The sequence below is a fragment of the Flavobacterium collinsii genome (assembly GCF_902804485.1).
GTDB classification, from domain to species: domain Bacteria; phylum Bacteroidota; class Bacteroidia; order Flavobacteriales; family Flavobacteriaceae; genus Flavobacterium; species Flavobacterium collinsii.
This window is the reverse complement of record NZ_CADCST010000078.1, coordinates 1-57,671: the sequence shown is the minus strand read 5'-3', so window position 1 is coordinate 57,671 and position 57,671 is coordinate 1. Positions and strand designations below refer to the sequence as shown.

The 57,671-nt window shown below is 35.0% G+C and carries 49 protein-coding genes (1 of these 49 running past the window's edge); 35 read left to right on the top strand and 14 right to left on the bottom strand.

The window, feature by feature from the left end; all coding sequences use genetic code 11:
* The 4 genes in view from FLA105534_RS09840 to FLA105534_RS09825 are tightly spaced (at most 56 nt apart) and all read left to right on the top strand, a layout consistent with a single transcriptional unit that may run on beyond the window.
* Positions 1 to 179 carry the 3' end of a deoxycytidylate deaminase gene (locus FLA105534_RS09840; RefSeq protein ID WP_017496187.1) on the top strand. Its footprint begins 253 nt before the window's first position, so 179 of the gene's 432 nt are visible here — the last part of the coding sequence; its start codon lies beyond the left edge, outside the window; the stop codon is at positions 177 to 179.
* Positions 180 to 1,757: a S41 family peptidase gene (locus FLA105534_RS09835; RefSeq protein ID WP_173965952.1), complete on the top strand. Its 1,578-nt coding sequence runs from the start codon at positions 180 to 182 to the stop codon at positions 1,755 to 1,757.
* Positions 1,758 to 1,776: 19 nt separating this feature from the next.
* Positions 1,777 to 2,142, top strand: a complete 366-nt coding sequence (locus FLA105534_RS09830; protein WP_173965951.1) for a nuclear transport factor 2 family protein — start codon at positions 1,777 to 1,779, stop codon at positions 2,140 to 2,142.
* 56 nt (positions 2,143 to 2,198) lie between these two features.
* Positions 2,199 to 2,513, top strand: coding sequence for a hypothetical protein (locus FLA105534_RS09825; protein ID WP_173965950.1), 315 nt, complete (start codon positions 2,199 to 2,201; stop codon positions 2,511 to 2,513).
* A gap of 107 nt (positions 2,514 to 2,620) precedes the next feature.
* Here the strand turns inward: FLA105534_RS09825 and FLA105534_RS09820 are convergent, their stop codons facing one another.
* The 3 genes from FLA105534_RS09820 to FLA105534_RS09810 form a co-directional block, all read right to left on the bottom strand.
* Positions 2,621 to 3,226, bottom strand: coding sequence for an FAD-dependent oxidoreductase (locus FLA105534_RS09820; RefSeq protein ID WP_173966038.1), 606 nt, complete (start codon positions 3,224 to 3,226; stop codon positions 2,621 to 2,623).
* Positions 3,227 to 3,230: 4 nt separating this feature from the next.
* Positions 3,231 to 3,431, bottom strand: coding sequence for a hypothetical protein (locus FLA105534_RS09815; protein WP_017496183.1), 201 nt, complete (start codon positions 3,429 to 3,431; stop codon positions 3,231 to 3,233).
* Between the two features lie 107 nt (positions 3,432 to 3,538).
* Positions 3,539 to 4,117 (bottom strand): MarC family protein, encoded by a 579-nt coding sequence (locus FLA105534_RS09810; protein ID WP_173965949.1) that lies wholly within the window; start codon positions 4,115 to 4,117, stop codon positions 3,539 to 3,541.
* Between the two features lie 316 nt (positions 4,118 to 4,433).
* On the opposite strand from FLA105534_RS09810, the gene FLA105534_RS09805 reads away from it, so the two are divergent.
* The 19 genes from FLA105534_RS09805 to FLA105534_RS09715 all read left to right on the top strand — a co-directional run bounded on the left by FLA105534_RS09805 (position 4,434) and on the right by FLA105534_RS09715 (position 31,058).
* Positions 4,434 to 5,003, top strand: a complete 570-nt coding sequence (locus FLA105534_RS09805) for a DUF3109 family protein (RefSeq protein ID WP_173965948.1) — start codon at positions 4,434 to 4,436, stop codon at positions 5,001 to 5,003.
* A 335-nt stretch (positions 5,004 to 5,338) separates the two neighbouring features.
* Positions 5,339 to 6,316, top strand: a complete 978-nt coding sequence (locus FLA105534_RS09800; RefSeq protein WP_089054274.1) for a ribonucleotide-diphosphate reductase subunit beta — start codon at positions 5,339 to 5,341, stop codon at positions 6,314 to 6,316.
* Between the two features lie 253 nt (positions 6,317 to 6,569).
* Positions 6,570 to 8,963, top strand: coding sequence for a ribonucleoside-diphosphate reductase subunit alpha (locus tag FLA105534_RS09795; protein ID WP_173965947.1), 2,394 nt, complete (start codon positions 6,570 to 6,572; stop codon positions 8,961 to 8,963).
* 324 nt (positions 8,964 to 9,287) lie between these two features.
* The gene (locus FLA105534_RS09790) at positions 9,288 to 10,685 is read left to right on the top strand and encodes a DUF1800 domain-containing protein (protein WP_173965946.1); all 1,398 of its coding nucleotides are present in this window, start codon (positions 9,288 to 9,290) and stop codon (positions 10,683 to 10,685) included.
* Positions 10,686 to 10,697: 12 nt separating this feature from the next.
* Complete coding sequence (locus tag FLA105534_RS09785; protein ID WP_173965945.1) at positions 10,698 to 11,864, top strand: DUF1501 domain-containing protein; 1,167 nt, start codon at positions 10,698 to 10,700, stop codon at positions 11,862 to 11,864.
* Positions 11,865 to 12,425: 561 nt separating this feature from the next.
* A complete protein-coding gene (locus FLA105534_RS09780) occupies positions 12,426 to 13,253 on the top strand; it encodes a prephenate dehydratase (protein WP_173965944.1) in 828 nt (275 codons plus the stop codon).
* 141 nt (positions 13,254 to 13,394) lie between these two features.
* Positions 13,395 to 14,540, top strand: coding sequence for a pyridoxal phosphate-dependent aminotransferase (locus FLA105534_RS09775; protein WP_173965943.1), 1,146 nt, complete (start codon positions 13,395 to 13,397; stop codon positions 14,538 to 14,540).
* 106 nt (positions 14,541 to 14,646) lie between these two features.
* Positions 14,647 to 15,504 carry a prephenate dehydrogenase gene (locus FLA105534_RS09770; RefSeq protein WP_173965942.1) on the top strand — a complete coding sequence of 286 codons (858 nt, stop codon included), beginning with the start codon at positions 14,647 to 14,649 and terminating at the stop codon, positions 15,502 to 15,504.
* A 13-nt stretch (positions 15,505 to 15,517) separates the two neighbouring features.
* A complete protein-coding gene (locus FLA105534_RS09765; protein ID WP_173965941.1) occupies positions 15,518 to 16,600 on the top strand; it encodes a bifunctional 3-deoxy-7-phosphoheptulonate synthase/chorismate mutase type II in 1,083 nt (360 codons plus the stop codon).
* 220 nt (positions 16,601 to 16,820) lie between these two features.
* On the top strand, positions 16,821 to 20,117 hold the full coding sequence (locus FLA105534_RS09760) for a VIT domain-containing protein (RefSeq protein WP_173965940.1): 3,297 nt from the start codon (positions 16,821 to 16,823) through the stop codon (positions 20,115 to 20,117).
* Positions 20,118 to 20,254: 137 nt separating this feature from the next.
* Positions 20,255 to 21,232 (top strand): ribosome small subunit-dependent GTPase A, encoded by a 978-nt coding sequence (gene rsgA, locus FLA105534_RS09755; protein WP_173965939.1) that lies wholly within the window; start codon positions 20,255 to 20,257, stop codon positions 21,230 to 21,232.
* 139 nt (positions 21,233 to 21,371) lie between these two features.
* A complete protein-coding gene (gene dtd, locus FLA105534_RS09750) occupies positions 21,372 to 21,824 on the top strand; it encodes a D-aminoacyl-tRNA deacylase (RefSeq protein ID WP_173965938.1) in 453 nt (150 codons plus the stop codon).
* Between the two features lie 65 nt (positions 21,825 to 21,889).
* The gene (locus FLA105534_RS09745) at positions 21,890 to 23,797 is read left to right on the top strand and encodes a DUF3857 domain-containing protein (protein WP_173965937.1); all 1,908 of its coding nucleotides are present in this window, start codon (positions 21,890 to 21,892) and stop codon (positions 23,795 to 23,797) included.
* Positions 23,798 to 23,846: 49 nt separating this feature from the next.
* Positions 23,847 to 25,814, top strand: a complete 1,968-nt coding sequence (locus FLA105534_RS09740; protein WP_246253211.1) for a DUF3857 domain-containing protein — start codon at positions 23,847 to 23,849, stop codon at positions 25,812 to 25,814.
* Positions 25,815 to 25,857: 43 nt separating this feature from the next.
* Positions 25,858 to 26,184, top strand: a complete 327-nt coding sequence (locus FLA105534_RS09735; RefSeq protein ID WP_012022600.1) for a nucleotide pyrophosphohydrolase — start codon at positions 25,858 to 25,860, stop codon at positions 26,182 to 26,184.
* Positions 26,185 to 26,263: 79 nt separating this feature from the next.
* Entirely contained in the window at positions 26,264 to 27,490 is a 1,227-nt protein-coding gene (gene aroA, locus FLA105534_RS09730) for a 3-phosphoshikimate 1-carboxyvinyltransferase (protein ID WP_173965935.1), read from the top strand.
* Between the two features lie 332 nt (positions 27,491 to 27,822).
* Positions 27,823 to 28,872 (top strand): tRNA preQ1(34) S-adenosylmethionine ribosyltransferase-isomerase QueA, encoded by a 1,050-nt coding sequence (queA, locus tag FLA105534_RS09725; RefSeq protein ID WP_173965934.1) that lies wholly within the window; start codon positions 27,823 to 27,825, stop codon positions 28,870 to 28,872.
* Between the two features lie 159 nt (positions 28,873 to 29,031).
* Positions 29,032 to 30,309 (top strand): kynureninase, encoded by a 1,278-nt coding sequence (kynU, locus tag FLA105534_RS09720; RefSeq protein WP_173965933.1) that lies wholly within the window; start codon positions 29,032 to 29,034, stop codon positions 30,307 to 30,309.
* Between the two features lie 299 nt (positions 30,310 to 30,608).
* The gene (locus FLA105534_RS09715) at positions 30,609 to 31,058 is read left to right on the top strand and encodes a glycine zipper family protein (RefSeq protein ID WP_173965932.1); all 450 of its coding nucleotides are present in this window, start codon (positions 30,609 to 30,611) and stop codon (positions 31,056 to 31,058) included.
* A 52-nt stretch (positions 31,059 to 31,110) separates the two neighbouring features.
* Here FLA105534_RS09715 and FLA105534_RS09710 read toward each other — a convergent pair whose 3' ends face one another.
* Positions 31,111 to 32,922, bottom strand: coding sequence for a hypothetical protein (locus FLA105534_RS09710; protein WP_173965931.1), 1,812 nt, complete (start codon positions 32,920 to 32,922; stop codon positions 31,111 to 31,113).
* Positions 32,923 to 33,095: 173 nt separating this feature from the next.
* Entirely contained in the window at positions 33,096 to 34,658 is a 1,563-nt protein-coding gene (locus FLA105534_RS09705; RefSeq protein ID WP_173965930.1) for a hypothetical protein, read from the bottom strand.
* Positions 34,659 to 34,774: 116 nt separating this feature from the next.
* Between FLA105534_RS09705 and FLA105534_RS09700 the strand changes: the two genes are divergently transcribed.
* Complete coding sequence (locus tag FLA105534_RS09700; RefSeq protein ID WP_173965929.1) at positions 34,775 to 37,165, top strand: penicillin acylase family protein; 2,391 nt, start codon at positions 34,775 to 34,777, stop codon at positions 37,163 to 37,165.
* A gap of 255 nt (positions 37,166 to 37,420) precedes the next feature.
* Here the strand turns inward: FLA105534_RS09700 and FLA105534_RS09695 are convergent, their stop codons facing one another.
* The 6 genes from FLA105534_RS09695 to FLA105534_RS09670 all read right to left on the bottom strand — a co-directional run bounded on the left by FLA105534_RS09695 (position 37,421) and on the right by FLA105534_RS09670 (position 43,563).
* Positions 37,421 to 37,864, bottom strand: a complete 444-nt coding sequence (locus FLA105534_RS09695; protein ID WP_173965928.1) for a hypothetical protein — start codon at positions 37,862 to 37,864, stop codon at positions 37,421 to 37,423.
* A gap of 202 nt (positions 37,865 to 38,066) precedes the next feature.
* Positions 38,067 to 39,536 (bottom strand): serine hydrolase domain-containing protein, encoded by a 1,470-nt coding sequence (locus FLA105534_RS09690; RefSeq protein ID WP_173965927.1) that lies wholly within the window; start codon positions 39,534 to 39,536, stop codon positions 38,067 to 38,069.
* Between the two features lie 367 nt (positions 39,537 to 39,903).
* Entirely contained in the window at positions 39,904 to 41,433 is a 1,530-nt protein-coding gene (locus tag FLA105534_RS09685; protein ID WP_173965926.1) for a serine hydrolase, read from the bottom strand.
* Between the two features lie 78 nt (positions 41,434 to 41,511).
* Positions 41,512 to 42,318 carry a helix-turn-helix domain-containing protein gene (locus FLA105534_RS09680; RefSeq protein ID WP_173965925.1) on the bottom strand — a complete coding sequence of 269 codons (807 nt, stop codon included), beginning with the start codon at positions 42,316 to 42,318 and terminating at the stop codon, positions 41,512 to 41,514.
* A 29-nt stretch (positions 42,319 to 42,347) separates the two neighbouring features.
* Positions 42,348 to 42,905 carry an HD domain-containing protein gene (locus FLA105534_RS09675; RefSeq protein ID WP_173965924.1) on the bottom strand — a complete coding sequence of 186 codons (558 nt, stop codon included), beginning with the start codon at positions 42,903 to 42,905 and terminating at the stop codon, positions 42,348 to 42,350.
* Positions 42,906 to 42,969: 64 nt separating this feature from the next.
* Entirely contained in the window at positions 42,970 to 43,563 is a 594-nt protein-coding gene (locus FLA105534_RS09670) for a GNAT family N-acetyltransferase (RefSeq protein WP_173965923.1), read from the bottom strand.
* Between the two features lie 219 nt (positions 43,564 to 43,782).
* On the opposite strand from FLA105534_RS09670, the gene FLA105534_RS09665 reads away from it, so the two are divergent.
* Entirely contained in the window at positions 43,783 to 45,123 is a 1,341-nt protein-coding gene (locus FLA105534_RS09665; RefSeq protein ID WP_173965922.1) for an FAD-dependent oxidoreductase, read from the top strand.
* Between the two features lie 104 nt (positions 45,124 to 45,227).
* Here the strand turns inward: FLA105534_RS09665 and FLA105534_RS09660 are convergent, their stop codons facing one another.
* Positions 45,228 to 46,745 carry a helicase HerA-like domain-containing protein gene (locus FLA105534_RS09660; RefSeq protein WP_173965921.1) on the bottom strand — a complete coding sequence of 506 codons (1,518 nt, stop codon included), beginning with the start codon at positions 46,743 to 46,745 and terminating at the stop codon, positions 45,228 to 45,230.
* A gap of 379 nt (positions 46,746 to 47,124) precedes the next feature.
* Between FLA105534_RS09660 and FLA105534_RS09655 the strand changes: the two genes are divergently transcribed.
* The 8 genes from FLA105534_RS09655 to FLA105534_RS09625 all read left to right on the top strand — a co-directional run bounded on the left by FLA105534_RS09655 (position 47,125) and on the right by FLA105534_RS09625 (position 53,618).
* A complete protein-coding gene (locus FLA105534_RS09655; RefSeq protein WP_173965920.1) occupies positions 47,125 to 47,949 on the top strand; it encodes a MotA/TolQ/ExbB proton channel family protein in 825 nt (274 codons plus the stop codon).
* A 57-nt stretch (positions 47,950 to 48,006) separates the two neighbouring features.
* A complete protein-coding gene (locus FLA105534_RS09650; RefSeq protein ID WP_173965919.1) occupies positions 48,007 to 48,639 on the top strand; it encodes an ExbD/TolR family protein in 633 nt (210 codons plus the stop codon).
* 19 nt (positions 48,640 to 48,658) lie between these two features.
* A complete protein-coding gene (locus tag FLA105534_RS09645; RefSeq protein ID WP_173965918.1) occupies positions 48,659 to 49,207 on the top strand; it encodes an ExbD/TolR family protein in 549 nt (182 codons plus the stop codon).
* A 36-nt stretch (positions 49,208 to 49,243) separates the two neighbouring features.
* The gene (locus tag FLA105534_RS09640) at positions 49,244 to 50,044 is read left to right on the top strand and encodes an energy transducer TonB (RefSeq protein WP_173965917.1); all 801 of its coding nucleotides are present in this window, start codon (positions 49,244 to 49,246) and stop codon (positions 50,042 to 50,044) included.
* Positions 50,044 to 50,274 carry a hypothetical protein gene (locus FLA105534_RS23805; RefSeq protein ID WP_246253210.1) on the top strand — a complete coding sequence of 77 codons (231 nt, stop codon included), beginning with the start codon at positions 50,044 to 50,046 and terminating at the stop codon, positions 50,272 to 50,274. Before FLA105534_RS09640 ends, FLA105534_RS23805 begins: the two co-directional genes overlap by 1 nt.
* Positions 50,275 to 50,276: 2 nt before the next feature.
* The gene (locus tag FLA105534_RS09635) at positions 50,277 to 51,200 is read left to right on the top strand and encodes a PstS family phosphate ABC transporter substrate-binding protein (protein WP_173965916.1); all 924 of its coding nucleotides are present in this window, start codon (positions 50,277 to 50,279) and stop codon (positions 51,198 to 51,200) included.
* A gap of 17 nt (positions 51,201 to 51,217) precedes the next feature.
* The gene (locus FLA105534_RS09630) at positions 51,218 to 52,885 is read left to right on the top strand and encodes a tetratricopeptide repeat protein (RefSeq protein WP_173965915.1); all 1,668 of its coding nucleotides are present in this window, start codon (positions 51,218 to 51,220) and stop codon (positions 52,883 to 52,885) included.
* A 100-nt stretch (positions 52,886 to 52,985) separates the two neighbouring features.
* The gene (locus FLA105534_RS09625) at positions 52,986 to 53,618 is read left to right on the top strand and encodes a 7-carboxy-7-deazaguanine synthase QueE (protein WP_173965914.1); all 633 of its coding nucleotides are present in this window, start codon (positions 52,986 to 52,988) and stop codon (positions 53,616 to 53,618) included.
* Positions 53,619 to 53,704: 86 nt separating this feature from the next.
* On the opposite strand, the gene FLA105534_RS09620 is transcribed toward FLA105534_RS09625, so the two are convergent.
* Together FLA105534_RS09620 and FLA105534_RS09615 are read right to left on the bottom strand one after the other, a co-directional pair.
* Entirely contained in the window at positions 53,705 to 54,250 is a 546-nt protein-coding gene (locus FLA105534_RS09620; RefSeq protein ID WP_173965913.1) for a YfiT family bacillithiol transferase, read from the bottom strand.
* A gap of 12 nt (positions 54,251 to 54,262) precedes the next feature.
* Positions 54,263 to 54,970, bottom strand: coding sequence for a class I SAM-dependent methyltransferase (locus FLA105534_RS09615; RefSeq protein ID WP_173965912.1), 708 nt, complete (start codon positions 54,968 to 54,970; stop codon positions 54,263 to 54,265).
* Between the two features lie 74 nt (positions 54,971 to 55,044).
* Between FLA105534_RS09615 and FLA105534_RS09610 the strand changes: the two genes are divergently transcribed.
* Positions 55,045 to 55,539 carry a YkgJ family cysteine cluster protein gene (locus tag FLA105534_RS09610; protein WP_173965911.1) on the top strand — a complete coding sequence of 165 codons (495 nt, stop codon included), beginning with the start codon at positions 55,045 to 55,047 and terminating at the stop codon, positions 55,537 to 55,539.
* Between the two features lie 116 nt (positions 55,540 to 55,655).
* Positions 55,656 to 56,891 (top strand): ABC transporter permease, encoded by a 1,236-nt coding sequence (locus FLA105534_RS09605; protein WP_173965910.1) that lies wholly within the window; start codon positions 55,656 to 55,658, stop codon positions 56,889 to 56,891.
* Positions 56,892 to 57,671 lie beyond the last annotated feature (780 nt).

The following is a 57,671-nucleotide window of genomic DNA, read 5'->3' as shown; positions in this document are numbered from 1 at the left end:
CCTGTGAGGGAGCGACCTTGTATATTACACTTTCACCTTGTAAAGAATGCAGCAAGTTAATACACCAATCTGGTATAAAAAGAGTGGTGTATCATGATGGATATCGTGATGATTCCGGAATTCAGTTTTTAATAAAAGCAGGTGTCGAAGTTGAACATATTCCTGTTTTAGAAGAGTAAATGAAATTTAATTCAAAATATTTACCACTCGTTATCGGAGCGACTTTAGCTCTGGGTATAGTTCTCGGAAGCCTGATGAATGCTCCCGCAGACGATCAGCTTTTGGCTAAAAATTACTCAAAAACAAAATTGAATAAACTGATCGACTTTATCAATAATGAATATGTCGACAGCATCAATACAGATTCAATTGTTAATCTTACAGTCGACAATATTTTGTCAAAATTAGATCCGCATTCCGTTTATATTCCTCCAACAGAACAAGCCGAGGTAGCCGAAAGCATGAAAGGTGATTTTGTGGGGATAGGAATTAATTTCTATATGTATAAAGACTCTGTTGCTATTATAAAACCAATCGAAAACGGACCTTCAGCGAAAGCGGGAATAAAGTCAGGGGATCGAATTCTATTTGCCGGAAAAACCAAATTGTTTGGGCGTAGATTGCCTTCTGATAGTTTGTTTTCGAAGCTAAAAGGATTAAAAGGTTCTGAGATTGAATTAACCGTTTTTAGAAAATCAGAACAAAAGAAACTCAAATTTAGAGTTAAAAGAGATATCATTCCGATAAAAAGCGTCGATGTTTCCTTGTTGCTTGGAAATAATACAGGATACATCAAAATCAATCGTTTTGCGGAAACAACTTTTAATGAATTTAAAAACGGTTTGGCCAGATTGAAGCAAAAAGGAATCGAGTCGCTTGTTATTGATCTGCGGGATAATGGAGGTGGTTATATGGAAGAAGCGATTGCAATTGCGGATGAATTTTTAAAAGACAAACAGCTAATCGTTTTTACTAAAAATAAAAACGGTACCACTGAAAAAACTTATGCAACAAACGCGGGTAGTTTTGAAGCCGGGAAAGTGTATGTTTTGATTAATGAAAACAGTGCATCGGCTAGTGAAATTCTTGCCGGAGCATTACAGGATAATGACCGTGGGACAATTGTAGGGCGACGTTCTTTCGGGAAAGGCCTGGTACAGCGCGAAATGGATTTCAACGACGGATCGGCGGTAAGATTAACGGTGGCGCGATATTATACACCAACCGGCAGATCGATTCAAAAGCCTTATAAAAAAGGAAATGAAGAGTATTTTAAAGAATCTGAAGCCCGTATAAAATCAGGGGAACTTTATGCGAAAGACAGTATAAAAGTGGCCGATTCTTTAAGGTTTAAAACACCTAAAGGAAAAATTGTATATGGTGGGGGTGGAATTGTGCCCGATGTTTTTGTGCCGATAGAGGCTGAACACGGGAATGAAAATGTAGCCTATTTATTGCAGACCGGAATTGTAGGGCATTTTGTTTTTGAAGAATTGGATAAAAACAGAGAGGCTTTTGCCGGACTTCACTTTAATGAGTTTTTAGCAAAGATGAAAGGCTCTGATTTGTATTTTAAAAAGTTTAAAACGTATGTTTTGTTAACCGGTTTGGATTTGAAATTTGACAAAACCAAAACTTTGGTTAATCGTTATATCACTGCTGAATTTGCCAGACAATTATACGGTGAGTTGTATTACTACGATGTTATTTTAAAAGACGATGCCATGATCAGGGCTGTTTTGAGTCCAAAAAAATAATCTTTAATTCTCTTATCAGATGAAAATAGAAACTATTGTAAATGCTGAGATTGAACTGTTGACAGCCATGAAGAATGCGGATCTTACAACGCTGGAAAATGTACTGCATGATGATCTGCTTTTTAATTTACCGGACGGACAAACGATTACTAAAGAGTTTGATTTGAATACGTATCGTTTAGGTAAAATGCAAATTGAGGTATTAGAAGCTTCGGATCAGATTATAACTGTAATTAATGATTCGGCTGTAGTCGCGGTAACAATTTTATTGAAAGGGAATTTTAATCACAATCCCGTAAGCGGAACTTTTCGATACATCAGGGTTTGGAAACAATTTGAAGAGAATTTGAAAGTAATTGCTGGTAGTTGTACTCAATTGCAATAAAAGCATCACATTGTATTTAATCAAATCTCCTTTAAGTCTGGAGTTAAACTATCTATATGAAAAATCTAAAAAGAATAAGCTTGCTGTTTGTTGTGCTGGTTCTAATGATTTCCTGTACTTCTATGAAAAATAATAATAGTACGATTACCGGTAAAGTAGATGCAATCGAGTCGGGAAAAGACGGTTATACTGCAAAAATCTCAACAGCTGCTAAAGAGGTGTATTTCGCAACAATTAGCATTGTAAATGTGGGTGGTCCACAAAATTATAAAACCTTAAAAATAGGTAATGTTGTCTCGGTAAAAGGAGAAATCTGGAAGACTGAAGATGAAAGCCATATTAAGGTAACGCAGATTATTTCGGTGAAATAAGAAAGTATAAAAGTTTCAAACCATTAAGAGGTTAAGTTTACAGGCTTTAAAGTAAGTTTTCTTAATTTCTTAATGGTTTTATTTTGTTTAACCTATAGAGGTTTGTTTTATCGAATGCTGTCGTGTGCATGAGTCTGCACGCCGTTGTTCCATAAAGTTAGGATATCTGTAGCTACAGCAGCGCCGCTTCCGGCTGCAATCGCTAACTGACTTCTCCATCCTGCTAAAGTTCCAATAACATAAATACCGTCGGCTACTTTGTGGTCGTCGTTTTTAAGCTGGATGCGTTGTTTTTCGGGAAGTGCTTTTTTGTGAGGTTCGATATACTGCATTAAGCCCTCTATGTCAAAAGTATTTGCAGAGCCAATTCCTATGACGATATTTTTTGTTTTATAAGAGTTTTTGTTAGTAGTTATTGTAAAATCAGGGTAAGAACCTTCGATTTTAGCTACTTTTTCATTTTCAATCTGAGCGATGTGCGGATAACTACTGGCTAAATCCTTTGTGCTTTCCAGAAGTAAATCAGATCCTAGTTTTCCGGGTGTAATGCCATAAGCATTGTAAAAAATGGCCTCTTGAAGTGAAGAGTTTTTTTGGTGTGTAAAAATTCCGATTTTTTTATCGGTTACAAAAGCTTTGTTTTTAGCTGATCCCAAGACGAGGGCGCAAGACATGCCTGAAACACCTCCGCCAATAATTAAAACGTCAAACATATTGTTATCGTCCGTTTGTTTTTTCTTCAATTCTTTTTGAGATTCTAAAAATCAAAAGAATTAAAACGGCACAAAATGAAGCTGCGATTCCAATAAAAGCTACTACACTGTCTCCCTGAAAAGGATTTTTGAAGTCTAGCAACGTAATATTAAAAACGATTAAAGCTAATGCCAGAAGCACTAAGATGGAAGTAAAGATTTTCATAATGGTTGTTTGTTTGTCTAAAATAATAAAGTAGAACCTTGAGATGTGAAAAATATCTTAAAGTTGTATTTTAGAAATTTTATGGGGTAAATTTATAAAAATAAATGTTAGACAAACAAACCTTTAACATTCGCAGCAAATAATTTAACAGCAATTGCTAAAAGTATGACTCCAAATGTCTTGCGAACTACACCGAGTCCGTTTTCTCCTAATAAATTTTCTATTTTTTTAGAAGATTTCAAAACAAAGTATACCAGAAAAATATTCAGTAGAATTGCAATGACGATGTTAATCGTGTGAAATTGAGAGCGAAGCGATAATAAAGTAGTCATTGTACCGGCACCAGCAATTAACGGAAAAGCCAAAGGGACAATAGAAGCCGACCCTGGTTCTTCGTCGCGATAGATTCGAATACCTAGAATCATTTCCAGCGCTAAAAAGAATAATACAAATGAGCCTGCAACAGCAAAGGAGTGTACGTCAATTCCAATAAGCTGCAGGAAACCCTCTCCGATAAAAAGAAAAGTAATCATAATCAAACCGGCAACGATTGAAGCTTTCTCAGATTCGATATGTCCCACCTTTGCTCTTAAATTGATAATAATCGGAATTGATCCTACAATATCGATTACGGCAAAAAGTACCATTCCAACAGTGATAATTTCCTTAAAATCAATTTCTAACATAATTTTTTTATTTAGAGTTAAGAGATGTGCAAAAGTAGATAATAAAGTTAATGCTTTTTTAGGATATATGAAACGACGGGTATTTTTGTTATAAAAACACGTATATCTGCTTAAAAAAATGATTTTTGTAACAATAAGTCGGTTGTTTTGCATATTTGCAAGGCGTTTGGCGTAAAGTATTGAGGCTGTTTTTTGCAAAAGATTCATGGATGCCGCTTGTGCAGAATCTTGTCGGATAAGAGCGAAGAAAGAATAAAAGGAATATCTGCTTTCTTTGCGTATCTTTGCACTTTATAAATTACAGTATTTAAGTATCATGTTTCAATTAGGAAAAACCATTATTTCAGAAGATATTCTTGAAAAAGAATTTGTGTGCAACTTGTCAGCTTGTAAAGGAGCCTGTTGTGTTGACGGAGATGCCGGTGCGCCTTTGAATGAAGCGGAAACTAAAATTCTGGAAGAAATTTACCCTAAAGTAAAGCCCTTCCTGCGAAAAGAAGGAATTGCCGCGATCGAAGCTCAGGGAACCTGGGTAAAGGGGACGGATGGTGATCTTGAAACAACTTTAATTGATAATAAAGATTGTGCCTACGTTATTTTTGATGGCAAGACTGCGCTTTGCGGAATTGAGCAGGCATATAATCAGGGAATCGTAGATTGGAAAAAACCGGTTTCCTGTCATTTATATCCAATACGAGTGAAGGACTTTACAGAGTTCGCTGCAGTGAATTACGATAAGTGGGATATTTGCGACGATGCCTGTTCGTTAGGTAAAGAGTTGGAGGTTCCGGTGTATAAATTTGTCAAAGAGGCACTAATTCGTCGCTTTGGACAAGACTGGTATTTAGAGCTTGAAAAAGTTGCAGAAGAACTTAAAAAATCTTAAAAAATCGGTAGCCATCACCGTTGCTGGGAAGTCCTCAAAATTTGATTAAAAAAGAGAGAAGAAGTCGGGAAAAAACTTTTAAAAACATTTAAAAATTTCTTGCTTTTTATTTTAAAAAGTCTATATTCTACAGCAAAATGAGCAGTAAATGTAAGGATTAATTTACTCATTTACAGTATTTTAATTGTTGTATGAAAAATATCTCAATTTTCTACTGTTGTTAAAAACTACGTCCGATTGTGAATAAGTTTGGCTTTTATTTTTGGCAACAAATGACAATCTTTGTAGTCTACTGAATTAGCAAAAATTTAGTATAAAAATTAAAGCAAAATTTCATGTCACAAGTCGAGCCAATATTACAAGAAAATAAAAATCGTTTCGTTATTTTTCCTATTAAACATCATGATATTTGGGAATGGTACAAAAAGATGGAGGCTAGTTTCTGGACTGCAGAAGAAATCGATTTGCACCAGGATTTGACGGACTGGAATAATAAGTTAAGTGACGACGAAAGATATTTTATCAAACACATTTTAGCATTCTTTGCAGCTTCGGATGGAATTGTAAATGAAAACCTTGCTGAGAACTTTGTAAATGAAGTTCAATATGCCGAAGCTAAATTTTTCTATGGTTTCCAGATCATGATGGAAAATATACATAGTGAAACGTATTCTTTGTTAATTGATACTTATGTAAAAGATGAAGCAGAGAAAGCAGAATTGTTTAATGCTTTGGAAGTTTTTCCTGCGATTGGTAAAAAAGCGGAATGGGCTTTAAAATGGATCGAATCCGATTCATTTGCCGAAAGACTAATTGCTTTTGCAGCAGTGGAAGGGATCTTTTTCTCAGGTGCTTTCTGTTCTATTTATTGGTTAAAAAAACGTGGTTTAATGCCAGGTTTGACTTTTTCGAACGAGTTGATTTCACGTGATGAAGGCGTACACTGTGATTTCGCAGTACACCTGCACAATCATCACCTGGTAAATAAAGTACCAAAAGACAGAATTAAAGAAATCATTGTTGATGCTTTAAATATCGAAAGAGAGTTTGTTACAGAATCTCTTCCGGTAAGCTTAATAGGAATGAATGCTACTTTAATGACGCAATATTTAGAGTTTGTTGCAGATCGATTATTAGTAGAATTAGGTTGTGAGCGTGTGTATGGATCAGCGAATCCGTTTGATTTTATGGACATGATCTCTCTTCAGGGAAAAACCAATTTCTTTGAAAAACGTGTTGCGGAGTATCAAAAGTCAGGTGTAATGAACACAGACAGTGATGCTCAGAAAATTTCATTTGATGCAGATTTTTAGACAACAAGAATAGTTTTAGTGGACACTAAAAAACACTAAAAAAATAAATCATTTTTAAGATTGAATCTTCATCCCAAATCGTTGATTCAAGAACAATTTTTAATGCCTTTCAATCTGTTTTTCGGATTGGAAACAGACAACTATTGAGAATCCTACAATTCTCAAAAAATAATTAAGAAACACACAATGTTTAAGCTTTGGAAATCGTTATTCCAGAGTCTTTCATTTTTTCAATAACTAAAATAGTAAGCTTATGTATGTAGTAAAAAGAGATGGCCATAAAGAGCCGGTAATGTTTGATAAGATTACAGAAAGAATCAAAAAATTGTGTTACGGTTTAAATGAACTTGTAGATCCTGTTAAGGTAGCCATGAGAGTTATCGAGGGATTGTATGACGGGGTTTCGACTTCTGAATTAGATAATCTTGCAGCAGAAACGGCGGCTTCTATGACTATTGCGCATCCTGATTATGCACAACTGGCAGCGCGTGTGGCAATTTCAAATCTACATTCAAATACCAAGAAATCGTTCTCAGAAACGATGAAAGATATGTACAATTACGTAAATCCAAGAAATGGACAGGATGCTCCGTTACTTTCGGATGAAGTATTTAAAGTAATTCAGGAAAACTCAGCTTTCTTAGATTCTCATATCATTTATACAAGAGATTTTAATTACGACTATTTTGGTTTTAAAACTTTAGAGCGTTCTTACTTGCTGAAAATTAATGGTAAAATCGTTGAAAGACCACAACATATGTTGATGCGTGTTTCGGTTGGTATTCACCTTGATGATTTAAAATCTGTAATTGAGACGTACGACTTAATGTCTAAAAAGTTCTTCACGCATGCAACACCAACGTTGTTCAATGCAGGAACTCCAAAACCTCAAATGTCTTCTTGTTTCCTTTTGGCCATGCAGGATGATAGTATTGATGGTATTTATGATACTTTAAAACAAACCGCTAAAATCTCGCAATCAGCGGGAGGAATTGGCCTTTCAATTCATAACGTTCGTGCGACCGGATCGTACATTCGCGGTACAAACGGAACTTCAAACGGAATTGTTCCGATGTTGAGAGTATTCAACGATACTGCTCGTTATGTAGATCAGGGTGGTGGAAAACGTAAAGGAAGTTTTGCTATTTACATCGAAACCTGGCATGCTGATATTTTCGAATTCTTGGATTTAAAGAAAAATACAGGAAAAGAAGAAATGCGTGCAAGGGATTTATTCTTCGCAATGTGGACTTCTGATTTATTCATGAAACGTGTACAGGAAGATACTACCTGGACTTTAATGTGTCCTAACGAGTGTCCTGGTCTGTATGATGTTTATGGAGAAGAGTTTGAAGCATTGTATCTGGATTATGAATTTAGAGGAAAAGGTAGAAAAACAATCCGTGCTCGTGAGCTATGGGAGAAAATTCTGGAATCACAAATCGAAACCGGAACGCCTTATATGCTGTATAAAGATGCGGCAAACCGTAAATCAAACCACAAGAACTTAGGAACTATTCGTTCGTCTAACTTGTGTACTGAAATTATGGAGTATACTTCTAAAGATGAAATTGCAGTTTGTAACCTGGCTTCTATTTCGTTGCCAATGTTTATTGATAACGGTAAATTCGATCACGAAGCACTTTACAATGTTACCAAACGTGTAACTCGTAACCTAAACAAAGTAATCGACAGAAATTACTATCCTGTTAAAGAAGCCGAAAACTCTAACCTTCGTCACCGTCCGGTAGGATTAGGGGTGCAAGGTTTGGCAGACGCTTTTATCATGTTGCGTATGCCTTTTACAAGTGATGAGGCAAAAGCATTAAATCAGGAAATTTTCGAAACATTATACTTCGCAGCCGTAACCGCTTCTATGGAAATGGCGAAAGAAGAAGGACCGTATTCAACTTTTGCGGGTTCTCCAATGTCTCAGGGAGAATTTCAATACAATATGTGGGGATTGAAAGATGAAGAATTATCAGGCCGTTGGGACTGGGCATCTTTAAGAAAAGAAGTAATGGAGCACGGAGTTCGTAACTCATTGTTAGTAGCGCCAATGCCAACTGCTTCGACTTCACAGATTCTTGGAAATAACGAAGCTTTCGAACCTTATACATCAAACATTTACACACGTCGTGTATTGTCTGGAGAATTCATCGTAGTAAACAAGCACTTACTGGAAGATTTAGTAAAACTTGGTTTATGGAACGAAGATTTGAAACAGGAAATTATGCGTCATAATGGATCAGTTCAAAATATTGATATTATTCCGCAAGAGCTGAAAGATCTTTATAAAACAGTTTGGGAAATGTCGATGAAAGACATTATCGATATGTCACGCCAAAGAGGTTACTTCATTGACCAATCACAGTCTTTGAACTTGTTCATGCAAGATGCTAACTATTCTAAATTAACATCAATGCACTTCTACGCTTGGCAATCAGGTTTAAAAACAGGAATGTATTACCTAAGAACAAAATCAGCAGTTGATGCGATTAAGTTCACGCTGAACAACGATAAAAAAGAAGAAACAGCTCCAACATTAGTTGCAGAAACGGAAGCAATCAGCGTTGAGGATTATAAAGCAATGCTTTTAAAAGCACAAGCAGCAGACCCTGAAGATTGCGAAATGTGTGGATCTTAATTTTTTATTAGAATAAAGAGAATAGAATAAAGAAGAAAGATTTTTTCTTAATTTATAAAAGCAGTTATCGTTTCGATAGCTGCTTTTTTATTTTACAGCATTTTTTGATAACGTTCCGAAGGAACAAATTATATTGTAGCGATGGATTTTAATCCATTCTACAATCAAAATTGACAATCTTTGTCATTACAATATCCCGGAAAATTCCCCGTTCTAATTATTACCAAAGATTTTAAAACTTAGCACCTTAGTATCTAAGTACCTCAGAACCTTCCATTAAACCTTTAAGAGAAAGTCAAGTCTTATTGTAATAATTTCTGAATTATGAAAAAAAGCAATCTTTGGTCGTTACGATTGGGTTTTTCCGGAAAAGAATCCGATGCAATTGAAAAAATGGGATTAGAAAAATTTCTAAAACATTCCTATGAATCCAAATTTGACACACAGCTCCCCGCTTTTTTAGAGGATGATCCTAAGACATTATTAGAACTCAAAGAGCTTCGCGAATCGATTAAAACCGCAGATTCAGAAGAAAAAAAGAAAGTCCTAAAGAAAGAAATCTATTCGGCAGTAGAACTAAAAAAGTGGTGGATTGGTAAAATGCGTAATGATGAATTTCCGCTACGTGAAAACATGGTTTGTTTCTGGCACAATCATTTTGTATCCACCACGCAGAAAGTAAAAGTCAACTACTGGATTTACCAGCACAATATGATTTTGCGTGAACATGCCTTTGGAAACTTTAAAGAACTCACCAAGCAAATCCTAAAATCGAATGCAATGGTGAAATACCTTGATAATGTCGATAACAAAAAAGGGAAATACAACGAGAACCTCAGTCGTGAATTATTGGAATTGTTCACCATCGGAATCGGAAACTATACCGAAAGTGATATTAAAAACGGAGCAAGAGCTTTGGCAGGGCTAAATTATGGAGACAACAGAGCTGCCTACAGGAAGTTTGCTGAAGATAACAGTGATAAAACCTATTTTGGTAAAACCGGAAACTGGAAAGCAGATGATTTGGTCGATATTATTTTTGAACAGAAAAACATTCCGTACCTGATTACCCGGAAAATCCTCGAATGGTTTGTGTATGACAATCCACCCGAAGATCTGGTGACTTATTATGGGGATTATTTTAGAAAAGTGAAATTTGAAATCCAGCCTTTATTGACTAAGATCTTTACCGAAGAGTATAAGAAAGAAAATTCAGGAACAAAAATCAAAGATCCTTTAGTTTATATTTTGCAGTTACTGGACGAGTTGCATATCGATGATCTTGACGATGGGATGATTCTGTTCTTTCTGAAGCAGCAAGGAATGGATTTATACAACCAGGTTAATGTAAAAGGTTGGGATGGGGGCAATTCCTGGCTGACCTCTCAAATTTACCTGCAGCGCAACAATACCGCCGATTTGCTTTGCAGCGGGAGAAGTATTACCCGAAAAGTTCTGAATACGATGACTGCCGAAACTGAAAAACCAAAATCAGAATTTGAAAAAGTTGAAGTAAAAATTGACTTTGATACCAACGGAAATAACAAAACGATCATCACTGATCTGTCAAACACATTATTGTTTAAAGTAAATGATTCGGTGCAAAAAGACATGGAGAACTTACTTAAATACGATTTTGATCCAAAGGAGGAGCATGCCAATTTTGCTGTAATCCGACTCTTTAATTATATAGCCAAACTACCCGAATATCAATTAATTTAGAAAGCTGTAATTATGAACAGAAGAAATTTTCTAACGCTTACAGGAACTCTTACCGGCGGAATGCTGGTGCTTCCTGATTTTTTACATGCATTTGGTTCGCAGGGTAATCTGATAATCGGCGAGCAATGTGTTGTGTTTGTTCAGTTAAATGGAGGAAATGACGGTTTGAATACTTTCATTCCGTATGATAATCCATTGTATTATGATTTACGTACTAAAATAGCTTTGAATAAAGATGCTGTCATTGGGAAAAATAAAGGAATGGCTTTTCATCCGTCTTTAAAAGATTTTGCTCAAATGCAGCAAAATGGTGATTTGACCGTAATTCAGAATGTTGGATATCCCGAACCTATTCGGTCACATTTTAGAAGTCAGGAAATTTGGCAAACGGCCACAGATTCTAATAAATACATTAATGAAGGCTGGTTGGGACGTTATTTAGATTTGCAGTGCGACGGGCATCAGGCAACCGCAGGAATAAATCTGGATTCGATAGATAATCTGGCATTGAAAGGAAATGAACCCAATTCTATCACGGTAAAAGATCCAAATCGATTTAAAGTGAAATCTGATAAAGAAGAAAATGTAACCTTGTCTGATAATCCGCAATTGGATTTTGTTCGAAAAATAGCCAATTCGGTTACAGAAGGATCTGATGAAATTCAGAAAGCATTGGCGAAATCCAAGTCGGAAATTAGTTATCCTAAGACAGAATTGTCTAAGAACCTGGAATGGATTGGTCGACTGATCAAAGGAAACTTAAATTCAAAAGTGTATTATACTTCGTTAGGCGGATTTGATACGCATGACAATCAACTTGCTATACATGAAAAGAAATTAGCGGATTTGAACGACGCTTTGTACAGTTTTTATCAGGATTTGAAACAGTCAAAGTTGCTAGAGAATGTAACAGTTGTGGTGTTTTCTGAATTTGGAAGACGTGTAAAAGATAATGGAAACGGTACAGATCATGGAACTGCCGCGCCAATGTTTATAATTGGCGGAAACAACCGAGGAACAATTTTAGGTAAGAACCCCGATTTATCTAATTTGGATAATGGGGATTTAAAATATGAAATTGATTTCAGAAGTGTTTATGCTTCATTACTACAGCAAAAAATGAATTTTGATTATACTAAAATTGGGATTAAGAATGCACCGGTTTCTGCATTGTTTTAGTTTTTTAGAAGCTATTCCCGCTTTTCGTTACAATCTTTTGTGCCGAACCCCGGCACAAAAGGATTTCCACTTCAATCGGGGCTAGGCTAATTATTTACATAACGATATTTTCGTCTAGTTTGTCATTCCTCGGAATGGCTAGGAGTAACGAAAACATTGATTTAATTCGGGAAATTGAATTGTAAAATGACAATGACTTGCACTAATTCGGGAATTCGTGGCAAATAAAACTTAGAGTTTTTCAAAAACGCAATTGTAAATATCTCATTTTAAGCGGATATTTTTATATTATCGTACAAAACATCATAAATTTGTTAAGAAATCCTTTTTTGTTTCATAAAATGTATTATTTTTTTTGGTACAGTAAAAATAATTTATACATTCGCAAAGAATTTATTGAAAAACACAAACAAAATGACTAATAACCGTTTTTATTTTAGCAACTCTTTTTATTTCTTCTTTAGTAGAAGTGAGGATTGTGCTATGGTTATTTGAGAAAATTAAAATACAAATAAAACTAATATACAATCCTGATGCAAATCAGGATTTTTTTTTGAATATATGACAACGAAAATTGCAATACAAGGTATTAAAGGATCTTTTCATCATCAGGTAGTGAATGAGTATTTCTCTGAAAATGTGGACATTGATGAATGTTTATCTTTTGAAGAATTAATCGATAGTCTGCTTTCAGGAAAATCGGATCAGGCAGTAATGGCGATTGAAAACTCGATTGCAGGGCCAATTATTCCGAATTATGCTTTGATTGACAAGAATAATATTCACATTATTGGAGAGCATTATTTGAACATTCATCAAAACTTAATGGTTTTAAAAGGGCAGAAAATTGAAGATATAAAAGAGGTTCATTCGCATCCGATGGCCTTGTTACAATGTATGGATTTCCTGAAACAATATCCAAACATTAAGTTGGTTGAGGATAAAGATACGGCTGAGACTGCCAGAAGAATTCAGGAAAAACAATTGACAGGAATTGCAGCGATTGCCAGTAAAACGGCTTCTGAAATGTACAATTTAGAGATTATCGCTCCTGAAATTCAAACGATCAAAAACAACATGACCCGTTTTGTGATTATTAAAAAACAGAATTCATTTCTGCCCGAAAATGAAATCAACAGGGCATCGATCAAATTTGAACTGGATCACAAAAGAGGAAGTTTGGCAGCAGTCTTAAATGTAATGAGTGACTGCAAATTGAATTTGACAAAAATTCAATCGCTTCCAAAAATTGAAACACCCTGGAAATATTCGTTTTTCGTAGACGTAACATTCGAGAAATACGAAGATTTTGCAAAAGCCAAATCGTTATTAAACATTATGGCAGAATTTTTTAAAGTATTAGGAGAATATAAAAATACCAAGCCTTAAAAAAGGAAATTTCAATACTGAAATTCCAAATTCCAAAGGTTTAAAGTTAGATTATCAGGCTTAGCGAAGTCGAAGCCTTAAAATTAGAAAATTTAAAAAGTGCCTAAAGCATATAGCTTAAAGCCTAAAGCAGAAAAAAAAATGATAACAACAGCAAAACGATTAGATACAGTTGAAGAATACTACTTCTCCTCAAAATTAAGAGAAGTTCGTCAACTGCAATCTGAAGGAAAACCTATTATCAATATGGGAATCGGAAGCCCTGATTTGAGTCCGTCAAAAGCAGTAATTGAAGCGGTAGCCGCAGCAATTCAGGATGAAAACGGACATGGCTATCAGAGTTATCAGGGATTGCCGGAATTGAGAAAAGGAATGGCTGATTTTTATCAGAACCAGTTTGGTGTTGCGTTGAATCCGAATAATGAAATTTTACCTTTGATGGGTTCGAAAGAAGGAATAATGCATATCTCGTTGGCGTTTTTAAATGAAGGCGATCATGTTTTAATTCCGAATCCGGGTTACCCAACTTATACTTCGGTAACCAATTTGGTTGGGGCAGTTCCGGTTTATTATGATTTGACAGAAGCAAATGCGTGGGAGCCGGATTTTGAAGCTTTAGAAAAATTAGAGCTGGAGAAAGTAAAAATTATGTGGTTGGGCTACCCGCACATGCCAACAGGAGCAAGGGGAAGTCTGGCGTTATTTGAAAAATTGGTTGCTTTTGCTAAAAAACACAAGATATTATTAGTTAACGATAATCCGTATAGTTTTGTTTTGAATGATAACCCAATGAGTTTATTGCAAATTGACGGTGCAAAAGAAGTGGCTTTAGAATTGAATTCATTAAGTAAAACGTTTAACATGGCAGGCTGGAGAGTGGGGATGGTTTTAGGAAATCCTGAAATTATTGATGCAATTCTAAAAGTAAAAAGTAACATGGATAGCGGTATGTTCTACGGAATTCAAAAGGGTGCAGTAGCAGCTTTGAATTGTGATAAATCATGGTTTGAAGATCAAAACAAAATTTACAGACGCCGTAGAGAACTAACGGAAAAGTTAGCCGAAAAATTAGGTTGCAAAGTGTATAAAGAGGGGGTTGGACTTTTTGTTTGGGCAAAACTTCCGGAAGGAATTGAATCATCAGAAAAGTTCATTGACGAGATATTATATGAGAAACATATTTTCATCACGCCGGGAACCATTTTTGGAAGCAACGGTGAAGGTTATATCAGATTCTCATTGTGTGTGAAAGAGGAAAAAGTACAAGAAGCAATAGAGCGATTTTAAGTATTAAGATTTTAGAATCAAGAATCAAGATTTTTATCCAGATTGTCGGGCTGAGCGAAGTCGGAGCATTTTTAATTGGGATTTAGAATTTTGGAATAAAAAAAATATGAAAGTATACGTAATAGGAATAGGATTAATAGGAGGTTCAATGGTGCTGGACATCAAGGATCAACATCCTGATTCGACCATTTTTGGAATTGACAGTAACGAAAAACACTTACAGGAAGCCATTGATTTGGGGGTTATTGATCAGGAAGGGCATTTTGAAGATTTGGGGGGAGCTGATTTTGTAATTGTCTCGGTTCCTGTAGATGTCGCACTTGCGGTTTTGCCTAAAGTACTGGATTTGGTGGGCGACAGAACAATCGTTTTTGAAGTGGGGTCGACCAAAAAACCAATCTGTGATGCAGTAGCAAGTCACCCGAAAAGGAGGAATTTTATTGCCACGCATCCAATTGCCGGAACAGAGTTCTCAGGACCTTCAGCGGCGATTAAAGGTTTGTTTAAAGGAAAAACAAACATTATTTGCGAAGTGGAAAAAACTACTTTTAAATTGCAGGAAAAGGCGTTAAAGCTTTTTGCCGAAATAGGAATGAGGATACGTTATATGGATCCAATTTCACACGACAAACATATTGCTTACGTTTCGCATTTGTCACACATTAGCTCATTCATGCTAGGAAAAACGGTAATGAATAAAGAAAAAGACGAACAGGATATTTTTGATATGGCTGGAAGCGGATTTGAAAGTACCGTTCGTTTAGCTAAAAGCTCGCCTGCAATGTGGACGCCAATTTTTAAGCAAAACAAAGAATATGTTCTGGAAACATTAGAAGAATACATTTCAAATCTCAGTCGGTTTAGGGATTTGCTGAAAGAAGAAGATTACAGTGCCATTTTTGAAGAAATGGAAAGCACCAATAAAATTAAAGAGATACTAAACGGATTAACAATTAAAAAATAAAACTATAATAGAGATGGAAAATAAAAAAGAAATGAGAAAGTGGTTAGAAGATTTCAATTTAAATCACCCACTTGTAATTGCAGGACCATGCAGTGCAGAAACAGAAGATCAGGTATTGAAGATTGCACACGAATTGAAAGATTCAAAAGTTAGTGTATTCAGAGCAGGAATCTGGAAACCAAGAACGCGTCCGGGAGGATTTGAAGGTGTTGGAGAAATTGGTTTGAAATGGTTGCAAAAAGCAAAGAAAGAAACCGGTTTGTTGATGGGTACTGAGGTTGCAACTGCAGCACATTGTAAATTGGCCTTAGAACATGATATAGACGTTTTATGGGTTGGTGCCCGTACAACTGCAAACCCTTTTGCAGTTCAGGAAATTGCTGATACTTTGAAAGGGACTGATAAAATCGTCTTGGTTAAAAATCCTGTAAACCCTGATTTAGCTTTATGGTTAGGTGGTGTTGAGCGTTTACACATGGCCGGAATTGAGAAGTTAGGAGTGATTCACAGAGGATTTTCGACTTACGAAAAAACAAAATACAGAAATATTCCGGAATGGCAAATTGCTATCGAATTGCAAAATAAATTCCCTGATCTGCCATTAATCATCGACCCGTCTCATATTACAGGAAATCGTAACATGATTTTTGAAGTAACTCAAGAGGCTTTAGATTTGAATTACGATGGTATGATTATCGAAACGCACTACGATCCGGACAACGCATGGTCTGATGCTGCTCAACAAGTAACTCCAGATGCATTGAAACAGATCATTAAAGATTTGACAATCAGAAAAACGGATGATACTACAGATGAGTACAACCAAAAAATGAAAAAATTAAGAGCGAATATCGACGTTTTAGATGCTAACTTATTAGAGTTGCTAGGAAAACGTATGAAAGTAGCGGATGAAATTGGACAGGTGAAGAAAGATGCAAACGTTGCAATTCTTCAAAACAACCGTTGGAATGAAATCCTTGGAAAAATGATTTTGGAAGGTGAGAAAAAAGGACTTACAGAAGAGTTTGTTTTGAGAATGTTTAAGGCAATCCACCAGGAAAGTATTGGTCATCAGGAAAAAGTATTCAATGCATAGTTTTTTCTAAAAACATATAAGGGATATAAGTTAATTGGAGTTTTTTTTAACTCTGCTCTATGACTGTCTTATGTCATCATTTTAAAAATAGATTGTTTTTTTTACATTAAATCTCCTTTGCTTTCGGGCTTTGGAGATTTTTTTTTGAAATAAATAGTACCTTCCCAACCTTTTGATGTTTTTTGTTCTCTATAAAAGTATAAACCTAAATTTTCGTATCATGAAGTCAAAATTGTTTTTGTCTGTACCGAATATTCTCCAAATTAATTTGAATGTATTGTTTTATTTCTTGTTGTTTTTAGGAGCAAAATCTTTTGCGCAAAGTCCCGAACTAACGGTGAAAGGCGATGAAGCTGAAAAAGTGAGAATGAATAAATTAATTGTTAATGTAAAAGTGGTGGGTAATATTGCTTACACTACTGCCGAAATGCATTTTTTTAATTCAGGAACCCGTCAGATGGAAGCAGAACTTATTTTTCCGTTACCAGAGAATGTCTCCGTTTCCAGATATGCTATTGATATCAACGGAAAAATGCGTGAAGCTGTTCCGGTAAATAAAAATAAAGGCAAACAGGTTTTTGAAGCTATCGAACACCGTCGTGTTGATCCGGGACTACTGGAGAAAGTAGATGGGAATAACTTTAGAACCAGAATTTATCCGTTGATGCCAAACGGAGAGCGAACTGTTATAATAGGTTACGAAGAAGAACTTTCGGCATTCGATAAAAATAATTTGGTGTACCAATTAGTAAGTCGTTATCCTAAAAAACTGGATCAGTTTGAGATGAATGTTTCGATTTTAGGAACTGAAGCTGCTCCAATTGTGGCAGAAAATTCAGGTGATGAAATTGCTTTTTCAAAATGGAATCAATCTTTTCAGACTTCTATCAAAAAAGAAAATTATCAGCCTACTGAGAAATTAGTTTTTAAAATTCCAATTCAGCAGAACATTCCAAGTGTGTTGATGCAGGATGTTAGCGGTCAGCATTATTTTTACGGAAATACTTTTATAGAAGGCAATAAAAGAGCAAAGAAAAATCCTGCTTCGATTGGTTTAATTTGGGATAATTCGTTGAGTTGTAAAACGAGAGACTTAAAAAAGGAAATGGCTTTGCTTGATGCTTATTTTCAGAAAATAAAAAATACAAAAGTAACCTTATACTTTTTGAATTATACTTTCGAAAAACAAAAAGAATATACCATTACAAGCGGAAATTGGTCTGAGTTAAAAACCGTATTAGAAAATGCCAAGTACGATGGAGGAACAAGATTTTCTAAAATAAATCTTTTGCCTCATGATGAGTTTTTGCTTTTTTCGGATGGATTATCATCTTTAAGCGACAATGTTTTGCCAAAAACTAAAAAGCCAATTTATACGATTACATCATCTGTTTCTGCTGATTTTTCTTTCCTAAATTATTCGGCGATGCAAACAGGCGGTAGTTTTATCAATTTAAATCAGGTTAATCAGGAAAATGCTTTAGATAAATTGGTGAATACAAATTTGAAGTTTTTAGGAATAAAAGAGAATTATACAGTGACTGATTTGTTTCCGATGCCGGGAACTTCGGCCTCCGGAAGTTTTAGTTTTTCAGGGATTTCCTTAAAACCAAAAAATGAAATTACGTTGTTGTTTGGTTATAATAACGAAGCTGTTTTAGAACGAAAAATAATTTTAGATGGCAGTATTCAAAATACAAAAGAAGTAAATATTGAGAAACTTTGGGCACAGAAAAAAATTGCCAATCTTGATTTTCAATATGACAAAAATGCAGATGAAATCGAGCTTCTGGGCAAGAAATACGGAATCATTACAAAGAATACTTCGTTGATTGTTCTGGAAGATATTCGTGATTATATTTCTTATGATATTATTCCGCCAACAGAATTGCGTGCCGAATTTGACCGAATTAAAAAACAGGAAAATGCTAATACTTTGGCGCAGCAAAAAAATAATTGGGAAAGTATTGAAAGCTATTTTGAAGGTTTAAATAATTGGTGGAAAAAAGATGTAAAATATTCCGTTCCAAAACCGTTGCCAAAGCCAAAAGTTAAAAATCCTCAAAGCTCATATAATAATTCGTCAAATGTGATTTTGAGTAGGGTTGACAATATCAGAGCTGGATTTGTTTCGGGAATTGTTTTAGATGCACATGGTATGCCATTGCCTGGAGCTAATATTCAGGTAGAGGGAGAAAGAGAAGTAACGACTGTAGATTTTGATGGTAAGTTTTTAATTAGAGCATCAGAAAATGCTGAATTGATTGTTTCTTATATAGATTATGATAATGTTCAACTAAATATAGGAACAAACAATGTGATTAGCGTACAATTTCGAGGACCTTCACCACAATTAGAGTCAGTAGTGGTTACAGGATATGCGACAACACAAAAAAGATCTGTTTCTTATTCTTCACAATCAGTAGCGGCTGAAAGTATTTCTAAAAGTAATGATATTCAGGAGGCTCTTGCTGGTAAAGTGGTTGGAGTTCAAATCTCCCCATCAATAAGTAGTGATAAGGCTGTAGGTAGCGAAAGTGAGGTTAATTTCGATTCTAAAAAAGATTCAGATAGCGAGGACGACGATGAGGATGGTGAATTAAACAGAATAGAAAGTGAACCTAAAACCTGGAATCCGGATCGTTTGTATTTAAAAGCTTTGGCATCGGCACCAAAAGAAAAACAATACGAATTGTATTTTGAACTTAGGAACGGGCAGGAAAGAAATCCAAGTTTTTATTTTGATGTAGCACATTTTTTCTACAATCAGGGTGATGTTACAAAAGCATTACAAATCATTAGTACTATTGCCGATTTAGGTTTAGAAAATCATCAGCTTTATAAAACACTTACCTATACTTTACGCCAATGGCAGGATTATGAAGATGCATTATTTACCGCAAGACAAATTGCAAAATGGAGAGCGCACGAACCACAAAGTTTAAGAGATTATGCTTTGGCTCTTGAAGATGCAGGAATGTATCAGGAAGCTTTTGATCAATTGATTAAAGCCTTGGAGGTGAATTATTACGGAGAAATGAGCGGACAATATGAAGGCGTAGAAGATATTATTTTAATGGATATTAACCGTTTGACAATTGAACACAAAGGTTTGAAAACGGGCAAACTCGATAAAAAATATCTTGACAAAATGCCGGTTGATATCAGAATAATTATGAACTGGAATCAGATGGATGTCGATCTTGATTTGCATATTATTGAGCCAAATGGTGAAGAATGTTATTATGCACATAAAGAAACACAAGCCGGCGCAAGATTCTCTAAAGATTTCACGCAAGGTTACGGACCTGAACAATATTTAATTCGAAACGCCATTAAAGGAAAATATCAAATAAAAACCAATTATTTTGGCGAAAGAGAATTAACTGAAAGTGGTCCTGCAACTGTTATGGTAGAAATATATACTACAAGAGCTGGGAAAATTACAAAAACTTTAAAAACGATTCAGTTAGGGAAAATCAAAGAAAATGAAATTTTAGCCGAAATTATCTGGTAAATCTTTCAAATTAAGAGTAAGTCTTTAATTTTAAAAGGCGAAGTTGCGTTGTTCAATTCTAAAAACGTAATTTTGCCTTTTATTTTTTAGTTCAAAGAATAATCTAAAATCTAAAATCAGCAATCTAAAATTAAAGAATGACAGGACTCGTATATAAATCTACAGGAAGTTGGTACACTGTAAAATCAGAAAATGGCGATTTTATAGAATGCCGTATGAAAGGGAAGTTTAGGATGAAAGGTATTAAAAGTACTAATCCTATTGCTGTAGGCGATATTGTCGATTATGAACTGGAGGAAACTTCAGATGCTGTAACCGGAACGATTTTTAATATTCACGAAAGAAAGAATTACATCGTTCGTAAATCGGTTAACCTATCGCATCAAATGCATATTATTGCATCTAACATCGATCGTGTGTTTTTATTGATTACGATTAATAATCCGCCTACTACCTTTAACTTTATTGACCGTTTTCTGGTTACTGCCGAGGCGTATAATATCGAAACTATTTTGGTTTTTAATAAAATCGATACTTTTGATGAAGCTACACTTGAAGATCAATTGTATATGCAATATGTCTATCAGCAAATAGGTTATAAATGTCTTCGTGTTTCTTCGACAGAAATGAAAGGTGTTGAAGAGTTAAAAGAAATGATGATCGGTAAAGTAAGTATGTTTTCCGGACATTCCGGTGTGGGAAAATCGACTTTGGTAAATGCAATGGAGCCTTCTTTACATCTTAAAACCAAAACCATTTCGGAGGCCAGTAAACAAGGGCAGCATACCACCACTTTTGCCGAAATGTATGATTTGTCTTTCAATGCAAAAATTATCGACACACCGGGAATTAAAGGTTTTGGAATTGTTGACATGGAGCCTTCTGAAATCAGTGGTTATTTCCCTGAGTTTTTCAGATTAAAGGATCAATGTAAATTTAACAACTGTTTGCACAAAGAAGAACCACATTGTGCGATCAAAGCTGCTTTAGAACGAGATGAGATCGCTTGGTCACGTTACAATAGTTATTTGAAGATTCTCGAAGGAGATGATGAAAACTATCGTACCGATTCTTATGACGAGGATCGAAAAGCAAGTGATGAATTGAGGAAATAAAAAATAAATCCCAAATTCCAAATCAAAAATTATCGACAGAGTTTGATTGCAAAGATGTACTGGAGTGCCTCTAACGTTAGAGTTTAAAATCTTTTTAATTCGTATAATCTGTGGCAAAACCAAAATATCTTCTATTATAATGAAAGTAGTAATTCAAAGAGTTTCCCAGGCGTCAGTGACAATCGATCATCAAAAAGTGGCTGACATTCAAAAAGGTTTATTAATTCTGCTCGGAATTGAAGACGCAGACAATCAGGAGGACATTGATTGGCTGGTGGGGAAAATCATTAAAATGAGAATTTTTGGAGACGAAAATGATGTAATGAATTGCTCGGTTCAGGATATCGATGGAGATATTATTGTAGTAAGCCAGTTTACGCTTCACGCTTCAACTAAAAAAGGAAACCGTCCTTCGTATATAAAAGCTGCAAAACCGGAATTTGCTATCCCAATGTATGAGAATTTTCTAAAGTCTTTAGAAAAGGAATTTAATAAAAAAATACAAGCAGGAGTTTTTGGTGCCGATATGAAAGTTAATCTCTTGAATGATGGACCGGTAACTATTTTAATAGACAGTAAAAACAGAGATTAAAAAAAAATTAGACGAATGTCAAGGATTTCTAAAAATAATATATATTTGGCGAAATTACTTACTAAATGAAAAGCCTGGTTTTTACGTTGTTTTTTTGCCTGTTTACCCTTATTTCTTCCGCTCAAAAAAGCGAATATGCTGTGGCTGCAATTGCCGATAGTCTTAAAGAAAATGCCAATGCAGTTGTTCGTCTGGATGAGACTGAAATGGTGATTTTGTCGCAACGAAGCATGAATACTAAAAATCATCGGGTTGTAACCGTTTTAAACGAAAAAGGGGTTAGTGCTATACAGGCTTACGAATATTACGACAAATCAACTTCGGTCAAAGGTATTGAAGCAACAGTTTATGACGCTCTCGGTAAAGAAATTAAAAGAATTAGAAGGAAAGATTTTAAAGACCAGAGTGTTGTTGGAGGAAGTACACTTTTTTCTGATAGCCGGGTTGTATTTTTAGATTATACTCCCATTTCATATCCTTTTACAGTTGAATTTAATAGTGAGGTTCAGACTTCTTCAACTGCTTTTATCCCAAGCTGGATGCCTTTAAGAGGATTTTATACCAGTATTGAAAAAACAGTTCTCAATGTTGTTTATCCTGCTGATTTAGGTTTTAAAAAGAAAGAAATTCAATTTTCAGGTTTCAGTATAAAGAGAAATACAGACACTAGTACTCAGCTTTCTTATACTGCAAATACTATTTTAGCACAAAAACAGGAAGATTATAGCCCGGCATACAAAGATCTTTTTCCTAAAGTCATGATGGGGTTAGAATATTTTCATTTGGAAGGTGTTGACGGTACCGCTACAAACTGGACAGATTTTGGCAAATGGTATTCTGAAAAGATACTCTCGGGGACAACAGATTTACCTGAGGAAACCAAAGCTAAAATAAAAGCTATTGTTGGGGGTGAAAAGGATCCGATAAAAAAAGCAAAACTGGTTTACGATTTTGTACAGAAAAAATCAAGATATGTGAGTATTCAGGTCGGGATTGGCGGATGGAAGCCCATGCTGGCTACTGATGTTGACCGCTTAGGTTATGGCGACTGTAAAGCTTTAACCAATTACACAAAAGCACTTTTACAAGCGGTAGATGTTCCGTCTTACAATACCGTTTTATATGGAGATACTTATAAAACAAACATTGAGTCTGACTTCGTTTCAATGCAGGGAAATCACATGATTTTGTCGATTCCGAATGGAAATCATTATACTTGGTTAGAATGTACGAGTCAGGACGATCCTTTCGGGTATCAGGGAACTTTTACGGATGACAGAGATGTATTAGTTATTAAACCAGAAGGAGCAGAAATTGTGCGAACAAAAGTGTATACAGATGAAGGCAATACTCAAAATGAAAAGGGGACTTATACAATCGATGAAAATGGGCATTTTTCAGGCGCTATTGTAATACATTCAGAAGGGTCTCAATACGCTTCAAGATCCAGAACAGAAAAATTATCCCCGACCGAAAAAGAAGCCCACTACAAAGAATACTGGGACAATATTAACAATCTGAAATTGGGTAAAATTAATTTGAACAATAACAAAGAAGCGATTCGTTTTACCGAGGACGTTCAGCTAAGTGCTTTAAATTATGCTGCGATTTCAGGGAATAAAATGATTTTTGCTGTAGATGCCTTTAATCAGAGTTCTGCTAATGTAAAAAGAATCCGAAACAGAAAAAATCCATTTCAAATTCAACGCGGATATTTAGACACTGATGAGATTGAAGTTAATCTTCCGGCTGGTTTTGCAATCGAATTTTTACCTTCAAATTTCGAATTAAAAGGGAAGTTCGGAGCATATAAAACCGAAATCATTAAAAAAGAAAACAATAAACTGCTGTACAAACGTTCACTGTTTTTGAATAAAGGAAAATACTCCAATAAAGAATACGATGACTACCGCCTTTTTATGGAGCAGGTGTCAAAAAATGATAACGCCAAAATTATATTAACCAAGAACTAACCAAATGAAGTTTATTAAATTTTTAAGTTTTTTAATTGTGTTGCTTTGTATGTTCAAAGTAACAGCACAAGAATTTAAGCCAGGAAAGGTGTCTGTTGCTGAATTGGAAGAGAAAGTGCATCCTAAGGATTCATCAGCGGCTGCTGCTATACTGTATAGAAAAGGTATAGCCAGAATTGAATACGACGAGACCGAAGGTTTTGTTGTGGTAACAGAAGTTGAAACCAGAATTAAAATTTATAAAAAGGAAGGATACGACTGGGCAAATCAAAAAGTATGGTACCGTAATGAGAGTGGCTTTAAAGAAAAGGTAACATTTAGTGATGCTGTTACTTACAATTTGGTTGGAGGGAAAATCGAAAAGACAAAACTGAAGAGCGATGGAGTGTTTGATGAAGCGGTCAATAAAAACAGGTCACAAAAAAAGATTACAATGCCTAATGTTAAAGAAGGTTCTGTTATTGAATTTCGGTATGTTTTAAGATGTCCTAGCGATCGACTTATTAGGGAGTGGGAATTTCAAACCAGTATTCCTGTGAATTATTCCGAGTTTACCACCTATATTCCGGAGTATTATGTATTTAATTCAAGGCAAAAAGGATATATCTTTCCTAAACTAACAGTAGAAAAAGCTTTAAAGACGATTACTCTCAGAAGTAAAGAAAGAAGTGAAGGGATGAACAGTACGACAGTATTTTCTACAGATAAAATTAATTATACTGAAACAAGAACAACTTATGTAGCGAAAGATTTTCCGGCTATGAAAGAGGAAGCTTTTGTGAATAATATTGATAATTATGTATCGAGCATTCAGCATGAATTATCAATGACAAAACATTTAAATGCACAATTAAAAATGTATTCGACAGATTGGAATTCTGTTGTCAAAACCATTTACGAATATGATGATTTTGGTCCTGAGTTAAATAAAACGGGATATTTTGAGGAAGATCTAAAAGGAGTATTAGTTGGGAAAAATACACCTGACGAAAAAATACTTGCAATTTTAGATTATGTAAAAACTAATGTGAAGTGGAATGATTATGGAGGCTATAGTTGTGACAGTGGTGTTAAGAAAGCCTATAAAGAAAAATCAGGAAATATTGCCGATATCAACTTAATGCTCACAGCGATGTTGCGTTATTCCGGATTAACCGCAAATCCGGTATTAGTTAGTACACGTTCTAACGGGATTTCACTTTTTCCAAACAGAACTGCTTTTAACTATGTAATTGCAGCAGTGGAAACTCCAAATGGAAATGTTTTATTAGATGCCTCTGATAAGTTTTCGACTCCTGGTGTTTTACCACTAAGAGCTTTAAACTGGTATGGCCGATTGATTCGAAAAGACGGAAGTTCTGAAGAAGTAGATTTGATGCCTAAGAAAGCATCAAATGATATTGTTTTTATGAATTATACTATTGATCCGGAAGGTAAGGTCACAGGAAAAACCAGAAGACAATGTACAGATTACAATGCGATGATTACAAGAGCTAATATTTCGGGGCTTAAAGAAGAGGAATATTTAGAAAAACTGGAGAATCTAAACAACAAGATTGAAATCAGCGAGTATTCCAAAACAAATGAAAAGAATATTTTATTGCCTATTGTTGAAACGTATTCTTTTACAGGAAACAATTTATGTGAAGTAATAGGTGGAAAAATATATGTGAGCCCAATGTTGTTTTTTGCAAATAACGAAAATCCATTTAAACAGGAAGTGAGAGAATATCCGGTAGATTTTGGGTTTCCATTTATGGATAAATACAATATTACACTTCAAATTCCTGAAGGATTTACAGCAGAAACATTGCCGGCACCAGCTGTTATTAATATGCAGGATGACTTAGGTAGCTTTAAGTTTAATATTGCTGCAAACGATAACCTTTTACAAATCACTATTCAGCATCAAATCAATGCAGCGATCGTTACAACAGAACAATACGAAATGCTAAAAGAATATTATAAAGGTATGATCGCGAAAGAAACAGAGAAAATTGTTTTAAAAAGAATCTAGTGGTATTAAAAGATTAGAATTATTTTTGTTGAAAAATATAACTATGGATTTGAAAAATGCACAACTAGACGTAGATACCTGGATTAAAGAACATGGTGTTCGTTATTTTAATGAACTAACCAATATGGCGCAGCTTACTGAAGAAGTAGGTGAGGTTGCCCGAATTATTGCCCGTAGGTACGGGGAACAATCCGAGAAAGAAAGCGATAAGAATAAAGATCTGGGCGAAGAATTGGCCGATGTTGTTTTTGTAGTGCTTTGTCTGGCCAATCAAACCGGAATAGATTTACAAGCCGCTTTTGATAAAAAGATGGATTTAAAATCAGTTCGTGATAAGGATCGTCATAAAAACAACGATAAATTAAAATAATGTGATAAGTCACTGTAAAGCTTTGGAGTGTCCTTTATTTAAAATAAATTTGCAAAAACGCATAATTTAATTACCTATAATGAATTTACTACTCCAAACAACTCAACATAATTTACAAGGACAAATTGCAGTAACAGGATCAAAAAGCGAAACCAACCGGTTATTGTTGTTAAAAGCATTGTTTCCGAATATTACTTTGGCTAATACTTCAAACTCTGATGATAGTGAGGTAATGCAAAAAGCGCTAATCGGCCATGATGAAATTATAGACATTCACCATGCTGGAACGGCCATGCGTTTTTTAACTGCCTATTTTGCAGTAAATGAAGGAAGAGAAGTAGTGATGACGGGTTCCAGCAGAATGCAGGAGCGTCCGATAAAGATCCTGGTAGAAGCTTTGGAACAATTAGGAGTTGAAATCTCTTATGAAAAAGAAGAAGGCTATCCGCCAATTCGGATCAAAGGGAAAAAAGTAACCGCTTCAAAAGTAACTCTGGCAGCCAATGTAAGCAGTCAGTATATTTCGGCACTTTTATTAGTGGCATCAAAACTGGAGAATGGTCTGGAACTGACTTTAGAAGGCGAAATCACTTCGATTCCTTATATCAAAATGACTTTGGCTTTGCTAAACGATTTAGATATCCAAACGAGTTTTGAAGGAAATGTGATTAAAGTATACCCAAAAGCTGAGGTAGCTTCTAAAGAAATGGTAGTGGAATCGGACTGGAGTTCGGCTTCATACTTCTTTAGTTTGGTAGCTTTGGCTGATACTGCTTCAATAACGTTGAGCAGTTATAAAGAAAATAGTTTGCAGGGTGATTCGGAATTAGTGTCGCTTTATGAAAAATTAGGAGTGAAAACTACTTTTCAGGATAATAAAATGACGCTGATAAAACAAGAGAATTTTAAATTTGAAACCGTAAATTTTGAATTAAACAATACTCCCGATATTGCACAAACCATCGTAGTAACCTGTTTAGGTTTGGGAATAGGCTGTCATTTGACAGGTCTTCATACCTTGAAGATTAAAGAAACTGACCGTTTGGAAGCGTTGCGAATAGAACTTACAAAATTAGGTGCTACGATTTCAGTAACGAATGATAGTTTGACTTTGACGGCATCAGAAAACATTAAGCACAATGTGAAAATTGCAACATATAATGACCACCGTATGGCAATGGCATTTGCTCCATTGGCTTTGAAAGTGCCAATTATTATTGAGGATGCCGAAGTAGTTTCAAAATCATATCCTGATTTCTGGAATGATTTGAAAGCATTAGACTTTGAAATTGTCCAAACCCTATAAAAAATAGAAGTTCATTTTATGGTTAAACATATATTGAATAGCCTCCAGTTGAAACTGGAGGTTTTTTTGTGCATTTAGTTTTGACTTTAATTAGCTTAAAGAGACGTTGATTTTTAAGGAATCCGGATTAAAGTGACTGTGATTTCCTATATCGTTAAAAAAAAGATAAAACTTTCATTTTTAAGCAACTCAAAGTGTCAGTAAACCAAGGGCTTTTAAAAATAAACGGCAAAACACTTGACAACGCCTATCTCACAATCGTATATTTGCACACGATTTACAATTTTAGATAAAAAATCTAAAATCTACACTCTAAAATCAGCAATGTCAATATGAAATTATCACATTTTCAATTTAATTTACCAAAAGAACTTTTAGCGGAATTTCCAGCAGAAAACAGAGATGAGTCTCGTTTAATGGTAATCGATCGTCAAAAACAAACTATAGAGCACAAAATGTTCAAAGATGTTATCAATTATTTTGATGACGGAGACGTTTTGATCCTTAACAATACTAAAGTTTTCCCGGCACGTTTGTACGGAAATAAAGAAAAAACAGGAGCAAGAATTGAAGTTTTTTTATTGAGAGAATTAAATTCAGAACAACGTCTTTGGGATGTTTTGGTTGATCCGGCTCGTAAAATCAGAATTGGTAATAAACTTTATTTTGGTGACGACGATTCGTTAGTGGCCGAGGTAATCGACAACACTACTTCTCGTGGTAGAACTTTACGTTTCTTATACGATGGATCTTATGAAGAATTCAGAAATAAATTGACAGAACTTGGAGAAACTCCAATTCCTAAATACATCAACAGAGAAGTAACTGCTGAAGATGCTGAAAGATACCAAACCATTTACGCAAAAGAAGAAGGAGCTGTAGCAGCACCAACTGCGGGTTTACACTTCTCAAAACACCTTTTGAAAAAATTAGAAATTAAAGGAGTAAATTTTGCAGAAGTAACACTTCACGTTGGTTTAGGAACTTTTAATCCGGTTGAGGTTGAAGATTTGTCGAAACACAAAATGGATTCTGAAGAATTAATCATCAGACAAGAAGCTTGTGATATCGTAAATGCAGCAAAAGCAGGAAGAAAACGTATTTGTGCTGTTGGAACAACTTCTATGCGTGCCATCGAAAGTTCAGTTTCATCTCAAAATACTTTAAATCCTTACGAAGGCTGGACTAATAAATTTATTTTTCCTCCTCACGATTTTAGTATTGCTAACTGTATGATTACAAATTTCCACACACCAAAATCAACATTATTAATGATGATTTCTGCTTTCTGTGGTCATGATTTAATGAAAAGAGCTTACGAAGAAGCAATCAAAGAAGAATACAAATTCTATTCTTACGGAGATGCAATGTTAATCTTATAATTAGATTCTATAGAGATATTCAACCCGACAGGTTTTAACAACCTGTCGGGTTTTCTATTTTATAATGATTTCAACTTTCAGGTGCTGTTGGTAACTTGAAACCTGAAACTTGAAACAAAATAAACAATTTTTGTTATTTTAGCATTCAAAACAAACGCAATGACTTTTCAAAATACACGCGAATTCGCGAAACAACTCGATTCAGAGGATATTTTAAATCACTATCAGGACCAATTTATATTCCCAAAAGTTAATGACAAAAGAGTAATTTATTTTACTGGAAACTCTTTGGGATTACAGCCAAAACGGACCAAAGCTTATATTGATGAAGTAATGAACGACTGGGCAGATCTTGCGGTAGAAGGTCATTTTTATGCCGAAAAACCATGGTGGGATTATCAGGAAAGATTTGCTGAACCTTTGAGTAAAATTGTTGGAGCTTTACCTTCTGAAGTAACGGTCATGAATACTTTGACTGTAAACCTTCATTTGTTGATGGTCTCTTTCTATCAGCCAACGGCAACCCGTTATAAAATTATCTGTGAAGAAAAAGCATTTCCTTCAGATCAGTATATGTTTCAGAGTCAGGTACATTTTCATGGTTATAAAACAGAAGATGCGATTGTAGAAATCAAACGCCGTGATGGAGAACACAATATTCGTCTTGAAGATATCTTGGCTAAAATTGAAGAAGTTGGAGACGAATTGGCCTTGGTGTTAATAGGAGGGGTAAATTATTATACCGGGCAGGTTTTTGATATGAAAACAATTACGGCTGCGGGACAAAAAGCCGGAGCAAAAGTAGGTTGGGATTTAGCACATGCTGCAGGAAATATCAAACTGGAACTTCACAATTGGAATGTAGATTTCGCCGCCTGGTGTAGTTATAAATACATGAATTCAGGACCGGGAAATGCTTCTGGCTGTTTCGTACACGAAAAACACCATAATAATCCCGACTTGCCAAGATTCGCAGGATGGTGGGGACACAATAAGGAACGTCGTTTTAAAATGGAACCAAATTTTGATCCGGTTCATGGAGCAGACGGTTGGCAAATTAGTAATTTACCGATACTTTCTTTAGCGCCTTATTTAGCTTCCGTTGAAATGTTTGCTGAGGTTGGAATGGATACTTTAATTGCAAAAAGGGACAAAATTACCGCCTATTTAGAATTTATTTTACATGAAATAGACAAGGAAGTAAAAGGTAATTTTGAGATCATAACGCCTTCAAATCCTGACGAAAGAGCCTCCCAGCTTTCAGTCTTTTTACACGGAGAAGGAAGAAGTTTGTTTGATTATTTGATGAAAAATGGTGTTATAACAGACTGGCGTGAACCAAATGTAATTCGTCTGGCACCCGTTCCATTGTATTGTTCGTATGAAGACATGTACGATTTTGGACAAATACTTAAAAAAGGAATATTAGGCAAATAAGCTAAAATATAATCTCGCCAAGACGTTAAGTCGCAGGGTTTTTTAATTCACGCCATATTCAAAGAGGTTCAAAAGTTTTTTAAAATCATTTTAATCCTTATAATCTGTGGCTAGATATAACTTCGCAACTTCGCATCTTGGCGATTTTTCTTTAAGAGCGTTATAAAAAATAATTGGTCTCCTCAAAATCGGAAACCACTTAAAATCTTCAAATTGTATAAGCTTTGAGTTAAATCTTGTAACTTCAACCATATAGATGTCCTTTACTTTGTGGTGTAATAACTTTTAAAACCACAATCATGAAAGCCTTATGTATTTTAATAGCTGCATTATCTATTATTTCTTGTCAGAATCAGGGAAAAGAAGATATTAATAAAGCGAAACAAGCTAGTATTGATTCGATGAAAGTTGAAATTAATAAACAAAGAGTTATTGATTCAATGAAAACAGAAATGGCAAAGATCAAAGAAGAGCAAAAGGTAGCATCTCAAAAAATAGCATCTCAAAAAGTTGTAGTGGTGCATCAACAAGCTGATGGTACAGCTACAGCGCCACAAACTGCAACTAAAAAGAAAGGCTGGAGTTCTACTGCGAAAGGTGCTGTAATTGGCGCAGGAGTGGGAGCAGTGACAGGAGCCATCGTTAGTAAGAAAAAAGGTCAGGGAGCTATAATAGGTGGTTTGGCTGGAGCAGGTGTTGGCGCCGGAACCGGAGCTATCATTGATGGCAGAAAGAAGAAAAAAGAATAAATATAGATTTCAAAATAAAACCGCCGATTTAAAATTTAAATCGGCGGTTTCTTTATACCAACTCAGAGACTGGGACTTTTATTGTAGCCAGTTCCAGTTTGTAAAAATCGAATTGATATTTAATTTTTTCTGTATCATTTTGAAAATAAAAGGTAGATTCAAATAAATCTTCATAATAGGCGATTCCTTCAAAGAGATTGGCTTTAAAAGTATTCCATTTCTTTAATTGTGCATTCGTGACTTCTCCTGAAACAGTATTGATTTCATTTTTTAAATATTCGATATACATTTTCAATTCTTTCACAAATAAATTAGGCCTGCTATTGGTTCTCAGGATTGATTTATTTCCATAAATATGTGCCAGCATATCTGACAGGGAAACTTCTTGATCAAAATAGGCCATATTCGGTCCTGGACAGATAACCACACCCTGTGGCTGCCCCTTGATTTTAATATCATTTTCTAAATAAGATGCATTGGCCAATCCAACACACAAACAGGACTTTTCGGTGATTGCAAATTTAGCTCTTTCATAAGCTTCAGCTGAAAGAGTATCTTTTTTCGCCGCTAATTCTTCTAATTTAATATCCTGAAATTTTTTAGATGCTGTACAAATCCCATGTGGATCATATTCTTTGCTCAGTGCCAGAAACTTTTTAGGGCAGGCACTTCCGGCTTTATTTTGCTCGATTCTTTTTTGCTTTAGAATTTCATTTGTTGTGCCTTTCAAAGTATTAAACGGAACACCCAGTGGAGAAATGTGGCTTAAATACAAATCTTTCTCCTTCGCTTCGATTAACAAATTACGAGTTGCCTGATCTACGGATGTAGCTTCGGGAACCAATAAAAAAGGAGATCCCCATCCTACAGAATCTACCTGATAATTTTGTAACAAAAATTCATGTTCTTCGGCAGTTCCTACGCCGCCTTGAACTGTGATTTTTAGAGGCAATGGATTTTCAGGCACATGAACTTGTTTTTGCTGTAATACTTTTGTCATCAGCTCATGTGCTGACTGAATAAGTTGATCCTTTTTTTGCTTGAATTCCTCTAGAATAGGGCCTAATAAAAGACCATCAGTTGCAAAAGCATGTCCGCCGCAGTTTAGTCCTGATTCTATTCTGTATTCAGAAACCCAAAGGCCTTTTTTAGCCAGGAAATTTCCCTGAATCATAGCCGATCTAAAATCACTTACTTTTAGAATAATTCTTTTTTTAAGTTCATTTTTGCTATTAGGGAAAAAATCTGAAAAATTTTCAAAATAGCTATACAATCTCGGATTCATTCCTGCCGAAAGTACAACCGAAGATTCAAGATTGCTATTTGCAAAACCCCTTAAAGCAGCATGGGCATCATTAAATTCGATGGGTAGCTGTTCGTTTTTTTCGAAATTATCTTTATCGAGTTTGGTCATGATGTTTACATCAATTAAACCGGGTGAAAGATGAGATTCGATGTAATTTTGGATGTTTTCCTTGAAAGAAATCCCGTCGTCGAGTAAATTCTGAAAGCCTTTTTTGATGTCTGAAGTATTCGGCAACATCGCAATGTAGTTTTCCAATGCGGTTTTACTTTCGATTAGTTCAGCTTTAAAATTTTCGAATTTGTCTTTTACAATCTTATCTACTAGATTAAGGTAAGAGGTGATGCGCTGTGCCCTGTAGTCCTGAAATTTTTGGCTTATTTCTTCGTATGGGAAATTAAATTTAGTACTGTAAAAATTACGCATCTTTTCAATTAAATCATCATCAGCAATAGAAACAACAGATGAAATACCAAATTGCGCCACCCGAATTGGGCTGTCAATTGTATATGCGAGACCCATTACAGGGATATGAAAAGTGTGTAAGGATGGTTTTGCCATTTGCTTTTAGATTAAAATAAAAGCAAATGTTAGGAAAAAAAATCTCAAAAAACCTGATAATTGTCAGGTTTGCAGTTTCTTATTTTACAAAATTTGTCATTAAGAATAGTTGATAGGCTAATTTGTGCAATTTGTGGCGAAAGAAAACAAAGCGTGACGAAAAACGCATCACATTAAATGAGAATCTTCTTGAAAGACTCTGCAATGCTTCGCCATAAAAAATTATAGAATGATTTCTCCTGAATTCGTTCTAATTCAACATCGGCGGTTTTGGTTTTTTCCCCGGAGTTATTTTTCAGTAATAAATTAGCAACTGCTGTTTTTAACTTAGCTTCTTTCTCAGGATGTTTCTTTTTGAATAATTTCACTTTTAGATCTTCATAATCTAATGAAGCATTTCCTTTGGCAGTATTGTCATTTCCGTAAAAATCAAAATGATATTTATTGAATTTTCCTGTAAATGAAGTATTGATGTAAGGTTTAGTAAACGGCTCCATTGAAACAACATCAAAATTAGAAATGGTTCCCTGAATATGAAAACTGTCTTTTTCATCGAGCACATTAAAACTCCAGTCAATATTCAAAGGAGACGCTTTCATGAACAAACAATTGATTTTTATTTTTACATCAGCCATCTTCTTCAATGCGAAACCACTTTTGAGATTGGTAGCCTGCAAGTTTAAACGATCAAAATTTAAGATTCCGGGGCCTTTTGAAAAATTAATTTCTTCTTCGTAAACCAATTTTGATTTTAAAATCTGAAGCGTATTAATCTGTAAAGGGAATTTAATTTTTCGCAGCAAGGCATTGTACAGATATTTTTTGCTCAAATCATCTTTTGGTGTTTTGTTGCGATACACATTGGCTTCTGCATGATGGACAACCAGCGAATTGGCTTTAAAGAAAAAGAGCTCTTTTTTAAAACCCCAGTCCATTTTTTCAATATCGGCAGAATCCAGTTTTATCGTATAAATGTCCTTTTCTTTCTTTAGTTTCTGAACAAACTCTGCTCTATTAAATTCAGGTAAATACGAAAAGTTTTTTATTCTTAAAAAATGATTTTCGGTAGTGATCCGGCCAACATTCATACGATAAAAGGCATTGGGTTTATAATACAGACTATCGCAAATGAGAACATATTTTTTAAAATGCATCGGGATTTTTTCTTTTAAGGTAGCTGCCGTCACCAAAATCCCTTCGAGTTTTAAAACGATTTTTTTGATGTTAAAAAAAGGTTTGTTATTGGTGAGAGAGACCACATCGACACTTCCTTCATTTAAATAAATATTAGAAACCGCAACTATCTTTTGAAAAGGTTCTATAATCTCTGTCTTAATATTTTTACTGTTGTTTAAAAGGTTTTCGCCTTTTTTGTACAGAATAACGCGGGGTTTGTTGATGATGATACTTTCGGCTTTAATAACATCGCGGAATGCCAGATCCCAAATGTTGAAATGCTGAATCGTAATCGATTCGATTTTAGAGTAGATTCCGTTTTTTGCTTTGCTGTTTTTAAGTTGGCTTTTGGGATGAATTAATAACGTTTGTGCATGAATGCTTCGGGACCAGAGTGACACTTTTATTTTTTCGTAATGGATGGCATAAGCGGTTGTGTTTTTCTCGTTTACGATAATAGGTAATTGTTTTTTTATCCAAATATTAAGACCAATATTGAGTAAAATCACAAAAAAGAAGACTGAAATGATACCGATCGCTATTTTTTTATAGATTGACATTTATAGGATTGATTTTAAATACATAAATTTAGACTTTTAAAAGCGATGTTTCTTACACGATTTTAAATTTAAGTTATATCATTTCAAAATCATTTATCCTTATACGTTTCATAAATATGAGAAAAATTAAAAAAATTCTGCTGGTACTATTGGTATTGATCGTTATTCTTGGAATCGGTTTATGCGCTTACATTTTTCATTTGAAGCCTAAGTATGAAGGCGAAGTCGAATTGAAAAATCTCCAAAAGGAAACCACAGTGTATTTTGATGATTTTGGAGTTCCCCATATTTATGCCGATTCTGAAAAAGATGCCATGACAGCACTAGGTTATGTCCATGCGCAGGAACGATTATGGCAAATGGAATTGCTTCGAAGAATTGCACCCGGAAGATTGTCGGAAATCTTTGGATCGGTTGCACTAAAAAATGATAAGTTTTTCTCCGGAATTGGTATCGAAGAAGCTTCTGCAAAAGCTATTTCAAAATTAGATACGAACAGTCAGAGTTATAAAATGACGATGGCCTATCTGGACGGAATAAACCAATATTTGGAAGAAGGACCAACTCCGGTTGAGTTTACACTAGTAGGCGTGAAAAAAGAAAAATTCACCATAAAAGACGTTTACAATATTTTTGGATACATGTCTTTTAGTTTCGCCATGGCTCAAAAAACAGATCCTTTATTAACCTTTATTCGAGACAAGTATGGTGTCGAATATTTGAAAGACTTAGGGATTGAAGGCGAGTTTAATACCACGAAAATTAGAAGTTCCAAGGAAAACATAGAAGAATATACCGCTATTTCAAAGTCGGTAGCAGCATTACTGGATAACTCGCCGATACCTCCTTTTGTGGGAAGTAATAGCTGGGTGGCAGGACCTACTAAAACCAAAAGCGGGAAAGTAATTTTTGCAAACGATCCCCATATTAGTTTTTCGCAGCCAGGAACCTGGTACGAGGCGCATTTAGTAACACCGGATTTTGAGTTGTACGGCTGTTATCTGGCCGGAACACCTTATCCGTTATTAGCGCACAACCGTAATTACGCTTACGGACTCACAATGTTTGAAAATGATGATATCGATTTTTATCAGGAAAAGAATAAAAGTGATGACTCCAATCAATATCAGACACCAACAGGTTTTGCTGCTTATACATCTCTGAAAAAAACGATAAAGGTAAAAGATACTTCAGATGTGGTTTTGACTGTTAAATCAAGCCGACATGGGCCGATTATGAATGATGTACTGGATCATTTAGATAAAAAGAATCCTATTGCAATGTCGTGGGTGTATACACAGCAGCCCATTCAGATTTTAGATGCCGTTTACGGGCTTTCACATGCTAAAAATAAAAACGATTTTAGAAAAGCAGTTTCGCTGGTTGCCGCACCTGGTTTGAATGTGATGTATGGTGATGCCAAAGGAAATGTGGCATGGTGGGCAACAGGGGCACTTTACAAACACGATAAAGGAGTAAATACATTTCTTATTTTGGATGGAGCGAGCGGCAAAGATGATATTAAAGAATATTTAGATTTCTCGAAAAACCCTTCTGCCGAGAATCCAAAGTGGGGTTATGTGTATTCAGCCAATAATCAGCCTGAAGCCATTGATGGATTTTTATATCCGGGCTATTATTTACCGGAAGATCGTGCGAAAAGAATTTCTGGTTTGATGGATGCAAAATCAGATTGGGACAAAGACGCAATCAGTAAGATGATTTTTGATAACACCTCACCCGTTTCACCAGGAGTAGTGCAACATCTGGTTTCGGCTTTAGTCAGAAGTTCTCTTTCAGCAGAAGAAAAAGAAGCGATAAACTTTTTACAATCATGGAAAGGAACCAATAATCTGGAAGATGTTGGACCAACGATTTATAATAAATGGGTTTATTTATATTTAAAAAATACTTTCGAAGATGAAATGGGAGATGATAATTTTAGATTATATCTTGATACCTCTTTGGGAAAACAAATTATTGCAAGACAAATTGAAAAGGAAAACTCCGTTTGGTGGGATAACATCAAAACCAAAAATGTAAAAGAAACCAGAAGTGATATTATTTCAAAATCATTTCATGAAGCTGTAGCAGGGCTTCAGGAACAATTGGGCGATAAGGTAGCAGATTGGCATTGGGGGAAAGCACACACAGTAGAGCATGAACATCCTTTGGGAAAAGTAGCTGCATTACGTGGACTATTTAATGTAGGACCTTTTGCAGCTCCTGGATCAAACGAGGTAATAAACAACCAGTTTTTTGGATTTAATAAAGAAGGGAAGTATCACGTAAAAGGCGGGCCATCAACCAGAAGAATTATTGATTTCTCAGATATCGAAAACAGCTGGAGTATTTTACCAACCGGACAATCGGGTAATCCGTTTAGTAAGCATTACGACGACCAGGCAGAAATGTACAATGCCGGAAAATTCAGAAAAATGAAATTGAATAAAGAGGAAATTATTAAAACATCAACCAAACTAGTTTTGAAACCAAAAGCGAAGTAATGCTTTTGGTTTCAGGTTTCAAGTTTCAGGTTTCAAGTTCCACTTTTCACTTTTCACATTCAACATTTCACTTATACCTGCCGGAAAATAGTTTTTTTAGTTTTAGGATTACTGGTTTTACCGCAAAGAGCACAAAGTTTCTTTTGCGTTTTTATGAGAAAGAATGCAAAAGTGTCTTGGAGTTGGTTTTTTGCAAAGTTTAAGCTTTTACAAAGATTGCAACCTTAGCAACTTAGAATCTCAGAACCTCAGTACCTATTTATACTTCCCCCGAACAATATCATTCGCAAATATTTCAAGATTGTAACCAAGTGCATCGTTAGTGACCATGACATTTGTAGTTTGATATACGATATCTTTTTGGTACGTTTTTAATAATGTTTCTAATTCTATTTCATTATAAAAAGCAAACATATTATAAACAGCATCACGAAAGTTTTTATAGTTAATACTCTCGGTTATTTCAATTGTTTTTTGATCATTCCATTTTTCTTTAAGCGCAGCTTCGCTGATGGTCGCCAGGCAAAAATCGGTAACATAGGTTTTGTAATTTGCAGCTTCCACAATTTTATCAATTATTATTTTGTTTTGCTGAGAAGGCATTGGGACTGTTTTGCCAGCGGTTTGAGAATTACCGATAAGTGGAATAAACAGGCATAGTACTAACATTAAAAGAGTTTGTGTCTTTAAATTTTTCATAGGTTAAGTAAGCAGCTTACAACAATTTTGTTGTAAATCAGGTTGATTTGAGGTTTTAATTTTGTTTTTTTGGGCAGTGCTAAAATAGTTTTTTTAATGCTAAATTATCGAATCCTACTGTTAGAAATTGTAACAAAAAGAATCCTCTAAAACTGATTGAGAATCAGTTTTAGAGGATTTTTTTAAAGAAGTCGAATGAAAGTTATTTCGTTTTGTCTTTTGAAATTTCTTCCAATACCTTTTTTCCATTTTCATTTGTCGGATCCAGTTCAACTGATTTGGAATAATTTTCAAACGCAAGTTTTTTATCTCCATCAGCCAAATAGGCTTCTCCTAAACTATCATACGCGTTTCCGGATTTTGGAAAAGAAGCGGCATTTATTTTAAAAATCTCGATCGCCTCTTTAATTTTTCTTTTTTGTAAAAGTTGATAGCCCACGTCATTCATGTCGTTTTCCTTGATAGCGTAAGTAGGATCGTTTTTTAATTTGGCATAGGCAACCGTTCCGCTTGTAACCCCTTGTTCTGTAAAAACATCCAAAAGCTCAAACGCCAAAGATTTTTTCGGCTGGTTGAATGATTGTTTGTACAAAATGGCTCTGATCGCATTGCTCATTTCTTCCAAAACAGTTCCGCCAGTGTTGTTGAGTAAAACAATTAGATTTTTATCCGTTACAATACGAACGATATTGGTGTTAAACCCATTGATTCCACCACCATGTTCAACAATTTTTAATTGGGCGGCATCTTTTCCTTTGTTTTTTTCGCTGACAACCCATCCATAGCCGTAAGACTCATTTTTTCTTGTACTGATGTAAGGTTTGAATAATAATTCTGTTGATGCCGCAGAAAGTATTTTATTGGCATAAAGCGCCTGATCCCATAGGTACAAATCCTCCACCGTAGAATATAAAGAACCTGCTGCGTAAGGTATACTCATATCGATATAGGAAGCATTACTAATTTTTTTGGCGTTTTTCTCATAACCGGCAGCTCTGTTTTCCAAGAGGACTTCGGGGCGATCATAGCCGGAATTGACCATCTTCAATGGCGTAAAGATGGTCTCTTGCAAATAGTGCTCGTATGTTTTTCCGGTAACTTTTTCGATAATATATCCTAAAAGGAAATATCCGGAATTACTATAGCTGAATCTTTCACCCGGAGTAAAATCAAGCGGTAAATTAGAGAACGTTTTGACAAACTCTTCAGGTGTATAAGGATTTCGGCTTTTATCTTTGAAAAAATCAGGTAAAGAAGTGTAATTTGGAATTCCCGACGTATGTGTAAGCAAATGATGAAGCGTTATTTTATCGCCGGTTTCTTTAGGGTAATCCGGTAAGTAAGTAGTGATAGGAACATCCAGTTTTACTTTACTTTCTTCGGCTAATTTTAAGATTAAAAATGCGGTAAATTGTTTGGTGATGGAGCCCAATCTGAATTTGGTATTAGGCTCGTTCGGAATATTCCATTCCATATTGGCAGAACCGTATCCTTTCTTAAAAATGACTTTTCCATTTTCGGTAACCAGTGCCGAACCATTAAATTGTCCGTATTGATTGTACGTACTTAAAAGTTGGTCAATTTGTTTTGCTTTGTCCTGTGCGGAAGAGATGTTTATAGCGAAAAAAAGGAAAAGAACGCTAAGAACAACTAGTTTGATTGGTTGCTTCATATTGATTGATGATTAAGGTTAGTGAACCAGTGATTGATTTTTGATTTGATGATTGAAACTCCGTAATCTGTTCAGGATTATGTTGTCGTCTTTATTTAGACGACTCATTTTTAATTAAGTTTCAGAATCAATCCTTTTTTTATCTTTTTTTTAACACACTAGCGGTAGAGCATAGACGCAATGCTACTATTTACAGGCTATGCTCATAACTAACAATTTTCTTTACCTTTCAATCTTTATTTTTTGTTCCTCGATGAGGATGAATTCCTCCTCTGCGATCTGTATCTCTAAAATAGCTAAGTTGGTTTAAGCGAATAGCACTTCACCTAAAAATTGCACAATAAGGATAAATAACTTTAGCATAGATTTATTTCGTTTCTATATCAATTATTTTCTGACCCTTTTCACCAAAATAATGCGTTACAATCTTTTCATAAACCTTATAACCATCATCAACATTGGTGAAAATAATCAGACCTTGTTTGGTTTTTGGAAGTAATAAGAAAATGGTTTGAACACCCTGATCAGCTCCGCCATGCGATAAAGCATAATCGTTATCTCCTAAATCATAAATTTCAAAACCCAGTCCGAAGTACTTATTTTTTTTGGTTTGAACCTGATGAGAAGTCATGTCTTCGAAAACCTTTTTGCTCAACCCATCGCTGTTCATGACGCTGCATAAGAATGTTCCGTAATCTTCAATAGTCGTCAGTAAATCATCAGCGGCATTTGCGGTTTTGTTTTTAGTAGGTTCATAAGCATTCCCTTTATTGTCGTAACCAATGGCATATCTCGACAAATCAATTTTATCGTTCCAGACCAACTGAGTATCGTTCATTTTTAGAGGTTTAAACACCAGTTCACCGGCTAACTGATCCAGTGTTTTATGAAATTTCTTCTCTAAGGCCCTTCTCAAATACTCTAAACCCTCTCCTGAGTATTGGTATTTTGTTCCGGGTTTAAATTTAAAATCCAGTTTGCCCGATTTGTTCATGAACCTCCAGTTAGGAAAACCGGTTTGATGACTTAAGATAATTCGGGTCGTTAGCAATTTAGTATTAGGATCATTTGCAATATCCGGATCTGTCCAATATTTGTAAAGAGGCTCGTCGAGATCCCATTTTCCGGCACTCACTAATTTTAAAGTAACCATTGCAGTAACAGGCTTGGTTAAAGAAGCCACGTTCCAAATCGAATTATAAGGTGCCGCAACTCCTTTTTTGAGTTCGCCAAATACTTTTACTTCCTGTAATTTTCCATCGTTGATCAGACCAATTCCTAGTGCCGGAATATTGTTTTGTACCAGCCATTTTTTAATTTCGGCATCGTTGTCAAAGATATCTGATTTGGTACCCGCAGTACTGACATATTGGTGATCGTAACTAAATGATCTTTTGAGTTTCCAAACGCCATTTGCTAAAAGCCAGACGTGTGTAAATCGCGCGGTGCTGCCAAATTTTTCTTTGGCATCTGCAAAAGATTCGTTTTTCCCTATTGATTTTTCATAAAATTGGTGGATTCCCATTTGGACCGCACCATACAATACGCCTTTATTATAAAGTGGATAAACTTCGGTACTGCCCGGAACCAGATATCTTCTTGCTTTGTACGTTTCAACAGAACGGCACAAACCTTTTTTGAGGTTGACTAAAAAGGTGGCCTTGTCAGAAGGACCATCTCTATCATGATAAAATTCAAAGTCGTCAGTATAAAGATTTTCAAACTGGCTGATGTCGCAGGTATTAAAACCGACATTAAAAAGAAGACTGTCTCTTGACATAATCGTTTGGTACAATTCGGAACCTTTTTTTTCCTGAGAAAATCCGGTTTGGAACTGGAAAAGGAACATTGCAATTAAAAAAACTTTTAATTGAAAAATAGATGGATTGGTTTTCATTTTATATTGGTTTGGTTGATTGATGATGGTGCAATAGTACTGCAATCTAAAATCTAAAAATTGTACAAATGCGAAATCCTATCTTTTTTTAGAAAGAAAATATAAACTAGAGTTGAACGTTTTGGGAGTCGTTTTCATAACCCCTTTAAATTGTTTTATAAAATGCGACTGATCAAAATACTTGTTGTAAAGTGCAACCTCAGTCAGACTGAGTTTTTCTAAATCAGAATTGACCATTTGGTCGATCGATTTTCTGAATTTCAGAATCTGGATGTATTTTTTAATGGTAAGTCCGGTTGCTGTTTTAAATTTAATCTGCAACAAACGCTGAGAGACTTTTAATTCTTCTCCAATTTCTGAAACCGAAATTTCCTCATTGCGAAGTTTAATGATCTCACAGATTCTTTCGATGGTATTCTTGTCAGGGTTTGTAAAACTTAATTCCTCGAAATAGGCATTTAGTATCGTCAGCAATACCGAAATGTCATTGCTTAAGTTATAAGCTGTTTTAGCGGAAAAAGGCAGTTCGATCGGATTGATTTTGATAATAGAATCGCTAAAATTTCTCAAATCATATTGAGGAAACATTGAAAGCGTCCAGGGTTGTAACTGAATGATGGTAACTTTGGTTTTAGGTCTGATATTAACCAAAACCTTATTCGTCATTTGCGAACAAAAGTAGAATCCTTCATTCATCTCATATTTTTGCTTACTCGTGTGAACTTCTATCGAGGTCCCGCTGACAATAGCAAGATTAAAACAGCCGTTGGGTAAAACGAGTTTGTTTTCAATTATGGTTTCGCCATTGCCATTGTCCAGACACCAAATTTTATTAACAAACCGCTCGCTTTTTTCGCTTACATAATGTTCTGAATATAGATTCATTTTGAGATTATGTTTTGATGAGTTGTTGCCTATAATTCTTCAACGGTACAATACGTTAAATAATTTTGAATTCGTTCTGAGAGTCTTTTTTCTAAGTAAGCGTTGCCGCCTTTTAACGTGTTTAGGATTTGTATAGCTTGTTGCTGATATTCTTTTATCTTTTCCACACTCCAGTTTTTTGGTGGAACCTGTAAATTAGTTATTCGATCAGCTAATTTCACAGCCCATACCTCTTTTGATGACTCTTTAATTCGGGTTAGACTATCGGCCATTCTTTCTTCTTTAGGGATTTTAGAATTCTTTGTTAAGGCCAGAACAGCCTGAGCAATTTCTTCATCAAATTCCGCTGTAAGTTCTCCAAATGTAGTTTGGGTATCTTCAAGAATATCGTGTAGTAATGCAATTTGAATTGCAAATGCAGTATTAAATGACGCTGTGTTTTGCGAAGCCAATAGAATTTCCATTGTTACATTGCTTAAATGAACAACATAAGGTAAGTTAGTTCCGGGAATTACCTGATTTTGGTCGGCATGTTTTTTTGCGGCAAATTTTATGGTTCTTTGATATATGGTCTGCAATTCAGTCATAGAAGAAGTATTTTAGAATAAGCTAAAATACCATTTTTCTATCACAATAGTTGAGGCGGTTTTCCTATATAAATTCAGGAAAATATTCCGTTTTAACAGCTTCCCATTCCTCGGAAATAATACTGTAATACACATCATCTTTGCTCTTTCCTTCCGAATCGATATAATTGTTCCTGAAAACACCTTCTTTCGTGGCACCTAATTTTTCAATTGCCCGTTGCGATTTTTTGTTTTCGAGATCGGCACTGAACTGGATCCTTCGGAATTGGATGTTTTCAAATCCAAAATTGAGCAACTCAAACTTACAGGCTTTGTTTAAACCTGTTCCCTGAAATTGTTTCCCGTACCAGGTCCAGCCAATTTCACATTTTTGACTGGCATGATTAAGGTAGCCGTATCTTGTACTTCCGGCAACCTTGTTGGACGCTTTATCAACAATTAAAAAAGGATAACAAATTCCGGCGGCTTTTTGCTCTAAGGTATTTTGAATGTAGCTTTCAAAATCTTTTTCATCCCGAACGTACATACCCATGTATTTCCAGATAGCATCGTCAAAAGTGATTTCTTTGAGTTCACTGTTTCTTTGGTTTTCAAACGGAATTAATACTACTTTTTCGTTTTCCAGAATAATTTCTGATTGTAGAATTTTGCTGTCCATGATTTTGATATATATTAAGGTAAAACGGAATACGAAAGTAAGAGTTTAATTTTTCTAGATAAACTGAATAAAATAACATTTTGTTATATTTTTAAAGCAACTCCGAATCCTGACAAAAATCGAAACCGTTGTGAGTCGTTACAGTAAATAATTTGTTTATTTTAAAGCTTATGTACAATTATTACTTATTTTTACGATCTTATATTTAGATTTTCCTTGATGCAAACTTCACTAAAAATTGCTGTTGTCGGTTCCGGATTAGTAGGATCGCTATTGGCAATTTATCTTAAAAAAGCAGGTCACACCGTTCATGTTTATGATCGTAGTCCTGATATTCGCAAAATTAATTTTTCGGGTCGCTCTATTAATCTGGCAATGTCCAACCGGGGATGGAAAGCACTCGCTGGTGTTGGTGTAGGAGATGCTGTGCGGGAAATCGCTATTCCGATGGACAAACGAGCCATTCATTTAGTCGATAAACTCAATTTTCAGAATTATGGACAGGAAGGTGAATCGATTTATTCCATTTCCAGAGGAACGCTCAATCGCAAAATGATTGACCTTGCGGAAGAAGCGGGAGCAGAATTTCTTTTTGAACAAAAAATCTGGGACGTAACTTTAAATGATGCTACTTTGCACATAGGGGAAACCGAAAGAGGAGAATGGGAAGAGAAAAAATACGATATGGTTTTTGGTGCCGATGGTGCTTTTTCGAGAATCAGACACAGAATGCAGCGTCAGAGCATGTTCAATTATTCACAGGAATTTTTGAATATGGGTTACAAAGAATTGAATATTCCTGCAAATGCTGATGCATCACATAAATTAGATAAAAATTCTTTCCATATCTGGCCACGTGGAGAATACATGTTAATTGCACTTCCTAATTTGGATGGAAGTTTTACCTGTACTTTGTTTATGCCTTTTGAGGGTAAAAATTCATTTGCTTCGCTTACAGATCGTAAAATGGTGGAGGATTTCTTCACGAAAAACTTCCCGGATTCGATCGAAGTAATTCCCGAACTGGCAAATGATTTCTTTAAGAATCCAACAAGTACCTTGGTAACTATGAAATGTTTTCCGTGGACATACGAAGATAAAATTGCTTTGATAGGAGATGCCTGTCATGCTATTGTTCCTTTTTATGGACAAGGTATGAATGCAGGTTTTGAAGATATTACGGTTTTAAATGAAATGATCGAAAAATACGGAGACGACTGGAAGAAAGTCTTTGCTGAATATCAGATTTCACGTAAACCAAATGCCGATGCAATTGCCGAATTATCCTATCGCAATTTTATGGAAATGAGTACTAAAACGGCCGATGAGAAATTCTTATTACAAAAGAAAATTGAAAAAGCATTCTCAGACAAACATCCTGATAAATGGATACCACTTTACAGCCGTGTAACTTTTAGCGATCGACCTTACAGCGAGGCACTGGCTATTGGAGATTTTCAAAATGTAATTATGGAACAAATATTGCGAATCGACAATATCGAAAATATATGGGACACGCCCGAAGTAGAGCATAAAATTCTCGAATTACTACAAAAATAGATCAATTCCAATGTCAGAAATCAATGTCAAAAAACAATTTAAAATTGACATTGATTTCTGACATTGGAATTGATTTTTGACATTGCCACCGCCATTGATAATTGTTATTTCTTAAACATTTTGGATAGAACCCCAAAAACACCTCTTATAAAAGTAGCACTAGTAACCACTTTTAAAACTGATTTTCCAACAACGCTTGCTGTACTCGGTTCGGACTTAGATGATTTTGCTGGTGTTTCTTCCTCTTGTTGTGCGGCTGCTTGCGTGGCCTCTTCAATCTTTTTGTTTAGAATTTCGTAGGCGCTTTCGCGATCTATTTCCTCAACATACTTTTTAACCAGTTTTGATTTACTGTTGATCGCTTCAATTTCGTCCGGAGTTAAAACATCCATTCGACTCATTGGTGCGCGTATAATAGTAGCGACAAGAGGAGTAGGGATGCCTTTTTCATTTAAGGCTGTTACCAAAGCTTCTCCGATTCCCAAACTGGTTAATAGCTCATCGGTCTTATAATAAGGTGAAGTTGGATAATTGTCTGCTGTTTTTTTAATCGCCTGACGGTCATTGGCAGTAAAAGCCCGTAACGCATGCTGAATTTTTAAACCCAATTGCGCCAATACACCACTTGGAACATCCATCGGATTTTGGGTTACAAAATAAATTCCAACACCTTTAGAACGAATTAGTTTTACGATTGTTTCGATTTGTTCCAAAAGTGCCTTGCTGGCTTCGTTAAAAATCAAATGTGCTTCATCAATAAAAATCACCAGTTCCGGTTGTACTACATCTCCTTTTTCCGGCATTGTCTGATAAATTTCGGCCAGTAAACTCAACATAAAAGTCGAGAACAATTTAGGCTTGTCTTGAATATCTGTCAATCGGATAATGTTTACATATCCTTTTCCATTTTCGTCAATTCGCATTAAATCATCAATTTCAAAAGAAAGTTCTCCAAAGAACAAATCACCGCCTTGTTGTTCCAGTTCGATTATTTTTCTTAGAATAGTTCCGGTAGTTGCGGTTGAGATTTTGCCATAATTGGCGGCTATTTCATCTTTGCCTTCTTCGGTAATATAATTGAGAACCTTCTTGATATCTTTTAAATCCAACAGTGGCATTTTATTGTCGTCGCAATATTTAAAAATAACGGCTACTACACTTGCCTGTGTATCATTTAAATCTAGAATCCTGGAAAAAAGAACCGGGCCGAACTCAGAAACCGTAGCTCTTAAACGAACTCCATTTTGTTTGGAAAGTGACATTAATTCAACTGGAAAAGAAGCTACATTATAAGGTATGTTTATTTTGGCATGACGCTCGGTTATAAAACCCTCTTCTTTACCCTCTTCGGCAATTCCGCTAAAGTCACCTTTAATATCCATCATCAAAACAGGAATCCCCGCATTCGAAAGTTGTTCAGAGAAAACCTGTATCGTTTTGGTTTTTCCTGTTCCGGTCGCGCCTGCTATTAATCCGTGGCGGTTTAATGTTTTCAGGGGAATCTTCACATGAGCCTCTCCAAGTGGTTCTCCGTCCAGAATGGCGCTGCCAAGAATGATGCTGTCGCCCTTAGAAACATAGCCATTATTTATATCCTGAATGAAATTATCTTTTTTATTCATGTTTTTATTTGTAATTTAGATGATTATAAGAGTATTGCTCGATTTTTTAACATTTTTGGTTCTTTATTTTTAGTAAGAAAAAGCCTTTTTTGGTTGAAAATTATATAAAAAATAATTTCGCAACTTTTTAAGAAGATATCAAAGGATTGTTTGAATATTTACTAAAACGTTGTAATTTTCCCATTATTAGTCCTTTTTTTTGTTTTATCTAGAAAACACAGTCAGCAATTTAATGAGATATTTTTTAAATTGACGTTAAATTTCCTTCAATTAAATTAAAAAAAGTTTTTTTATTTAAACTAAACGTATAAATTTGCTCCTCTACAAGTTAAATATAACTAAAAAATAAAATTATTTAAAACTATTAAAATTAAAAAAAATGGCAAACGTTAAAGTTAAAAAAGAAAGCACTTCAAATGGAGGAGGAATGATTTCAGGAATCATTATTGCAGCATGTGTTTTTGTAGGATGGTTAATCTGGAAGTTCATTATGGGGGATTCAGCTAACTTTGAAGGAGGAAATCCAGAAACAGGTCACCCGATTAATACTTTAGGAATGGTATATAAAGGAGGTTTTATCGTACCAGTTTTATTAGGTATGCTTTTAATGGTTGTTGTTTTTTCTATTGAAAGATTCATTGTTATCGGTAAAGCAGCTGGAAAAGCTAATTTAGATACATTCATGAAAAATGTTCAAGGAAATATTAAAGAAGGAAACATTGAAGCTGCTATCGCTGCATGTGACAAACAACAAGGTTCAGTTGCAAATGCAATTAAATCTGCGTTGATTAAATACCAAGACGTTAAAAAAGAAGGTTTCAATAGTGAAGAAGCTTCAGAAGTAATCCACAAAGAAATCGAAGAGGCAACTTCATTAGAAATGCCAATGTTAGAGAAAAACTTGACTATCATCTCTACTTTAGTATCATTAGGAACTTTAGGAGGATTATTAGGAACTGTATCAGGTATGATTAAAGCGTTTGGTGCGATAGCTACTGCTGGAACTCCAGACCAGGCTGTACTTGCAACAGGTATTTCTGAAGCACTTATCAACACTGCAACAGGTATCTCTACTTCAATCTTCGCAATCGTTTCTTATAACTTCTTTACAGGTAAAATTGACGATTTAACTTATTCTATCGATGAGGCTGCTGTTACTATTGTAAACACTTACAGAAAATTCAGAGGAAGTTTGAAACAATAATTAATTTTTGAATATTTAATAAGTACAATTAATTATATCAAAAAAAAATAAAAGAGAATGGCTAAATTAAAAATGAAAAAAAAGTCGACATCGACAGATATGACTGCGATGTGTGATGTTGCATTCCTTTTGCTTACGTTCTTTATTTTGACCGCTACCGCTAAAGTGCCTGAGGCACTTCCTGTTGATACGCCTTCTTCTACAGTACTAACTAAGTTGCCAGATTCAGATTTAGCAATTATTACTATTGGTAAAGGAAAAGATGGAATCAGTAAAGTGTTTTTTGACCTAAAAGGGAGAGAGTTACGTAAAGAAACTCTTAACGGTATGTCGGCAAAATTAGGTGTGGAATTTTCAGAAGATGATAAAGCGGAATTTGCATTAATGGATGATTTCGGTGTGCCGTTGGCTAATTTGAAGCAAATCATTGAAATGAAAGCTGCTGATAGAGCCAAAGCGCCTCAGCCTGGAATTCCTATAGATTCTTTAGATAATCAATTAAAAGAATGGTTGTTGGTTTCTAGAAGAGCAGCAATTGATCTTAGCGGAGGAACTAAAGAATTGCAAATTGCGATAAAAGGAGATGCAAAAGAAGATTATCCACAAATTAAAAAGATTATGGATATTTTGCAAGATCAGAAAATCAATACCTTTAGCTTGGTTACAGGTATGAGAGGAAAAGACTTTTAATTAAAAAATATACACTAAAATGGCTGAATTAAATACCGGCGACGGTGGTGGCGGAAAAGGTGGTAAAGTAAGAAGTAAAAAGCAAAATTCTAAAGTCGATTTAACGGCAATGGTAGATTTGGCTTTCTTATTGATCACGTTCTTTATGTTGACCACTACGTTGTCTAAACCTCAAGCGATGCCCTTAGGTTTGCCAGATAAGGATGATAAAGATCCGAAGAATGTAGATATGAAGGTTGATGAAAAGAGAACCTTGACTATTATGATGGGTGAGAATAATAAGCTTATCTATTATATGGGATTGCTTGATAGTCCTATTGCTGGGCCGAAAGATATTGCATATGGTAAAGATGGAATTCGTAGAGAATTATTAGCTCGTAAAAAATCAGTAATTGAATATACTGGAACTAAAGCTAAAGGGATTATTGTGATCATCAAGCCAGGTAAGAAATCGAAGTATAAGAATCTAGTTGACATTTTGGATGAAATGGCGATTACTGGAGTTGAAACTTATGCTATTGTTAATGATTTTCTTCCTAAAGAAAAAGAATTGTTAGAGAAAAAATAATTTTTTATTTTTTTAATAACCTAATAATCGAGAAAAATGAAATTAGATATTATAAAAAATCAGTGGCTTGATATCGTGTTCGAAGGACGTAATAAGATATACGGTGCATATGAGTTAAGAAAATCAAATAATAAAACTACGGTAAGAGCACTTATCATCGGTTCTGTTATATTTAGCTTAGCAGTTGCAGCTCCTCTTATTGTGAGTTTATTACCAGAATCTAAAGATGATGTGGTAGCGAACGAGATTAAGCTTACTAAGATAAAATTACCTCCTAAAAAAGAGGAAGTAAAGCCTAACACGCCACCGCCACCACCTCCTCCACCGAAAGTGGATCAGGTAAAGTTCGTGAAGCCTGTTGTTGCTAAGACTGAAGAAATTACCGAGGAGCCACCAAAGATTGTGGAGCTGAAGGAGAAAAAAATCGGTTCCGAAACTATCAAAGGTGATCCGGATGCAGTTTTAACTGTGGATGAGCCAGTTGGTAAAGGACCGGTTACTGAGATCATTCAGGAAGATAACAATGTTTATAACACTGCAGGTATCGAGGTAAAACCAGACTTCCCAGGAGGAATTGAAAAATTCTACAAATTCGTAGGAAACAATTACAAGACTCCGGAAGAAGAAGGTTTAAAAGGTAAAGTTTATGTTACTTTTGTAGTTGAAAAAGACGGTTCATTAACCGACATTAAAGTTTTAAGGGATATCGGTTACGGTACAGGAGCAGAAGCGATTCGTGTTCTTAAAAAGTGCCCGAAATGGACTCCTGGCGAGCAAAATGGTAAAAAAGTTAGAGTACTTTACTCTCTGCCTATTACTATTCAATCTGCAGAATAATGTTAAAAAATATGCTTAATAATATTCAGAAGAAATCGCTCAAAGAGCGATTTCTTCTTGTTTTAGGAATACTGTTTTTTTTAATATATCTTGTACTCGGTTTAATGATTATGTTTTGGGAGAAACTTCCGCTGGAAATGGAACCTAAATACAGATATGCTTTTGGTGGATTATTGATAGTGTATTCAGCAATTCGTTTTTTGAGATTAATTAATTCAAAATCAGAATAATTATGTTAAAGTATAGTAAAATTGCAGGCTTAATTGTTTTTGTTTTTTTGTTTGCGATGTGCAACCAAAAAAGCAAGAATGAAGTTGATAATGAAACAATTTTAAAAGGATCGATTGATATTACTGTTGATGAAACTGTAAAGCCTATTGTAGATGATCAGGTGGCGGTTTTTGAAGGAACCTATTCCGATGCTAAATTTACAGTTAAACCTAAGTCAGAAGGAGAGCTTATCAATGATTTGTTAAATCAGAAAGCTAAAGTGGTAATAACTACAAGAAATTTGACTAAAGAAGAAGTAGCTAAATTTGAAAAAAGTAAAATTAAACCTAGAGTTACCCCTTTTGCGACAGATGCAATTGCTTTTATTTCGAACAAAGGCAATAATGATACATTAATAGCGTTGAAAACGGTAATCGATTTTATGCAGGGTAAACCTGATGCAAGAATTAAAGGACTTGTATTTGATAATCCAAACTCAAGCACGGTGCGTTATATGAAGGAGTTGGCTAAAGTAAAAGATATTCCTGCAAAAGGTGTTTTTTCCTTTAAGACGAACGACGAAGTTATTAAATTTGTGTCTGAGAATGATGGTATGATTGGGGTAGTTGGTGTAAATTGGCTCTCTCAGCCCTCACCAAGCATGGCAGGTGTGGTTAAGAAAATAAATGTATTGAGTGTTAAGGGACTAAATAGTAATCAATATTACAGTCCTACTCAAAATGATCTTGCCGAAGAAAAATATCCTTTGGCACGTGATTTGTTTATTGTAAATTGCCAGGGTTACTCTGGTTTGGGTATGGGATTTGCATCCTTTATTGCTGGTGATATTGGACAAAGGATAGTTTTAAAATCTGGTTTGTTACCAGTTAGATCTCCTGGAAGAAAGCTTATAATAAGGAGTCAAATAGTAAAAGATAAAGAATAAATTAATTACAATTAGAGATGAATAAATTTAAAATTTTTAGTCTTGCCTTAGTTGCTTCAGCTACTGTTGCAAAAGCGCAAGATATCAAAGAAGCTAAAAAGGCAATAGACGCTGAGCAATTTCAAAAAGCAAAATCATTGCTAAAATCAATCATCAAAGCAAAACCTTCTGACGGAGAAGCTAATTTTGTTTTAGGTAATGTGTATTTAAATCAGGCAATTATTGATTCTGCTAAAATTTACTTTGCAAATGGTTTACAGGCGTCAGATAAGAAAAACTTAAGTTATATAGGATTAGGTCAGTTGGATCTTGATACAAAAAATACTGCTGCTGCTCAGGCAAACTTTGGTTTGGCGATAAAAGATATGAAGCGTAAAGATGTAGAGGAGTTCATTTACATCGGTAGAGCATATATGAATTCTACTTCACCAGACTATGCAAATGCGATTGCTACTCTGAAACGTGCTTTATTAATTGATCCTCAAAATGCAACTGCACTTTTGGCTATTGGTGATGCGTATTATGGAGCAAACAATCAAAACGATGCGTACAAAGCATACCGTGATGCGTTTACTGCAGATCCGACACTTTTGAGAGCAAAAATGCAATTGGGAGTTTTGTTGAAAGGGGCTAAGTCTTATGATGAGGCGATCAAATCTTTTAATGAAGTAATCGCTTTGAATGCTAACTACGGACCTGTTTACAGAGAATTGGCTGAGACCTATTACAAATGGGGTAGAAATAAACCATCTACTTCTAAAGTAAATATGCAAAATGCAATTACAAACTATGAGAAGTATTTAAATCTTACGGATTACTCTTTAGATTCAAAAATGCGTCATGCTGATTTCTTAATTCTGGTTAAAGATTATAAGAGTTTAGAGACTGTTGCGAACAAGATGATTGCAGAAGATAAAGTAAATCCTAGAATTTTTAGATATTTAGGTTATGCTGCTTATGAGAACGGAAATGTTGATGTAGCTATCAAATCTATTGAAGATTATATCAAAGTACCTTCTAATAAAGTAATTGGTAGAGATTATTTGTACTTAGGTTTGTCTAAAATTAAAAAAGGAACTGCTGCAGACGGAACTGTAGATCAGGCTTCGTTTGACGCTGGTTTAGCAGATATCAAAAAAGCTATTGAATTAGAGCCTTTAGTAGTGGAAGAACTTTCTGATTTAGGAAAAGCTTTGTTTGGAAAGAAACAATTTACTCAGGCAGCTGCTGTTTTAGAGCTTGGAACAACTAATAAAGAGTCTAAAAACTATTTAGATGATAATATTTACTACGGTATTTCTCTTTATTATGCGAACGCAAATAAAACGAATGGTGCTGCAGATGCTGTTGCTTTAGGAAAAGCTGAAGCTGCTTTTGATAGAATATTAGAAGCTTCTCCATCTTATAGTGAAGCTTACTTGTATAAAGGAAGAATCAATAACTTGTTGGAGAAAGATGATTTGATCATTAAAAACTACGAAGAATATGTTACAAGTATCACTGCTAAAGGAGCTGAAGAATTGGCTAAACCAGCTACAGTGAAAAAAGTAGTGGAGGCTTACAACAGTATAGGTGCGAGTTATGCTAATACGGATAAAGTAAAAGCGGTTGAGTATTTCAATAAAACTTTAGCTTTAGATCCTACAAATGCTTACGCAACACAATCTGTAAAAACTTTAAAATAATATAAGTTTTTAATTAAATGAATAACCGATAGTTTCTTTGAACTATCGGTTTTTTTTGTTCCGTATTTAATTGACTATCTTTGCACTTTAAAATAAAATAATGTTATCAAAAGAAATACAATTAGAAGTAAATAAAGGAGCTATGTTGCCTTTGATGGAAGAATTTTATACCATTCAAGGGGAAGGTTTTCATACCGGAACAGCTGCTTACTTTATACGAATTGGAGGTTGTGATGTTGGTTGTCACTGGTGCGATGTGAAGGAAAGTTGGAATGCTGAGTTACATCCGCCAACGAGTATTGATTTAATTGTAAGTAATGCGTCAAGTCAAGCTGATACTGTAGTGATTACTGGTGGTGAGCCTTTAACTTGGGATATGAGTTTGTTGACTCAGGAGTTGAAGAATAAAAAATTGAAAGTTCATATTGAAACCTCAGGCGCGTATCCGTTAACTGGAACCTGGGATTGGATTTGCCTTTCTCCTAAAAAGAATAAACTGCCAACTCAAACCGTATATGATAATGCACATGAGTTAAAAGTGATTATTTACAACAAGCACGATTTTATTTTTGCAGAAGAGCAGGCAGATTTGGTAAATGATAATGCTATATTGTTTCTTCAGCCGGAATGGAGTAAAAAAGAAGAAATGACACCTCTGATTGTTGATTATGTAATGAACAATCCGAAATGGAGAGTTTCACTTCAAACGCATAAGTATTTAAATATTCCTTAAATCGATATAAAAAAATCTCTTCAATTGAAGAGATTTTTTCTTTTATAATAGGAGCTGTGCTATGTGAAACAAATAAACATTTTGTTCTAATCCCAGTTTTTGTTCTTTTTTAAGGTGGTGATATGAGCCATATGGTGGTTACTGTGCCATGCATACATTCCAATAATTTGTTTTAATAAGTATTCGGAATTATTTTCGGGATGAATAAACGATTTGTCTAAATCTGACCCGCTTAGATTTTTCATGATATAGGCTAGTCTAAAGTGCAATCCTTCCAATAACTGTAAGGTTGGTTCGATCGGCATGGTCAGATTATCCGGAAGCTCCGACCACAATTTTTCATCATAAGCCTTTATTACCGGATTGTTTTCTGTTAAAGCCCATTTTAATCGGATAAAACAGTTCATGTGACTTTCGGCACAATGGTGAATTACTTGTCGAACAGTCCATCCGCCAGGACGATATGGAGTGTCGAGCTGTTCTTCAGTCAAATCAATAGTTTCTTTCTTTAATTTATTCGGAAACGATTCGATGATGGCGATATTAGTGGAAATATATTCGGCATTGTAATCTTTTGGAGCTTGAAATTTTCCAATGGGATATTTTAGTTTTTCTAAATCTGTTTCGTTCATAATTTACTCATTTTATAAAGAAAGTTTGGCCAGATAATCATAATGATCGCCTTCGAGAATCAATTCGCATTTTAATCCGTTGGCATTAGCAGCATTTTGTAGGGTATTGTAGTCTAGGTACAACCAGTCGAAAGGTTCTTCTTTGTCTCCTTTGTATGAAATATTGAAAACAAGCTCCCCATAATACTCATTGCTTGATGGGATCCATTTTCCTCCATCTTCATCTTCGTCAAACATGTAAATAATGTCTGAGCTGTCAAGTAATATTTGTCCTCCGGGGTTCAATAATGACCTAAGTTTGGACAGGTATTGGTTGCAGTTGTTTAATTTGCCAAAAATTCCAACGCCATTCATTAATAAAATGATAGTATCGAATTTTCCTTCGTCAAAATCCAGTATATTTTGAACCTTGGCGTTTTGTACCCCACGCAGTTTACAGGTTTCGATCGCTTTTGGTGAAATGTCAATCGCTGTAACGTCCAGATTTCGATCCTTTTGTAAAGACAAACTATGACTTCCTGCTCCGCAGCCTACATCTAAAGTTTTTCCGAATGCCAGTTGTAATGCTTTTTGTTCGAGTTTAGGCATTTCGTTATACGAACGAAATAAATAATCCACACTCATCTCATCTTCTTCAGAAATTGAAGTTTCGGTAATAATATCCTCTGGTGAATTATTGGTTTGGAAATCATACATGGCTTTCCCGAAAAGATCTTTCATCGTATTTTAGTTCAAAGTTTAAGGTTTCAAGTTTAAAGTTGTTTAATTTTGCACATCAACTTTAAATTTTAAACTTGAAGCAAATTTTAAATAACTTAAATAAGTTAGCCAAAGATAAGCATATCGAAAACAAAAAGTATTTTGATAAGCTTAAAAAGAAACAACCGAAGAATTTGGATTACGTGATGCAGGATTTGCATGATGCTGAATTTAGGAAAACAGATTGTTTGCAATGTGCTAATTGCTGTAAAACGACCGGGCCTTTGTTTACTTTGGCTGATATCGAAAGGATTTCAAAATCATTCAGACAAAAGCCACAACAATTCATTGAACAATATCTCAAAATTGATGAGGACAAAGATTATGTGTTAAAAAGCGTGCCTTGTACTTTTTTGGATAGTGAAAATTATTGTATGATTTATGATGTTCGTCCGAAGGCCTGCAGGGAGTTCCCGCATACTGATCGTAAAAAATTTCATCAGATTGCGGACTTAACATTAAAAAATGTTGCGATTTGTCCTGCTGCTTACAATATAGTAGAAGAAATGAAAAAGAAACTTCCTTTGTAAGATCTTAAATAATTCGTAATTGTTTTTAAAAGCATTTTTTTTGCTTTTTTAAATGTAATTTTGATTCGAATGAATCCAGAAGGGATATAATTAATAATTTCAAGACAATTTAAAATTTGAATTTAGAATATTTCATAGCTAAAAGACTTATTACTGCCAGAGATTTTAAAAGCAGTATCTCGGCGCCAATCATTAAAATTGCTATTTCGGCTATCGCTATTGGTATGATAATGATGATTGTTTCTGTTGCAACGGGTATTGGCTTGCAGAAAAAAATACGGGATAAAGTTTCCGCTTTCAACGGGCAGATTATAATATCAAATTTCGATAATAACAATTCCGAGGTTACGCTGATTCCAATTTTGAAAAAGCAAGACTTTTATCCCAATTTCAAATCGGTTCCTGAAGTTAGTCATATTCAGGCAATAGCTACTAAGGCTGGAATTATCAGAACAGAAAATTCTTTTGAAGGTATAGTTTTCAAAGGGGTTGGGGCAGATTATGACTGGAAGAACATTGAAGAGTATCTTGTAGAAGGAAGGGTGCCGGATTATGCGAAAGCTCTGAATGAGGATGTGTTGATTTCCAGGTTTCTTGCGAACCGGCTTCATCTTAAAGTTGGGGATAGTTTTAATACCTTTTTTATAAAAGAGGAGCAGGGTAAAATGCCTAATAGTCGTAGATTTAAAATCGCTGGAATTTTTAGCTCAGGATTTCAGGATTTTGATGCAACCTATATATTTGGTGATATCAGGCATATTCAGAGGATAAATAAATGGAGTGCCGATCAAATTGGTGCTTTTGAAGTGTTTATTAAGGACTTTGATGCTATTAAAACAACGGGAGAGAAAATTTACGATCAAACATCTTCTAATTTAGATACTAAAACGATAATCGAAAAGTATAGTTATATATTTGATTGGTTACAGCTTTTTGATTTTAATATCATTGTTATATTAGGTGTAATGATATTGGTTGCTACCATTAATATGGTTGTGGCTTTATTGGTTTTGATTCTGGAGCGGACTCAGATGATTGGAATTCTAAAAGCATTAGGGGCTAATAACTGGACAGTTCGAAAGGTATTTTTGTATAATGCTTTTTATCTTATTATTCAAGGCTTGTTTTGGGGTAATCTAATTGGTATTGTTTTGTTGTTGATTCAGCAGCACTTTGGAATAATTCGTTTGAATCCTGAGAACTACTATGTAAATGAGGCGCCAGTCTATTTTAATTGGGGGTATATTGTTTTGTTGAATTTGCTTACGATTGGAGTGTGTTTCATAGTGTTGTTAATTCCTTCCTATATAATCACAAAGATCTCCCCTGTTAAAGCCATTCGTTTCGAGTAATTTTGTTGTTCTGTTATATATACAACCCGACAGGTTTTTTCAACCTGTCGGGTTTGTTTTTTTTACTACCTATTAGATAAGAGTAGTTTTTGTCCAGCTGATCGAAGTCGAAGCTTTGAGGTTTGGAATTTGGAATTTGAGATTTGGAATTTGAGATTTGGGATATTTAGTAGCTTTCTCCCGCTATTCGTTTCAATCTTTTGCTTTTTAAAGGAAAAAGCAAAAGGATTTCCACTTCTATCGGGGCTAGGGTAGAGGTTTTCAGAGGAAAGATTGGTCATAAAATAAAAACTTGGCGTCTTGGTGTCTTTGCGAGACTAGTAAAATAGGGGTGTTTCAAAGGAAGGTGTAGTATTGAATCTAATTCACTAAAGAAAAACCTTTCAAACCTGAAAATAGTTTAATTTGTAAAAGGGGTGTTATCAGAGTGTTAAGATAAAGTTTGAAAAAAGATTCAAAATAGTTCGATAAAAAGCTTGCAGAACTCAATAAAGTGACTACTTTTGCACCCGCAACAGCGATAGACGTTCACTGAAATACTGACAAGCAAACGAATTAAAACGAAAAGAAATTTTCAAAAAAAGATTTAAAAAAGCTTGTGAGATTTGAAAATGGATATTACATTTGCGCCCCGCAAACGAAGTTCACCGAACACTTTTAAAAATAGAAGTTAAGTGAGGTAAAACACGGGAAGCTCATTGAAAGACTGGTAAGGAGAGAAGGGAAAAAGGAAAGAAATTTTCTTAAAAAAAACTTCAAAAATCTCTTGCCATTTAGAAA

Bases quoted from the DNA above. Each gene is read 5' to 3' on its own strand.
- FLA105534_RS09835 (WP_173965952.1), top strand. From the start codon at position 180: ATGAAATTTAATTCAAAATATTTACCACTCGTTATCGGAGCGACTTTA.
- FLA105534_RS09830 (WP_173965951.1), top strand. From the start codon at position 1,777: ATGAAAATAGAAACTATTGTAAATGCTGAGATTGAACTGTTGACAGCC.
- FLA105534_RS09825 (WP_173965950.1), top strand. From the start codon at position 2,199: ATGAAAAATCTAAAAAGAATAAGCTTGCTGTTTGTTGTGCTGGTTCTA.
- FLA105534_RS09820 (WP_173966038.1), bottom strand. From the start codon at position 3,226: ATGTTTGACGTTTTAATTATTGGCGGAGGTGTTTCAGGCATGTCTTGC.
- FLA105534_RS09815 (WP_017496183.1), bottom strand. From the start codon at position 3,431: ATGAAAATCTTTACTTCCATCTTAGTGCTTCTGGCATTAGCTTTAATC.
- FLA105534_RS09810 (WP_173965949.1), bottom strand. From the start codon at position 4,117: ATGTTAGAAATTGATTTTAAGGAAATTATCACTGTTGGAATGGTACTT.
- FLA105534_RS09805 (WP_173965948.1), top strand. From the start codon at position 4,434: ATGTTTCAATTAGGAAAAACCATTATTTCAGAAGATATTCTTGAAAAA.
- FLA105534_RS09800 (WP_089054274.1), top strand. From the start codon at position 5,339: ATGTCACAAGTCGAGCCAATATTACAAGAAAATAAAAATCGTTTCGTT.
- FLA105534_RS09795 (WP_173965947.1), top strand. From the start codon at position 6,570: ATGTATGTAGTAAAAAGAGATGGCCATAAAGAGCCGGTAATGTTTGAT.
- FLA105534_RS09790 (WP_173965946.1), top strand. From the start codon at position 9,288: ATGAAAAAAAGCAATCTTTGGTCGTTACGATTGGGTTTTTCCGGAAAA.
- FLA105534_RS09785 (WP_173965945.1), top strand. From the start codon at position 10,698: ATGAACAGAAGAAATTTTCTAACGCTTACAGGAACTCTTACCGGCGGA.
- FLA105534_RS09780 (WP_173965944.1), top strand. From the start codon at position 12,426: ATGACAACGAAAATTGCAATACAAGGTATTAAAGGATCTTTTCATCAT.
- FLA105534_RS09775 (WP_173965943.1), top strand. From the start codon at position 13,395: ATGATAACAACAGCAAAACGATTAGATACAGTTGAAGAATACTACTTC.
- FLA105534_RS09770 (WP_173965942.1), top strand. From the start codon at position 14,647: ATGAAAGTATACGTAATAGGAATAGGATTAATAGGAGGTTCAATGGTG.
- FLA105534_RS09765 (WP_173965941.1), top strand. From the start codon at position 15,518: ATGGAAAATAAAAAAGAAATGAGAAAGTGGTTAGAAGATTTCAATTTA.
- FLA105534_RS09760 (WP_173965940.1), top strand. From the start codon at position 16,821: ATGAAGTCAAAATTGTTTTTGTCTGTACCGAATATTCTCCAAATTAAT.
- rsgA (WP_173965939.1), top strand. From the start codon at position 20,255: ATGACAGGACTCGTATATAAATCTACAGGAAGTTGGTACACTGTAAAA.
- dtd (WP_173965938.1), top strand. From the start codon at position 21,372: ATGAAAGTAGTAATTCAAAGAGTTTCCCAGGCGTCAGTGACAATCGAT.
- FLA105534_RS09745 (WP_173965937.1), top strand. From the start codon at position 21,890: ATGAAAAGCCTGGTTTTTACGTTGTTTTTTTGCCTGTTTACCCTTATT.
- FLA105534_RS09740 (WP_246253211.1), top strand. From the start codon at position 23,847: ATGTTCAAAGTAACAGCACAAGAATTTAAGCCAGGAAAGGTGTCTGTT.
- FLA105534_RS09735 (WP_012022600.1), top strand. From the start codon at position 25,858: ATGGATTTGAAAAATGCACAACTAGACGTAGATACCTGGATTAAAGAA.
- aroA (WP_173965935.1), top strand. From the start codon at position 26,264: ATGAATTTACTACTCCAAACAACTCAACATAATTTACAAGGACAAATT.
- queA (WP_173965934.1), top strand. From the start codon at position 27,823: ATGAAATTATCACATTTTCAATTTAATTTACCAAAAGAACTTTTAGCG.
- kynU (WP_173965933.1), top strand. From the start codon at position 29,032: ATGACTTTTCAAAATACACGCGAATTCGCGAAACAACTCGATTCAGAG.
- FLA105534_RS09715 (WP_173965932.1), top strand. From the start codon at position 30,609: ATGAAAGCCTTATGTATTTTAATAGCTGCATTATCTATTATTTCTTGT.
- FLA105534_RS09710 (WP_173965931.1), bottom strand. From the start codon at position 32,922: ATGGCAAAACCATCCTTACACACTTTTCATATCCCTGTAATGGGTCTC.
- FLA105534_RS09705 (WP_173965930.1), bottom strand. From the start codon at position 34,658: ATGTCAATCTATAAAAAAATAGCGATCGGTATCATTTCAGTCTTCTTT.
- FLA105534_RS09700 (WP_173965929.1), top strand. From the start codon at position 34,775: ATGAGAAAAATTAAAAAAATTCTGCTGGTACTATTGGTATTGATCGTT.
- FLA105534_RS09695 (WP_173965928.1), bottom strand. From the start codon at position 37,864: ATGAAAAATTTAAAGACACAAACTCTTTTAATGTTAGTACTATGCCTG.
- FLA105534_RS09690 (WP_173965927.1), bottom strand. From the start codon at position 39,536: ATGAAGCAACCAATCAAACTAGTTGTTCTTAGCGTTCTTTTCCTTTTT.
- FLA105534_RS09685 (WP_173965926.1), bottom strand. From the start codon at position 41,433: ATGAAAACCAATCCATCTATTTTTCAATTAAAAGTTTTTTTAATTGCA.
- FLA105534_RS09680 (WP_173965925.1), bottom strand. From the start codon at position 42,318: ATGAATCTATATTCAGAACATTATGTAAGCGAAAAAAGCGAGCGGTTT.
- FLA105534_RS09675 (WP_173965924.1), bottom strand. From the start codon at position 42,905: ATGACTGAATTGCAGACCATATATCAAAGAACCATAAAATTTGCCGCA.
- FLA105534_RS09670 (WP_173965923.1), bottom strand. From the start codon at position 43,563: ATGGACAGCAAAATTCTACAATCAGAAATTATTCTGGAAAACGAAAAA.
- FLA105534_RS09665 (WP_173965922.1), top strand. From the start codon at position 43,783: ATGCAAACTTCACTAAAAATTGCTGTTGTCGGTTCCGGATTAGTAGGA.
- FLA105534_RS09660 (WP_173965921.1), bottom strand. From the start codon at position 46,745: ATGAATAAAAAAGATAATTTCATTCAGGATATAAATAATGGCTATGTT.
- FLA105534_RS09655 (WP_173965920.1), top strand. From the start codon at position 47,125: ATGGCAAACGTTAAAGTTAAAAAAGAAAGCACTTCAAATGGAGGAGGA.
- FLA105534_RS09650 (WP_173965919.1), top strand. From the start codon at position 48,007: ATGGCTAAATTAAAAATGAAAAAAAAGTCGACATCGACAGATATGACT.
- FLA105534_RS09645 (WP_173965918.1), top strand. From the start codon at position 48,659: ATGGCTGAATTAAATACCGGCGACGGTGGTGGCGGAAAAGGTGGTAAA.
- FLA105534_RS09640 (WP_173965917.1), top strand. From the start codon at position 49,244: ATGAAATTAGATATTATAAAAAATCAGTGGCTTGATATCGTGTTCGAA.
- FLA105534_RS23805 (WP_246253210.1), top strand. From the start codon at position 50,044: ATGTTAAAAAATATGCTTAATAATATTCAGAAGAAATCGCTCAAAGAG.
- FLA105534_RS09635 (WP_173965916.1), top strand. From the start codon at position 50,277: ATGTTAAAGTATAGTAAAATTGCAGGCTTAATTGTTTTTGTTTTTTTG.
- FLA105534_RS09630 (WP_173965915.1), top strand. From the start codon at position 51,218: ATGAATAAATTTAAAATTTTTAGTCTTGCCTTAGTTGCTTCAGCTACT.
- FLA105534_RS09625 (WP_173965914.1), top strand. From the start codon at position 52,986: ATGTTATCAAAAGAAATACAATTAGAAGTAAATAAAGGAGCTATGTTG.
- FLA105534_RS09620 (WP_173965913.1), bottom strand. From the start codon at position 54,250: ATGAACGAAACAGATTTAGAAAAACTAAAATATCCCATTGGAAAATTT.
- FLA105534_RS09615 (WP_173965912.1), bottom strand. From the start codon at position 54,970: ATGAAAGATCTTTTCGGGAAAGCCATGTATGATTTCCAAACCAATAAT.